This is a genomic window from Cohnella nanjingensis, from assembly GCF_014212125.1.
Taxonomy (GTDB): Bacteria; Bacillota; Bacilli; order Paenibacillales; family Paenibacillaceae; genus Cohnella; species Cohnella nanjingensis.
In genome coordinates, this window is the sequence record NZ_JACJVP010000005.1 from 115,344 (window position 1) to 171,424 (window position 56,081).

56 protein-coding genes, 1 pseudogene and 2 riboswitches are annotated in these 56,081 nt (G+C 60.9%); of the genes and pseudogenes, 42 read left to right on the plus strand and 15 right to left on the minus strand.

Annotation, left to right across the window (positions count from 1 at the left end; translation table 11 throughout):
• Positions 1–25: 25 nt before the first annotated feature.
• Positions 26–337 (plus strand): thioredoxin, encoded by a 312-nt coding sequence (gene trxA, locus H7C19_RS04330; RefSeq protein WP_185141354.1) that lies wholly within the window; start codon positions 26–28, stop codon positions 335–337.
• Between the two features lie 87 nt (positions 338–424).
• Here the strand turns inward: trxA and H7C19_RS04335 are convergent, their stop codons facing one another.
• Positions 425–1,159 carry a hypothetical protein gene (locus tag H7C19_RS04335; RefSeq protein ID WP_185141355.1) on the minus strand — a complete coding sequence of 245 codons (735 nt, stop codon included), beginning with the start codon at positions 1,157–1,159 and terminating at the stop codon, positions 425–427.
• A 362-nt stretch (positions 1,160–1,521) separates the two neighbouring features.
• Here H7C19_RS04335 and H7C19_RS04340 point away from each other — a divergent pair, with 362 nt between their 5' ends.
• The 4 genes from H7C19_RS04340 to H7C19_RS04355 all read left to right on the plus strand — a co-directional run bounded on the left by H7C19_RS04340 (position 1,522) and on the right by H7C19_RS04355 (position 5,116).
• Positions 1,522–1,974: a hypothetical protein gene (locus H7C19_RS04340; RefSeq protein ID WP_185141356.1), complete on the plus strand. Its 453-nt coding sequence runs from the start codon at positions 1,522–1,524 to the stop codon at positions 1,972–1,974.
• 75 nt (positions 1,975–2,049) lie between these two features.
• Positions 2,050–2,784, plus strand: a complete 735-nt coding sequence (locus tag H7C19_RS04345; RefSeq protein ID WP_185141357.1) for a response regulator transcription factor — start codon at positions 2,050–2,052, stop codon at positions 2,782–2,784.
• Between the two features lie 17 nt (positions 2,785–2,801).
• Positions 2,802–3,842 carry a sensor histidine kinase gene (locus H7C19_RS04350; protein WP_246469304.1) on the plus strand — a complete coding sequence of 347 codons (1,041 nt, stop codon included), beginning with the start codon at positions 2,802–2,804 and terminating at the stop codon, positions 3,840–3,842.
• A 17-nt stretch (positions 3,843–3,859) separates the two neighbouring features.
• Positions 3,860–5,116: a molybdopterin-dependent oxidoreductase gene (locus H7C19_RS04355; protein ID WP_246469305.1), complete on the plus strand. Its 1,257-nt coding sequence runs from the start codon at positions 3,860–3,862 to the stop codon at positions 5,114–5,116.
• A gap of 673 nt (positions 5,117–5,789) precedes the next feature.
• Here the strand turns inward: H7C19_RS04355 and H7C19_RS04360 are convergent.
• Positions 5,790–5,933, minus strand: coding sequence for a hypothetical protein (locus H7C19_RS04360; RefSeq protein ID WP_185141360.1), 144 nt, complete (start codon positions 5,931–5,933; stop codon positions 5,790–5,792).
• A gap of 54 nt (positions 5,934–5,987) precedes the next feature.
• Between H7C19_RS04360 and H7C19_RS04365 the strand changes: the two genes are divergently transcribed.
• The 4 genes from H7C19_RS04365 (at position 5,988) to H7C19_RS04380 (ending at position 9,741) form a co-directional block, all read left to right on the plus strand.
• A complete protein-coding gene (locus H7C19_RS04365) occupies positions 5,988–6,938 on the plus strand; it encodes a DUF6612 family protein (protein WP_185141361.1) in 951 nt (316 codons plus the stop codon).
• Between the two features lie 121 nt (positions 6,939–7,059).
• Positions 7,060–8,160 carry a redox-regulated ATPase YchF gene (ychF, locus tag H7C19_RS04370; RefSeq protein WP_185141362.1) on the plus strand — a complete coding sequence of 367 codons (1,101 nt, stop codon included), beginning with the start codon at positions 7,060–7,062 and terminating at the stop codon, positions 8,158–8,160.
• A 137-nt stretch (positions 8,161–8,297) separates the two neighbouring features.
• Positions 8,298–8,687, plus strand: a complete 390-nt coding sequence (locus H7C19_RS04375) for a hypothetical protein (RefSeq protein ID WP_185141363.1) — start codon at positions 8,298–8,300, stop codon at positions 8,685–8,687.
• Positions 8,688–8,889: 202 nt separating this feature from the next.
• The gene (locus H7C19_RS04380) at positions 8,890–9,741 is read left to right on the plus strand and encodes a stalk domain-containing protein (protein ID WP_185141364.1); all 852 of its coding nucleotides are present in this window, start codon (positions 8,890–8,892) and stop codon (positions 9,739–9,741) included.
• Between the two features lie 176 nt (positions 9,742–9,917).
• Here the strand turns inward: H7C19_RS04380 and H7C19_RS04385 are convergent, their stop codons facing one another.
• The gene (locus H7C19_RS04385) at positions 9,918–10,880 is read right to left on the minus strand and encodes a helix-turn-helix transcriptional regulator (RefSeq protein ID WP_185141365.1); all 963 of its coding nucleotides are present in this window, start codon (positions 10,878–10,880) and stop codon (positions 9,918–9,920) included.
• Positions 10,877–11,758 (minus strand): LysR family transcriptional regulator, encoded by an 882-nt coding sequence (locus tag H7C19_RS04390; protein WP_185141366.1) that lies wholly within the window; start codon positions 11,756–11,758, stop codon positions 10,877–10,879. Before H7C19_RS04390 ends, H7C19_RS04385 begins: the two co-directional genes overlap by 4 nt.
• A 127-nt stretch (positions 11,759–11,885) precedes the next feature.
• Here H7C19_RS04390 and H7C19_RS04395 point away from each other — a divergent pair, with 127 nt between their 5' ends.
• The 5 genes from H7C19_RS04395 to H7C19_RS04415 all read left to right on the plus strand — a co-directional run bounded on the left by H7C19_RS04395 (position 11,886) and on the right by H7C19_RS04415 (position 17,375).
• Positions 11,886–12,779: a DMT family transporter gene (locus H7C19_RS04395; RefSeq protein ID WP_185141367.1), complete on the plus strand. Its 894-nt coding sequence runs from the start codon at positions 11,886–11,888 to the stop codon at positions 12,777–12,779.
• A 43-nt stretch (positions 12,780–12,822) separates the two neighbouring features.
• A complete protein-coding gene (prfA, locus tag H7C19_RS04400; protein WP_185141368.1) occupies positions 12,823–13,896 on the plus strand; it encodes a peptide chain release factor 1 in 1,074 nt (357 codons plus the stop codon).
• 229 nt (positions 13,897–14,125) lie between these two features.
• Positions 14,126–15,010 (plus strand): peptide chain release factor N(5)-glutamine methyltransferase, encoded by an 885-nt coding sequence (gene prmC / locus H7C19_RS04405; RefSeq protein ID WP_185141369.1) that lies wholly within the window; start codon positions 14,126–14,128, stop codon positions 15,008–15,010.
• Positions 15,011–15,469: 459 nt separating this feature from the next.
• Entirely contained in the window at positions 15,470–16,195 is a 726-nt protein-coding gene (spoIIR, locus tag H7C19_RS04410; RefSeq protein ID WP_185141370.1) for a stage II sporulation protein R, read from the plus strand.
• A gap of 52 nt (positions 16,196–16,247) precedes the next feature.
• Positions 16,248–17,375 carry an L-threonylcarbamoyladenylate synthase gene (locus H7C19_RS04415; protein ID WP_185141371.1) on the plus strand — a complete coding sequence of 376 codons (1,128 nt, stop codon included), beginning with the start codon at positions 16,248–16,250 and terminating at the stop codon, positions 17,373–17,375.
• A 468-nt stretch (positions 17,376–17,843) separates the two neighbouring features.
• Here the strand turns inward: H7C19_RS04415 and H7C19_RS35165 are convergent, their stop codons facing one another.
• The gene (locus H7C19_RS35165; protein ID WP_185141372.1) at positions 17,844–17,984 is read right to left on the minus strand and encodes a hypothetical protein; all 141 of its coding nucleotides are present in this window, start codon (positions 17,982–17,984) and stop codon (positions 17,844–17,846) included.
• Positions 17,985–18,239: 255 nt separating this feature from the next.
• Here H7C19_RS35165 and H7C19_RS04425 point away from each other — a divergent pair, with 255 nt between their 5' ends.
• The 10 genes from H7C19_RS04425 (at position 18,240) to H7C19_RS04470 (ending at position 26,538) form a co-directional block, all read left to right on the plus strand.
• The gene (locus H7C19_RS04425; protein ID WP_185141373.1) at positions 18,240–18,797 is read left to right on the plus strand and encodes a manganese efflux pump MntP; all 558 of its coding nucleotides are present in this window, start codon (positions 18,240–18,242) and stop codon (positions 18,795–18,797) included.
• A 45-nt stretch (positions 18,798–18,842) separates the two neighbouring features.
• A complete protein-coding gene (locus tag H7C19_RS04430; protein WP_185141374.1) occupies positions 18,843–19,421 on the plus strand; it encodes a low molecular weight protein arginine phosphatase in 579 nt (192 codons plus the stop codon).
• Positions 19,422–19,461: 40 nt separating this feature from the next.
• Positions 19,462–19,543: riboswitch (ZMP/ZTP riboswitch) on the plus strand.
• Between the two features lie 185 nt (positions 19,544–19,728).
• Complete coding sequence (rpiB, locus tag H7C19_RS04435) at positions 19,729–20,187, plus strand: ribose 5-phosphate isomerase B (RefSeq protein WP_185141375.1); 459 nt, start codon at positions 19,729–19,731, stop codon at positions 20,185–20,187.
• Between the two features lie 40 nt (positions 20,188–20,227).
• Positions 20,228–20,842, plus strand: a complete 615-nt coding sequence (locus H7C19_RS04440) for a TIGR01440 family protein (protein WP_185141376.1) — start codon at positions 20,228–20,230, stop codon at positions 20,840–20,842.
• A 32-nt stretch (positions 20,843–20,874) separates the two neighbouring features.
• Positions 20,875–22,125: a serine hydroxymethyltransferase gene (gene glyA, locus H7C19_RS04445; RefSeq protein ID WP_185141377.1), complete on the plus strand. Its 1,251-nt coding sequence runs from the start codon at positions 20,875–20,877 to the stop codon at positions 22,123–22,125.
• A gap of 109 nt (positions 22,126–22,234) precedes the next feature.
• Positions 22,235–22,388: riboswitch (cyclic di-AMP (ydaO/yuaA leader) on the plus strand.
• Positions 22,389–22,556: 168 nt separating this feature from the next.
• On the plus strand, positions 22,557–23,624 hold the full coding sequence (locus H7C19_RS04450) for a KamA family radical SAM protein (protein ID WP_185141378.1): 1,068 nt from the start codon (positions 22,557–22,559) through the stop codon (positions 23,622–23,624).
• Between the two features lie 206 nt (positions 23,625–23,830).
• The gene (locus tag H7C19_RS04455; protein WP_185141379.1) at positions 23,831–24,499 is read left to right on the plus strand and encodes a PspA/IM30 family protein; all 669 of its coding nucleotides are present in this window, start codon (positions 23,831–23,833) and stop codon (positions 24,497–24,499) included.
• Between the two features lie 303 nt (positions 24,500–24,802).
• On the plus strand, positions 24,803–25,207 hold the full coding sequence (locus H7C19_RS04460) for a DUF350 domain-containing protein (protein ID WP_185141380.1): 405 nt from the start codon (positions 24,803–24,805) through the stop codon (positions 25,205–25,207).
• Positions 25,208–25,234: 27 nt separating this feature from the next.
• The gene (locus tag H7C19_RS04465) at positions 25,235–25,747 is read left to right on the plus strand and encodes a DUF4178 domain-containing protein (protein ID WP_185141381.1); all 513 of its coding nucleotides are present in this window, start codon (positions 25,235–25,237) and stop codon (positions 25,745–25,747) included.
• Positions 25,747–26,538: a DUF4247 domain-containing protein gene (locus H7C19_RS04470; RefSeq protein ID WP_185141382.1), complete on the plus strand. Its 792-nt coding sequence runs from the start codon at positions 25,747–25,749 to the stop codon at positions 26,536–26,538. The genes H7C19_RS04465 and H7C19_RS04470 overlap by 1 nt, the downstream gene beginning before the upstream one ends.
• 116 nt (positions 26,539–26,654) lie before the next feature.
• Here H7C19_RS04470 and H7C19_RS04475 read toward each other — a convergent pair whose 3' ends face one another.
• The 9 genes from H7C19_RS04475 to H7C19_RS04515 all read right to left on the minus strand — a co-directional run bounded on the left by H7C19_RS04475 (position 26,655) and on the right by H7C19_RS04515 (position 40,880).
• On the minus strand, positions 26,655–28,910 hold the full coding sequence (locus tag H7C19_RS04475; protein WP_185141383.1) for a glycoside hydrolase family 88/105 protein: 2,256 nt from the start codon (positions 28,908–28,910) through the stop codon (positions 26,655–26,657).
• The gene (locus H7C19_RS04480; RefSeq protein ID WP_185141384.1) at positions 28,907–30,700 is read right to left on the minus strand and encodes a hypothetical protein; all 1,794 of its coding nucleotides are present in this window, start codon (positions 30,698–30,700) and stop codon (positions 28,907–28,909) included. The genes H7C19_RS04475 and H7C19_RS04480 overlap by 4 nt, the downstream gene beginning before the upstream one ends.
• A gap of 50 nt (positions 30,701–30,750) precedes the next feature.
• A complete protein-coding gene (locus tag H7C19_RS04485; RefSeq protein WP_185141385.1) occupies positions 30,751–31,626 on the minus strand; it encodes a carbohydrate ABC transporter permease in 876 nt (291 codons plus the stop codon).
• A 44-nt stretch (positions 31,627–31,670) separates the two neighbouring features.
• Entirely contained in the window at positions 31,671–32,573 is a 903-nt protein-coding gene (locus H7C19_RS04490) for an ABC transporter permease (protein WP_185141386.1), read from the minus strand.
• A 108-nt stretch (positions 32,574–32,681) separates the two neighbouring features.
• Complete coding sequence (locus tag H7C19_RS04495) at positions 32,682–34,313, minus strand: extracellular solute-binding protein (protein ID WP_185141387.1); 1,632 nt, start codon at positions 34,311–34,313, stop codon at positions 32,682–32,684.
• Between the two features lie 278 nt (positions 34,314–34,591).
• Positions 34,592–36,817, minus strand: a complete 2,226-nt coding sequence (locus tag H7C19_RS04500) for a helix-turn-helix domain-containing protein (RefSeq protein ID WP_185141388.1) — start codon at positions 36,815–36,817, stop codon at positions 34,592–34,594.
• Positions 36,818–37,839: 1,022 nt separating this feature from the next.
• Positions 37,840–38,862 carry an NADH:flavin oxidoreductase/NADH oxidase gene (locus H7C19_RS04505; RefSeq protein ID WP_185141389.1) on the minus strand — a complete coding sequence of 341 codons (1,023 nt, stop codon included), beginning with the start codon at positions 38,860–38,862 and terminating at the stop codon, positions 37,840–37,842.
• A gap of 65 nt (positions 38,863–38,927) precedes the next feature.
• Complete coding sequence (locus H7C19_RS04510; protein WP_185141390.1) at positions 38,928–40,238, minus strand: MFS transporter; 1,311 nt, start codon at positions 40,236–40,238, stop codon at positions 38,928–38,930.
• Positions 40,239–40,568: 330 nt separating this feature from the next.
• Positions 40,569–40,880: an LSm family protein gene (locus tag H7C19_RS04515; RefSeq protein WP_185141391.1), complete on the minus strand. Its 312-nt coding sequence runs from the start codon at positions 40,878–40,880 to the stop codon at positions 40,569–40,571.
• Between the two features lie 167 nt (positions 40,881–41,047).
• On the opposite strand from H7C19_RS04515, the gene upp reads away from it, so the two are divergent.
• The 15 genes from upp (at position 41,048) to H7C19_RS04590 (ending at position 53,305) form a co-directional block, all read left to right on the plus strand.
• Complete coding sequence (gene upp / locus H7C19_RS04520; RefSeq protein WP_185141392.1) at positions 41,048–41,677, plus strand: uracil phosphoribosyltransferase; 630 nt, start codon at positions 41,048–41,050, stop codon at positions 41,675–41,677.
• A 36-nt stretch (positions 41,678–41,713) separates the two neighbouring features.
• Entirely contained in the window at positions 41,714–42,853 is a 1,140-nt protein-coding gene (gene wecB, locus H7C19_RS04525) for a non-hydrolyzing UDP-N-acetylglucosamine 2-epimerase (protein ID WP_313731369.1), read from the plus strand.
• A gap of 617 nt (positions 42,854–43,470) precedes the next feature.
• Positions 43,471–43,722: an AtpZ/AtpI family protein gene (locus tag H7C19_RS04530; protein WP_185141393.1), complete on the plus strand. Its 252-nt coding sequence runs from the start codon at positions 43,471–43,473 to the stop codon at positions 43,720–43,722.
• A complete protein-coding gene (locus H7C19_RS04535) occupies positions 43,722–44,132 on the plus strand; it encodes an ATP synthase subunit I (protein WP_185141394.1) in 411 nt (136 codons plus the stop codon). The genes H7C19_RS04530 and H7C19_RS04535 overlap by 1 nt, the downstream gene beginning before the upstream one ends.
• A 1-nt stretch (position 44,133) precedes the next feature.
• Entirely contained in the window at positions 44,134–44,889 is a 756-nt protein-coding gene (gene atpB, locus H7C19_RS04540; RefSeq protein ID WP_185141395.1) for a F0F1 ATP synthase subunit A, read from the plus strand.
• A gap of 33 nt (positions 44,890–44,922) precedes the next feature.
• Positions 44,923–45,144, plus strand: coding sequence for a F0F1 ATP synthase subunit C (gene atpE, locus H7C19_RS04545; RefSeq protein WP_027094317.1), 222 nt, complete (start codon positions 44,923–44,925; stop codon positions 45,142–45,144).
• A gap of 213 nt (positions 45,145–45,357) precedes the next feature.
• Positions 45,358–45,843 (plus strand): F0F1 ATP synthase subunit B, encoded by a 486-nt coding sequence (gene atpF, locus H7C19_RS04550; protein WP_185141415.1) that lies wholly within the window; start codon positions 45,358–45,360, stop codon positions 45,841–45,843.
• The gene (locus H7C19_RS04555) at positions 45,840–46,385 is read left to right on the plus strand and encodes a F0F1 ATP synthase subunit delta (RefSeq protein WP_185141396.1); all 546 of its coding nucleotides are present in this window, start codon (positions 45,840–45,842) and stop codon (positions 46,383–46,385) included. Before atpF ends, H7C19_RS04555 begins: the two co-directional genes overlap by 4 nt.
• 31 nt (positions 46,386–46,416) lie before the next feature.
• Positions 46,417–47,931, plus strand: coding sequence for a F0F1 ATP synthase subunit alpha (gene atpA, locus H7C19_RS04560; RefSeq protein WP_185141416.1), 1,515 nt, complete (start codon positions 46,417–46,419; stop codon positions 47,929–47,931).
• 77 nt (positions 47,932–48,008) lie between these two features.
• Positions 48,009–48,884, plus strand: coding sequence for an ATP synthase F1 subunit gamma (gene atpG / locus H7C19_RS04565; protein ID WP_185141397.1), 876 nt, complete (start codon positions 48,009–48,011; stop codon positions 48,882–48,884).
• 40 nt (positions 48,885–48,924) lie between these two features.
• The gene (gene atpD / locus H7C19_RS04570; protein ID WP_185141398.1) at positions 48,925–50,331 is read left to right on the plus strand and encodes a F0F1 ATP synthase subunit beta; all 1,407 of its coding nucleotides are present in this window, start codon (positions 48,925–48,927) and stop codon (positions 50,329–50,331) included.
• Between the two features lie 24 nt (positions 50,332–50,355).
• Complete coding sequence (locus H7C19_RS04575; protein WP_185141399.1) at positions 50,356–50,754, plus strand: F0F1 ATP synthase subunit epsilon; 399 nt, start codon at positions 50,356–50,358, stop codon at positions 50,752–50,754.
• A gap of 116 nt (positions 50,755–50,870) precedes the next feature.
• A complete protein-coding gene (locus H7C19_RS04580; protein ID WP_185141400.1) occupies positions 50,871–51,866 on the plus strand; it encodes a YpdA family putative bacillithiol disulfide reductase in 996 nt (331 codons plus the stop codon).
• Positions 51,867–51,998: 132 nt separating this feature from the next.
• Positions 51,999–52,460, plus strand: coding sequence for a Dps family protein (locus H7C19_RS04585; protein ID WP_185141401.1), 462 nt, complete (start codon positions 51,999–52,001; stop codon positions 52,458–52,460).
• Between the two features lie 470 nt (positions 52,461–52,930).
• Positions 52,931–53,305, plus strand: a complete 375-nt coding sequence (locus tag H7C19_RS04590; protein ID WP_376775319.1) for an IS3 family transposase — start codon at positions 52,931–52,933, stop codon at positions 53,303–53,305.
• A gap of 494 nt (positions 53,306–53,799) precedes the next feature.
• Here the strand turns inward: H7C19_RS04590 and H7C19_RS04595 are convergent, their stop codons facing one another.
• Entirely contained in the window at positions 53,800–54,420 is a 621-nt protein-coding gene (locus H7C19_RS04595; protein WP_185141403.1) for a hypothetical protein, read from the minus strand.
• Positions 54,421–54,671: 251 nt separating this feature from the next.
• On the opposite strand from H7C19_RS04595, the gene H7C19_RS04600 reads away from it, so the two are divergent.
• The 3 genes and pseudogenes from H7C19_RS04600 to H7C19_RS04610 all read left to right on the plus strand — a co-directional run.
• On the plus strand, positions 54,672–55,043 hold the full coding sequence (locus H7C19_RS04600) for an NADH-quinone oxidoreductase subunit A (protein WP_185141404.1): 372 nt from the start codon (positions 54,672–54,674) through the stop codon (positions 55,041–55,043).
• Positions 55,028–55,546, plus strand: a complete 519-nt coding sequence (locus H7C19_RS04605) for a NuoB/complex I 20 kDa subunit family protein (RefSeq protein ID WP_185141405.1) — start codon at positions 55,028–55,030, stop codon at positions 55,544–55,546. The genes H7C19_RS04600 and H7C19_RS04605 overlap by 16 nt, the downstream gene beginning before the upstream one ends.
• Positions 55,543–56,081 (plus strand): annotated as a pseudogene (locus tag H7C19_RS04610) (hypothetical protein); the annotation flags it as partial. The gene H7C19_RS04605 and the pseudogene H7C19_RS04610, both read left to right, overlap by 4 nt.

The following is a 56,081-nucleotide window of genomic DNA, read 5'->3' on the forward strand; positions in this document are numbered from 1 at the left end:
GATTTCTTAGAAGGAGTGGATTCACATGACAGTAGTCGTAACCAAAGACAACTTTAGCGCAACGGTCGGCGAAGGCGTATCCCTGGTGGACTTCTGGGCCCCTTGGTGCGGTCCTTGCAAGATGCAGCTTCCGATCGTCGAAGAGCTTTCCGGCGAACTGGAAGGCACCGCTACGATCGCGAAAGTGAACGTAGACGAAGAGCCTGAGCTGGCTTCGCAATTCGGCGTCATGAGCATCCCGACCCTGATCGTCTTCAAGGACGGTCAACCGGTCGACAAGCTCGTAGGCCTGCAAAGCAAAGATTCCCTCAAAGCGAAGATCCAAGGCCGCCTGTAAGCCGGCCCAGGATCGACGAAGAGCACCCCGTCCGGGAGGACGGGGTGCTCTTTTTATGCGATGCTGAACCAACCTTCTAGTTCACCGTTAAATGGTCCATTGCGCATGCGTGATCGCCACGAGCCGCCATTCCGTTCCGTCGGGGACGAACGTCAGGATCAGACTCTCCCAATCCATGCCCTCCAGCTTGCTGTCGAAGCCCGGGTAGTGGAATTCGACGAAGGACGCGTTCTTGTAGACCGATTGGCCGTTGTAGGCGGTGTTGCCTTTGCCTACGAGCTTGTTGACGCTGACGGTAGGCGCGCCGGCGAAGTCTTGATCGTACACGAACCGTTCGAAGTAGTCCCGGAACGTCAGCTTGATCGCTTCGCCAGAACCGTCTAGCGTACCCCAAGCGAGCTTGTCGGTCGACTTGAAGGAGGGCAGCTCGCTCGCGGCGAATACTTGGTCTTGCTTGTCGTCCATGTGAGCGTATGGGCTGAAACGCAATCCCAGCTCGGGGTCGATCCGGGAAGAGAGCCGCTTCAGATCGCGGTCCCGAAGCGCCTCGGCCGCCTCGATGGCTGCACGCTTAAGTTGTTCGACCGGTCCGGAAGCCGCGGCCTCGGTCGGCTGATCCCCTGCGGGAGCCGATGCCGAAGGCGACGCGCCGGCAGTGCCGGACGATGCCGGATCGGTGGACGGAGAGGCTGACTTAGAAGCTTCTGCAGAGGCGGTAGGAACATCCGTCGAGGCCGAATTCGAGTCGGTCCCGTCGGCGCCGCAGCCCGCCAATTGAAGCGCAAGAACCACCGCGGTTAGCAGCGGGAGCCATTTGCGCATCCTATACATTCCTCCTACACCTTTTTTTTACTTTATAAATTCTTTAGGTACATCGTTAGACGCAAAACTCGGGCAGATGTTCCGGTCAATTGCGGCTGGCGGAAATTTTTTTAGTCATACAGAATTGATAAGTTTCACGCCTACCCATTTCTGTATGACCGCCGATAAAAACGTGTTGCCCTCTTCCGAGAAGACGGCAAAGCCGGTTCTACTTGACATAGAAAGATCACGTCTAGGGTCTGCGGAAGGTCGTAAGGCTTTCGTAAGAAACGTTTAAGATCCTCGTTCTCGATTGGTTAGCGGCTCGTTACGCCTGGGCGGTATCGTTGAACCGAAAAGAGAATGAAGGAGGCGTTGAGGGGATGAGAGAAATGAAGCTGAAGAAGCAGCGCGCGCGGGGGATCGCGGCGTTGCTCCTGACGGCAGCGCTGGCGGGTACGCTAGCGGCATGCGGGACCGGCGGCAAGGCGGACGATCAGCCGACGCCATCGCCTTCCGCGAGCATGAAGGCGGAGGACGCGATGACGCCGGAGGCGAGCATGAAGGCGGAGGGCACGATGATGCCGGAGGCGAGCATGAAGGCGGAGGGCACGATGATGCCGGAGGCGAGCATGAAGGCGAAGGATATGATGACGCCGGAGGCGAGCATGAAGTCGAAGGACGCGATGTCGCCGGAGGCAAGCATGAAGGCGATGGATGGGATGTCGCCGGAGGCGAGCATGAAGGCGAAGGACGCGATGTCGCCGGAGGCAAGCATGAAGGCGATGGATGGGAAAACGATGGAGAAAGATGGGATGTCCACGGGCGGCAAATAGCCGCCGGACCGCCCGCCCGGCATGCCCGAGTGTTATAATTCGAATAGAAACGGTCGGGCAAAGGAGGCTGGACGCATGACCGCAACGGTGCTGGTCGCGGACGACGAGCGGGAGATCGCGGACGTGTGCCGCAGGTATCTGGAGCGAGAGGGGTATACCGTGTTGGTCGCGGAGGATGGCGAGCGCGCGATGAGGATGTGGGATGAGCATCGTCCCGATCTGCTCGTGCTCGACCTCATGATGCCGGGCAAGTCCGGCTGGGAGGTCTGTTCGGCGATCCGCGACGAGGAAGACGTTCCGATCATCATGCTGACCGCCCGGGGCGAGGAGAGCGACAGATTGCTGGGTCTGACGCTCGGCGCGGACGATTACCTGACGAAGCCGTTCAGCCCGCGGGAGCTCGTGCTTCGCGTCCGCAACATTCTTCGGCGCTCGGCGCCCAGGCCGCACGAGGCCGATCATCGACGGCACCAAGCGCTTGAGAGCGGGAACAGCTCCGAGGACGTCCGCTTTGAAGGACTGTCGCTCTATCCCGCCCAGCGGCGCGTGACGATTCGCGGAGAGGACGTGGACTTGACGGCCAAGGAATTCGACTTGCTCGAATGGTTCGTTCGGCATCCGGGGCAGGTGTTCTCCCGCAGCCAGCTGCTCAGCCGGGTGTGGGATATCGCTTTCGAGGGCGACTCTACGACCGTAACCGTACATATGCGTAGATTACGCGAGAAGATCGAGCCGAATCCGTCGGAGCCGACTTTCCTGAAGACGGTATGGGGAATCGGCTACAAATTCGAAGGGCGGACGATCGAATAATGCGGCGCGGGCTCCGGTTGCGTTCTTATCTGCTGCTCGCCAACGCGGTCAGTCTGACGTCGATCCTCGCCGTGCTGTTCTATTGCTATAGCCGAATGCTGCTCAGCGCGCCGACCTTCGCTTGGCTGGGGGCCGCGACCGTACTGGCGGGGGCTTTGTCGTTCGTTCTTCATTTCGTCATGATCCGGCCGCTGGAACGCTCCGTCGTCCGGATCGGCGAGGCTTCGGGACGGATTGCGGCCGGACGATTCGGCGCGGAGGTGCCGATCGTCGGGCCGGCGGAGTTCCGTCTCCTGGCCGAACGGTTCAACGCAATGAGCAGGCAGCTCCAGATCAGCTTCGAGGCGGTCTCCCGTTCGGAAGCCTCGCGCCGGGAACTCGTGGCGAACGTGGCGCACGATCTGCGAACGCCGCTCGCGCTTCTGCAATCGCACTCCGAAGCGCTGCTGGACGAAGTCGTTCGCGACGAGGAGACGAGGCGAGACTACCTGCAGGTCCTGCGCAAGGAGTCTATGCGTCTCGGCCATCTCGTTCAGGATCTCTTCGACCTCTCCAAGCTGGACGCCGGCGCGGAACCTTTTCGGCCGCAGAAGCTGCCGCTCGAGAACGTGCTGATCGACACTCTGAACGCCTATCGGCCGAAACTGGAGGACAAGATGCTGGAAGTCGACGTGTGGTTGCCGGAGCCTCCTCCGGCCGTCTGGGGGATCGAGAGCGAGCTGCGGCGGATCGCCGGCAATCTGCTCGACAACGCCATTCGCCATTCTCCGGAGGGCGGGCGTCTGATCTGGTCCGCGGAGCGCGGCCCGGAACCGGACGTCATCACGGTGCGCCTCCGCGACGAAGGGGCCGGCATGACGGAGGCGGAGCGCGGCCGAATCTTCGACCGGTTCTACCGGTCGGACCAGAGCCGCCAGCGGGACGGAGGCGGCGCCGGGCTCGGACTCGCGATCGCTCTCTCGCTCGTCGAGCGGCACGGCGGCAAGATGGGCGTCTCTTCCCGCGAAGGGGAAGGGAGCGAATTCTGGTTCACCCTCCGCCTGGCGAAGGGACGATGATCCGAGGGGGAGAGAAAATGAGCGAACGGAAGAAGCCCGGTCTAGGCAAGCAGCTTACGGATCTGCACCGCTGGAACGCTTGGCTCGTCGTCGCGCTGGCCGTCACGGGGCTCGTTCTGTCGTGGGGGGCGGCCAGGGGCTGGCTCGGCGAAGGGCGCGTCTGGATCAAGCAAATCCATATCTATGTCGGGTTGGTTACGGGCGTCCTCCTCGCGCTCTACGGTCCGCTCATGCGCCGGCATGTGAAGCAGTTGCGCAAGCGCCCCCGGCAGCGGGGCAATCTGGCCTTCGTCATCGCGCTGTTGGCCGGCTGGCTGCTGTCCGGTATCGTGCTGTGGCAATTTCGGCATCTGCCGCCGCGCTGGGCGAACAACGCGCTCGTCGTCCACGACTTGCTGACCTGGGTCGGATTGCCTTATGCGGCTTATCATTCGGTAACGCGCATGCGCTGGATGCGAAAGCCGGAACGCCGGACCGTCCGCGCGGATACCGAGGAACCGGCCGTTAGCGGCAGCGGTCGCCCGGGGCTGCATCCGGCGGCGTCTCCGCAGATGTGGATGAGCCGCAAGCAGTTCGTCCGCTGGTCGGTCGGCATCGCGCTGACGGCAGCCGTGGCGCCGTCTTTCTTCAAGTGGCTTGGGAATTCGTTCGCCGGCGCCGGCGGCAGCGGCAGCATCGAAGCGGGGGAGTCGGATCCGAACCGGATGCTGCCCGCGCCGGAGCCGCTGCCCGAGTCGCGGCAGGTGGTCGGCGGCGGGGCGCAAGGCCGGTTCCGGGTCTATACCGTGACGCCGCTGCCCAAGTTCGACTCCGGCACGTGGCGGTTCACGCTGGACGGACTGGTGGAGCGCCCTGCGGATTGGAGCTGGGAGCAGTTCCTAGCGCTGAAGCGGCGCGTGCAGGTGAGCGACTTTCACTGCGTGACCGGCTGGTCGGTCTACGGCAACACCTGGGAAGGCATCCCGCTCGTCCAGCTGTTGAACGTCGCGGGGGTGAAGCCCGAGGCGCGCTTCGTGAAGTTCTACTCGGGCGACGGCGAATATACGGATGCGCTGTCGCTGGAGCAGGCGGGCATGGATGACGTCCTGGTCGCCGTCTTGCACGACGGCAAGCCGATCCATCGGGATTACGGCGGACCGGTGAGACTCATCGTTCCGAAGATGTACGCGTACAAATCGGTCAAATGGCTGGATCGCATCGAGCTGATCGACCGGCCGCACACCGGTTATTGGGAGGAGCGGGGGTACGACAACGACGCCTGGGTACGCGCTTAGGGGGCTCCCAGGTGGAGACGATTTTCGCGCAGATGAACAAGAATAGCCCGTAACGCGCCGCGCGCGCGGACAACGAAAACGGCGATGGCATGGCACCCTTTCAGAGGTGCCTTTTTTGCAGGGTTGCACAAACAGGCCTCCATTTTGCTCGGGGTCTGAGGGATCTCGGCGGAGGAGGTTGCTGCGGGCGGGGCGAGATAAGGCGGGAAAACCGCCTTATTCGAAGCGGAGGCGTATGGATTCGGCGAGTAAGGCGGGAAAACCGCCTTATTCGATTCGAAGGCGTGCAGATCGGGCGAGTGAGGCGGAAAAACCGCCTTATTCGAGGCGGAGGCGTGTACATCTGGCGAGTAAGGCGGAAAAACCGTCTTATTCGAGGCGGAGGCGTGCAGATCGGGCGAGTAAGGCGGAAAAACCGCCTTATTCGAGGCGGAGGCGTGTACATCTGGCGAGTAAGGCGAATAACCGCTCCATTCACGAAAGGCGCTAGGCATGGTTCGCTCCGTACGGTCGCGACGTCCGTCCGGCCTCTCGGCTCTAAGCGACTGGGTGAAAGTGGATCGCCGAGAAGGTTGTGAGGGTCATGAGGCTATGTTACCGTAGAGGAACGCTGCCGGGCCCGCAAGCTCAAAAAGCAACGGCCGGCAGCCGTTGCTTCGTTGCATGCAGGGGGTCAGTCCGATTTTTTCTTCTTCTTGGGAACGGGAGCGACCGATTTGGTCCGCTCGAGCGTGTCGTTCACGAAGGCCATGTCTTGGTTTTTGGCCGCCATGTTCGTCGTGCCTTCATAATTGCCTTGATGCGTCTTGTTCTCCATTGGGCATCCCTCCTCGCGATGTAGGTTAACCGAATAAAGGAGGCTATAACCGTTATGTCCCCTATACCGAAACGACCGTTGGCGGCGCTCGGCGCGCTCCTCCTGGCCGTCTCGCTCGCCGCATGTTCGAATTCCGCGTCCCCGGCTTCCGGCAGTCCTGCCGCGCCGGCCGCATCACTTCCTTCCGCTTCGCCGACGGCTTCCTCGGAAGCGCTCGACATGCTGGAGAAGGCGGCCCAAGCGGCCGAGGGCTTGTCCACTTATGCCTACACGCTGCAGCTCTCCCAACAGCTCAGCGGGGGCGCGGCCGAGGCGTCCGACCTGAAGGTCGACAACGAAGGCAAGGTTGAGTGCTCCCCGCTGCGGGTCGATCAGAACGTGACGAGCGACATGGATGGCGCGAAGTCGTCGCTGCGCGCGATTCTGGAGCCCGGCGCTTACTATGTCTACGATCCGGAGTTGACGGAGTGGGGCAAGCTGGCCCCGGACCAGGCCGACGAAGTCGTCAAGACGCTGTCCGATTACCAGACGAATCCCGCCCAAGCGATGAGGGAGATCTCCAAGCTCGGCTCCGGTCTCGTCCTGACCCGGAAGGGGGAACAGGACGTCCTGCGGTACGAAGGAAGCGGACCGGAAGCCAAAGCGTTTCTGAACCGCGTGCTGGAAGGGACGCTGGATCTGGGCAGCCTGGACGCGAAGGTGCGGGAGAGCGTGGCCGTCCAATCGTTGAAGGTCAGCGTCACGTTGGACGATGCGAAGCGTATGCCGCTGGCATACAGCATCGAATCCGAGATGACGATCGATTACGAGGCAGGCAAGCCTTCAACCCTTCGCCAGACGCTGTCCGGCACTTATGACAAGCTGAACGCGGTGACGCCGATCGTCGTGCCCGACGCCGCGAAGCAGGCGCCCGTCCTCGATCCGCCGATCGACGATCCCGCCGCGGACGAAGGCAACCTCGGGACGCTGGACGATCTGGAGGACCCGTCCCTCCTGAACCCTTAACGCGTTCGGGTGGACGGACCGACCGTCGTTCCGGTATAATGTCCGGTAGTATTGAACAGCTTGACGGCCGCAGCGGACACTCGCCGCGCGCGGGACCGCAAGGAGTCAGGAGCGTGTACCCATGCCACTGTCCTGTGGTATCGTAGGCTTGCCCAATGTCGGCAAGTCGACGTTATTTAATGCCATTACGCAAGCGGGGGCCGAATCGGCCAACTATCCGTTCTGCACCATCGATCCGAACGTCGGCGTCGTAGAGGTGCCTGACGAGCGGCTGCAGAAGCTAGCCGACATCGTCACGCCGAACCGGATCGTGCCGACCGCGTTCGAGTTCGTCGATATCGCCGGTCTCGTCAAAGGCGCCAGCCGCGGCGAAGGTCTCGGCAACAAGTTCCTGGCCAACATCCGGGAGGTCGACGCGATCGTTCACGTCGTGCGCTGCTTCGTGGACGAGAATATCACGCACGTCGCGGGCAAGATCGACCCGATCAACGACATCGAGGTCATCAACCTGGAACTCATCCTCGCCGACATCGACTCCGTCGAGAAGCGGATGGAGCGTTCCCGCAAGAACATGAAGGGCGGGGACAAGAAGTACGCCCAGGAGATCGAAGTGTTAGAGCGCATCCATGCCGCCCTGCTCGAAGAGAAGCCGGCGCGCAGCGTCGACCTCTCGGACGAGGATAAGCTGATCGTTCGCGATCTGCACTTGCTGACGATCAAGCCCGTGCTCTACGCGGCGAACGTCAGCGAAGGCGAAGCCGCGAACGCGGACGGCAACGAATACGTCCAGCGCGTACGCCAATTCGCGGCCGCCGAAGGCTCCGAGGTGGTGCCGATCAGCGCCAAAGTCGAATCGGAGATCGCCGAGCTGGAGGGCGAGGACCGCGAGATGTTCCTCGAGGAGCTCGGCCTGACCGAGTCCGGCTTGGACCGTCTCATCCGCGCCGCCTACAAGCTGCTCGGCCTGTACACCTACTTCACCGCAGGCGTGCAGGAAGTCCGCGCCTGGACGATCCGCAAGGGGACTAAGGCGCCCCAGGCGGCAGCCGTTATCCATACGGACTTCGAGCGCGGCTTCATTCGCGCGGAAGTCGTGTCCTATGAGGACCTCGTCGCCTCCGGATCGATGGCGGCGGCCCGCGAGCGCGGCCAGCTGCGTCTCGAAGGCAAGGAGTATGTAGTCGCCGACGGCGACGTCATGCACTTCCGCTTCAACGTCTAACGGACGGACCTGTTTCTGTTCATAAGCTCGGTTCTCCTAGGGTCGGAAGACCTTCGGAGGATCGCGCTTTGTTTTTTGATTCGTGATGAACCCCTTCCTTTTCTTGTGGTATAATCAACCAAGAAGGCGGTGATCCGGTGGATGAGATGCTGCGTATGATCGTGGATAAGCTCGACCGTATGGAACAGAAGCTGGACAGCGTCGAAAAGAATCAGGAGAGATTCGAACAGAAGCTGGAGAAGTTTGAACAGAAGCTGGACAGCGTCGAAAAGAATCAGGAGAAGTTCGAACAGAAGCTGGAGAAGTTCGAACAGAAGCTGGACAGCGTCGAAAAGAATCAGGAGAAATTCGAACAGAAGCTGGACAGTGTCGAAAAGAAGCTGGATAGAATCGAAATAAAGGTAGACGCCACTTTCGAACAGGTCGCTAAAAATACGGAGCATGAAGCGGTGTTTAACGAACTGGCCGCTACGGTCGAAGATCATTCTACGGATATTCGGCTTTTGAAGAAGCTAGTCGCGAATTAGGAATACATACGACCCCTTCCATTTTTGAAGGGGCTCTTTTTATTTTCTGCGCAAAATAAAACGGTTGCTCTCGCCGTCTGCCAGCAATAGTCCGCGATCTCCGCGATCTCTTCGGCGACGCTGCAACCTTTTCGCGGGCGGGCTCGTCAAGGGGATAGGCAATCATCTCCAAGACAAGACATGGAAAGGAGTTTTTCCCCTCATGAAAAACAAAAAACTCGTTGTCGTTCTGACCGCAGTAGGCTTGCTCGGCACTTCGGCCGTCGTCGGCGCCGCGGATCTCACGCAAAAGGTTAGCGGTCTCCTCCGCCACGATATCAAAGTGTCCGTGAACGGCTCGACCTACTCATCCCTGGAGCCGGTCTACATAGACGGCAAGGCTTACCTGCCGCTCCGCGATACCGCGAACGCGCTCGGCTACGAGCTGAAGTGGAGCCAGCAGGGCAAGCAGTTCGATCTCCAATCGAAAGGACAAGGACAAGGAGAAGTGGACGAGAAATTGCTCCATCTGAGCGGCGTTGTCATCAGTGCCAAAGCCGATAACGACTTGGTCAGCTTGGAAGTGCAAGGCAAGAGCCAGAACGACGGCGTCGACTACATGATCCTCAAAGCGGATAAAGATACGGTCGTCGTCGACGAGACGGGCGCCGCCAAGCTCGCTAAGGATATCAAGCCCGGCACGCACGTGACGGCCGATTACGGTCCGATCGTCGCGCTGAGCTTCCCCGGCCAGTCGCATGCGGCCAAGATCGTCGTCGGTCCGGAACGTCTGATCAAGGAAGATACGGTCAGCGCGATCGAGAAGACGGATGCCGGCTGGAGCGTCCAACTGGGCAGCGCAGAAGGCGACGCGGCGGCATCTAGCGTCATCCTGAACGTCGACGCGAACACCCTCGTGGTGAGCCCGTCCGGCGAACCGATCAAGCTGGAGGACGTGAAGAAGGGCGCGAAGATCCGCGCGTACTACGGCCCGGCCACGACGAAGAGCATCCCGCCGCAGAGCGCGGCAGAGCTCCTCGTGGTCATCCCGGAGCAGGCGCCGACGCAGCCTTAACCGCATGAACGAACGACGCTAACTTCTTCTTCACACAACGACGAAGCGGCCCCTCGGGGCCGCTTTTGCTTTTGGCGGAACAGGCGCATTTCCTGCAGGAGAAACGTTCTGCTTGTCGTTCTGTCCAATAAATGGAGGACGAGACGGAGAGATGCCGAGATGCCGCCGAGCGCCGATCATTCATACATCCGGACGATCTCTTCCGCCTTGCGTCGAATCGCGAGCGCTACGGACGCCGGCTCCAATACCTTCAGGTCGGTTCCGAATCCGAGCAGATAGGGAATCAGCCAGGGCTGATCCGGCCGCATGGCGCGGACGAGCACGGATCCGTCCGGTTCGTTCGTGAGCTCCCGGGCATCGAACGAATCGGCGGCTCTCGCCGCTGCCGCGGGAGCGAAGCGCAGCCGCAGCTCGACCATCGGGACGGAAGCCCGGAGGGAGGCCGCATCGCGGCCGATGGTCAGGTCGGCGTTCTCCCGCGGATCTTCGCGGCGCGCGAACGTCTCCTGCGAGGGCTTCAATTCGCGAATCCGGGATAGCCGGAACACGCGGAAGTCCTGCCGGATGAGGCAGTAGCCGTATACATACCAGATATAGCCCCGCAGCACGACGCGCATCGGCTCGCACGAGCGCACCGTCTGCGCGCCGTCTCCGCTCGTATAGGCGAATTCGATGACCTTGCTGTCCCGAATCGCTTGCCGCACGATGCCTAGTTTTTCTTTGTCTCCCTCGCCGCCGGACCGCCATGGGTTGAAGTCGATCGAGATCTGCCGGTTCGCTTCCTCGACCCTCTCCTGCTCCGACTTTGCGAGCAGCGCGCCCACCTTGTCCAGCAGTCCGCCGATCTCCTTGTCCTCGAGCGCGCCCTGGATGCCTTGAATGCCCTTGAGGGCGACGACGATCGATTGCATCTCTTCGAGCGACAGGTATTGCCGATCCAGCCGGTAACGGTCCATGATCTCGTATCCGCCGTCCACGCCGGCATACGAGATGATCGGGATGCCCGACTGCCCCAGCGTCTCCATGTCCCGGTAGACGGTCCGCAAGGATACCTCGAACCGTTCGGACAGCTCCTTGGCGCTGACCCTGCTCCGGTTTAGCAGCAGCATCGTAATGGCAAGCAAGCGGTCAAGCTTCAAGGCAGGGCCTCCTCATTCAGGCTTTGGTTCGCCGTCAATTCGTCCAGGAACAGCTGCAAAGGGCGGCTGACGAAGGCGTCCTTGCGCATCACGAAGTTCGTGCGAATCGTGTGGGGCAGCATCGCGGCGTCATGGGTCCGGACGCTCCCCGCCGCCGCCGACTGCGCCACGACGCTTTGCGGCAGCAGCGTAATGCCCAGTCCGGCCGAGACGCCGCCGATGATGGCTTCGAGCGTGCCGAACTCCATGATCTGCGGCGACTTCCAATCGTTGTTCCGCAGCCATTCCTCCAAGACGGAGCGATAGTGGCAGCCGTCCGTGAATACCAGGATAGGCTTCGCCGCCGCATCCGCCAATTCCTGCATGCCGTACTCGGAGACCAAGGCGAGATCCTCGTCGAACGCCGGGATCGCGATGACTTCGTCGTGCGGGACCGGTCCGGAGAGAAAGGCGCCGTCGACCTCGTAGCGGAGAACTTTGTCGAGCACTTGCGAGGAATGCCCCGTCGAGAGGGACAGCGAGACGTCCGGATATCGGCGGTGGTATTGCGCGAGCAGCAGAGGCAGCCTCACCGCGGCGCACGATTGGGTCGCGCCGATCGCGAGCGGTCCGCGCGGCTCCGTCGAGGAGGTGACGGCGCGGGAGGCCTCTTCGAGCAGGCCGAGTATTTTGTTCGCGTATTCGAGCAGCGACTTGCCGCCGGCGGTGAGGGTCATGCCGCGATTGTGCCGGTGGAACAGCACCGTATGCAGATCTTCCTCCAATTGACGGATGCGCGCGGTGACGTTGGACTGTACGTAGTTGAGTTTGGCCGCCGCCTTGGTGATCGAGCCTTCCGCCGCGACGGCTTGAAAGACGCGGAGATCGCCGCTTTCCATGCTCATCGTCTCCTTCTCTGCAGGCCTGATATCATTGTGAGTGATTGCAAGCATTAATAATGACTATTATATATGAATGCTAGCCGGCGTTACAATACCTCTAAGGCATCGATAGGAGGTTGCGGGGATGAGCAAGAAAACATTTGCGGCTTTATTGTTACTGACGACATTCGCGATGGGGACGGCGTTTCCGGTCGGCCGGCTGGGACTCGACTACGCGTCGCCCTTTCTCCTGATGGGTATACGCTTCGTCTTGGCGGGCGGGATCATGGCGCTCGCGACGATCAAGCGGCCGAAGCCGCGCGGAGCGCGCGCGTGGGGGAAAATGGCGCTGCTCGGCACGTTCAACTCCGCCTGCGTGATGGGATGCGCCTATTACAGCATGAGATGGATCACCTCGGGGGAATCGGCCATCCTGATCTTCGTGAATCCGCTGCTCGTCATCGTGCTGGGCACCCTATTCTTGGGCGCGCGTTACGGCGGGCGGCAATGGGCGGGCGTCGCGCTCGGCTTGGCCGGGGTCGTCTGCACGTTCGGAACCCATTTCCACGTGCAGCCGGGCACGTTCATCGGACTCGCGGGCGCCGTATTCTTCGCGACCGCAGCGCTGCTCATGAAGCGGTGGGGTCCTTCCTTCGACGTGTGGGTGCTTAGCGGCTACCAGATGCTGGCCGGCGGCGTCGTGCTGCTCGTGCTGAGCGCCTTGTCGGAGCACCCGCATTTCGAGCTGAATCTTGCTTCCGCAGGCGTCATGCTCTGGCTGGTGCTGATCAGCTCGATCGTACAGTTCTCGGCTTGGACCTATCTGCTCCGGCAGACCGATCCCGGGCGGACGAGCGCGTTCTTGTTCCTGGCTCCTTTGTTCAGCGTGCTGACCGGCTGGGGAATGCTGGGCGAGCCCCTTCACGCCTACGTAGGCGCGGGAGGCGCGCTCATCTGCGTCGGGATCTTTCTCGTCAACTGGCAAGCCCGTAAACGTTCCCTCGCGGCCGATATCCCGCAAAAAGTTGCGGAGATGTGATATAATAGAGGGACGATTACGATTTATACGGAGGTTGAGTGAAGTGCTGGACCGTCTTCAAGTGCTGGCGGACCGATATGAGAAGCTGAGCGAGCTTCTGTGCGATCCCGACGTGGTGAACGATTCGTCTCGTCTGCGTTCGTATGCGAAGGAACAATCGGACCTGGAGGAAGCCTATCAGGCTTACCTGGAATATAAGCAAGTCGTCGAGCAATTGAGCGGCGCCAAGGCGATGCTCGAAGAGAAGCTGGACGACGAGATGCGCGACATGGTGAAGATGGAGATCGAGGAACTCGCTGAGCGCAAGGTCGAACTGGAGGAGCGCGTGCGCGTCCTCCTGCTGCCGAAGGACCCGAACGACGACAAGAACGTGATCGTCGAGATTCGGGGCGCGGCGGGCGGCGAGGAAGCGAACCTGTTCGCCGCCGAGCTGTACCGCATGTACGCGAAGTACGCGGACGCGCAGGGGTGGCGCACGGAGCTGCTCGAAGCGAGCGTGAGCGATCTCGGCGGCTTCAAGGAAGTGATCTTCACGATCAACGGACAGGGCGCGTACAGCAAGATGAAGTTCGAGAGCGGCGCCCACCGCGTGCAGCGCGTACCCGAGACCGAATCCGGCGGACGCATCCATACGTCGACCTCGACGGTCGTCGTCATGCCGGAAGCCGAAGAACTGGACATCGAGATCCTCGACAAGGATATCCGCGTCGATACGTTCTGCTCGAGCGGCGCCGGCGGCCAGTCGGTTAATACGACCAAGTCCGCGGTGCGCGTGACGCACCTCCCGACGGGCATCATCGCGACCTGCCAGGACGGCAAGTCCCAGAACGACAACAAGGCCAAGGCGCTGCAGGTGCTCCGCACCCGGATCATGGACATCAAGATCCAGGAGGAAGAAGCGAAGTACGCCGGCGAGCGCCGCGAGAAGGTCGGCACGGGCGACCGCAGCGAGCGGATCCGCACGTACAACTTCCCGCAGAGCCGCGTGACGGATCACCGGATCGGCCTGACGCTGCACAAGCTCGATTCCGTGCTGAACGGCAGCATGGACGATATCGTCAATGCGCTGTCCCTCGCCGAGCAGACCGATCTGCTGGAGCGGGAAGGCATGGCTTGATGAAGCGGATCTGACTGCCGCAGCGGGAAGATGAGTTGAATGACGCAACGGGCGGCGGCCACCTTCCTCGGGAGGCTTGGCCGCTTTTCGTTTGCGCGAGGGCGCGGCGATCGGCCGGTTCTGGGATCGACGGAGGCATCCGGCCGATTGCCGGATCGGCGGGCGCGACGGTTCCGGGAACATCCGATCGATAGGGATGGCATAGCCGGGGCGGAGATGGAAGGCGGAGATGAACGTGGAGAAAGTGGAATCGATCGGAGAGGCATGGCGCGCAGGGGCTTTGCGGCTGCGGGAGGCGGGCGTGGACGAGGCGGACGCCAATGCGGAGCTGCTGCTGGCGCACCTGCTCGATCGCGACAAGGCTCGGCTGCTTCGCGACATGCGGGAGCCGTTCCCGGCGGATCGGCGGGAAGCGTGGGACCGGCTTCTGGCTCGCAAAGCGGCGGGCGAGCCGGTGCAGTACATCACGGGCAGCCAGCACTTCTACGGCCGCCGATTCGACGTATCGGCCGCCGTATTGATCCCGCGGCCGGAGACGGAGCTGCTCGCCGAAGCGGTGCTGGCGGTCGCGGACGAGCGGCTCGGCGGCCGTACGGGGCCGCTGCGCGCCCTGGACGTGGGCACCGGCAGCGGGGCGCTCGCCGTGACGCTGGCCGCGGAGCGGCCGTCCTGGCAGGTGACGGCTTCGGACCTGTCGCCGGAAGCGCTCGCGGTCGCGCGCGCCAACGCGGCGCGTCTAGGCGCGGAGGTCGCATTCGTGCAGGGCGACCTGCTGGAGCCGTTCCTGGCGCCCGGACAGGAGCGGGCGTTCGACGTGCTCGTCTCGAATCCGCCGTACATCCCGTCGGCGGACATGCCCGGACTGCAGCGCGAAGTGCGGGAGCACGAGCCGCATCTCGCGCTCGACGGCGGCCCGGACGGGCTGGCGCCTTATCGGCGGATGGCCGCCCAGCTCGGACGCCTCCCGTCCATGCCCGGGTTGGTGGCCTGGGAGGTCGGCATTCATCAAGCGGAGGATGCCGCGCAGCTGTTGCGGGACGCGGGAGACTGGAGCGAGATTCGCTTCGTCCGGGATTACGCGGGCATCGATCGGCACGTGCTAGCTATCCGTTAGGGAGTTCGGGCTGCGGATATCGCGTGCCGAGAAGCGAGCGGGGCGACCCTGGCCGAATTGCGGTCGTCAAGCGTCAAGCGATAGCGACGGCTGGCGCCGCTAGGCCGAACCATGCTAGGCGATCGCATTGCGTTCCGCTAGAGGAGCCCGTAGGCGACCTGCAGTTGCGCGCTGTCCGCCGCAGCGAACCGCATTTTCTATCGGCCATGCGCTCCGTAGACTTGTTTCCAGACCGCGTCCGAGGTGCCTAACGGCGCTCGAGGTGCGGTTTTTTGCCGTTTTCTCCCTTCAGTCTCCCCCGTCCGACACGATAGCAGGCACTCTCTTCCGAAGCTCCCTTTCCGCCGAATAAAAAGCGAGATTGCGAGGTTTATAGTTTTCCCAACGGGACATAATGATGGCTAAGACGTTCCGGAACGCATCGACGGCGCCGACGGGTGCCCACGAGGAGCGAGAACGATGCGTGGTCTTCGCCATTATGGTCCTTTTATTCTTCTTTTTCTGGTCGGTGTCGTTGGTTTCTCTACTTTCGCCGTACGCAATGCAGCCGCGGACGCGGAAGGGGACGCGTTGATCCCCAATGAAGCGATCCGCATTCGAATTATCGCCAATTCCGACGGCGACCGCGACCAAGCCGTCAAGCGCCAAGTGCGCGACGAAGTCGCCCGGCTGATCGATTCCTGGGGCGCGATGCCCGATACGATCGAGGATGCGCGATCTCTGATCAAGTCCCATCTGGACGAAGTCGAGAAGACCGCTAACCGTGTGCTGAAAAAAGAGAAAGCCGGTTACGCCGCCAAAACGGTGCTCGCCAAAGTGGATTTCCCGACGAAAACGTTCGAAGGCAAGGAATACCCGGCCGGCAAATATGAAGCGCTGCGGGTCACGCTCGGCGACGGCAAGGGGGCCAATTGGTGGTGCGTGCTGTTCCCGCCGCTCTGTCTGACGGCGGCGACTGCAGCCGACGACCGGGATGCCGGCCCGGATCAGGCGAAGGTCGAGCAAGCTTCCGCGAAGGGCGACAAGCAGCCGAAAGCGCAAGCGGTCAAGTCGAACGCGAAGACGGCCCAGGGCGGCGCCGAAAAACAAGCGGCAGCGCAGCAGCAGGAGAAGCCGCACGCGAAGTTCTTCCTGTGGGTGCTGCTGGAGAAGCTGTTCGCCTTTCTCCGGGCGTTGTTCTCCTAAGCCGCTATGATATAATCGTCGTATTATCGGCAAGGCAAGGATGGATTCTACGATGAACAGACAGACGCAATATTGGGCGCCGGAGCGACTGGATTCCGGCCTGATCGAAGCCGCCTCGGCCTTGGCCGCGGGCGGCGTCGTCGCGTTCCCGACCGAGACCGTGTACGGACTCGGGGGAGACGCGCGGAGCACCGAAGCGGTGGAGCGCATCTTCGCGGCCAAAGGCAGGCCGTCCGACAATCCGCTGATCGTGCATCTGGCGGATGCGGCGGGCCTGGACGGCCTGGCGGCCGGCGTGTCCTCGCTGGAACGGAAGCTGATGGCGGCGTTCTGGCCGGGTCCGCTGACGTTCGTGCTGCCGGCGCTGCCCGGCGCGGTGTCGCCGCGGGTGACGGCCGGGCTTGACACGGTCGCCGTGCGCGTCCCCGCGCACGAGACGGCGCGCCGGCTGATCGCGGCGGCGGGCTGCCCGATCGCGGCGCCAAGCGCGAACCGCTCGGGCCGTCCCAGCCCTACGCTGGCGCGGCACGTGCTGGACGACCTGGACGGCCGCATCGACGGCGTGCTGGACGGCGGGCCGACCGGCGTCGGCCTCGAATCGACCGTCGTCCGCGTGATGGGCGACGTCGTCCACGTGCTGCGTCCGGGCGGCGTCACCGCCGAGCAGCTCCGCGCGGCCGCCGGCCCGGACGTACGCGTCGAGAGCGGCAGCGGTGACGTCGGCGACGTCGGCGAAGCGGCGCGAGAGGTTGCGCCTTCCGGCGATGCCGGCGCTGCAGGCGCCGACGACGGCTCGGCTGCCGAGACGGCACCGCGTTCGCCAGGCGTGAAGTATACCCATTACGCGCCGCAGGGCGAGATGGTGCTGGTGACGGGCGACGCCGCGCCGATGCGCGCGACCGTGCAGTCCGCCGCGGACGCGGCCCGCGCGCGCGGGCTCAGCGTCGGCATCCTGGCCTGCGCGGAGCATGCGGGCGACTACCGCGCGGACGCTGTGCTCGTCCTCGGCAGCCGGGCCGAGCCCGGCGAGGCGGCGCAGACGCTGTATGCGGCGCTGCGGGAGTGCGACGATCGGGGCCTCGGCTACATTGTCGCCGAAGGCTATCCCGAGGACGGCATCGGCGCGGCGCTCATGAACCGTCTGCGCAAGGCGGCTGGCGGCCACGTGCTTCAAGCATGAGGCGAACCGGGCGAAGGGGATTGAACGGCTTGAGTGTCCATAGCGACGCAGCGCCGTTCCGTCCCCGTGCCGAAGGTGTGTAGAGGGAGGCCGCGTCTTCTTTGAGGCTACCTACCGGGGCGATTAGTTGTAAACGTACAACTAATTCAGCCTGACAACCGCGTTCCGGCAGGTTGAGTTGTAAAAGTACATCTTATTGGGACGCATTTTGAGTAAAACCGAGTTTTTCCTTAAATTAGATGTACAAATGCAACTAATTCCTCTTTTTAAGCGATTCCGGCTTGAATTTGTTGTACAAATGCAGCTTATTGGCGGAACAGCGAAATGGGGGGAGAGGGAGGTGCGGGAGGTACCGCCCGACCCGCCGCGCAACCACCAACCGTTGACCGCGAACCCCCAAAACACTACCACACCAACAGCACCACCAACAGCAACCACCACCAACAGCCCCCCACCACCAATAGCCCATCACCACCAGCCCATCACCACCAGCCCCACCAACAGCATCACCACCAGCATCACCACCAGCCCCACCAACAGCATCACCACTAGCCCCACCAAAAGCAAGCACCACCAACAGCAACCACCACCAACAGCAACCACCACCAACAGCCCCCCACCACCAATAGCCGATCACCACCAGCCCCCCACCACCAGCCCCCCACCACCAGCCCCACCACCACCAGCGCCCAACGCCCACAGGTCTCCTTGCATGCTCCTTCTCCCCGTCCTCCGATCTGCCGCCAACCTGGCGCCCACACCCAACGGCCTCCCCGCAGAGACATGATCGAGCCCTTGTCCGCATATGTTGGTCTTAGCGCAAGGCCCGGGACAGGTTGCTCGCGGGACGAAGGGGGAAGAGCCATGGAGTGGCACGTCGCTGCGGGACATATGCTTACGATCGTCATTATGGCGGTCGCGCTGGGGATGGATGCTTTCTCGCTTGGCGTTGGGATCGGTCTGAGGGGCGTCCGGAAGCTGGACGTGCTCAAGCTCAGTTCGATGATCGCGCTCTTCCATGTGCTGATGCCGCTGGCCGGCATGTTCACCGGTCAGTACGTCAGCGTGCTGCTCGGGGGCGTGGCGACGTCGGCTGCAGGGGGACTGTTGCTGCTGCTGGGCGGACATATGGTCTACAGCGCGCTGCGCGGCGAGTCGGTGGCTTCCTTCAACCACCGCACGCTCTGGGGGATGCTCGTGTTCGCGCTCAGCGTCAGCGTGGACGCGTTCTCCGTCGGCGTATCGCTCGGCATGTTCTCGGCGCATATGCTGCTGACGGTGATGATGTTCGGGTTTTTCGGCGGGGTGATGAGCGTGTTCGGCCTGATGCTCGGACGGCGCGTGAGCCGGTCGCTGGGCGGTTATGGCGAAGCGTGCGGCGGCGTGATCCTGTTTGCGTTCGGCCTCCTCTTTCTGATATAACTAATTCACCATGAATTGACGTCTGCGTAGGGGAGGAGAACGCTTATGCAACGCATTCTGCTAGTCTGCACGGGCAATACGTGCCGGAGTCCGATGGCCGAGGCGATGCTCCGCGCGCAAGCGGCCCGGGACGGCCTGCCGCTCGAGGTTCGCTCCGCGGGTGTAGCCGCCGCTTCGGGCATGCCGATCTCTTCGCATGCGGCGAAGACGCTGCGCCAGCGGAACGTGGCCCTGCCGGGACACGCCACGCCGCTCACCGGCAGCGAGGTCGCTTGGGCGGACGTGATCCTGACGATGACCGGCTCGCACAAGCGGGCGATCGTCGAACGGTACCCCGATGCCCTGTCCAAGACGCATACCCTGATGGAATTCTCTTACCGCGATCATCCCGTGATGGAAGACATCGCGGAGGCGGAGCGGATCTATACGGAATGGCAGATGCAGCACGTCCTGGGCAAGCCGCTCTCCGATGCGGACCGGGCGAAGCTCCAGGAACTGGAGCGGCGGCTGCCGAGCTTCGATATCGCGGACCCTTTCGGCGGACCGCTCGAAGCTTACGAGGCTTGCGCCGAGGAGATTCGCGAAGCGCTGGAACGGGCTTTTCGCAATCCCGAAAACCATTGACTTTTGTCCGGCGCGTTCGGTATGATGAAGCTACAAGTTGCAGTTCCGGTGTAACTGGCGACACAAGTGGGGTTAACCACAGTGGAGCACCGGAATGACGGCCGGTCGCCTGGGCAAAGAGCAGCGTGCATCCGCACGTGTGCTCTTTTTCGTCTTTTTGCAGCAAATTAGGTATAATACATCTGACCAAAGGCGACGGCAGAGCCCCTTTTTCCGCAGGAAAGGGCCGCCGGTCGTCGAAGACGATTCGCCGGCTGCGGAAGCCAAGGCGCACGGCCGAATCGCGACGAAGGGGGACATTCGAGGCATGAAAATCGCAATCGGCGCCGATCACGCGGGTTACCGCCTGAAAGACGTCATCGTTCCGTTCCTGAAAGCGCAAGGCCACGAGATCATCGACGTAGGCTGCAACTGCGCGGATTCGGTCGATTACCCGGACTATGCGGTTCCCGTATGCGACAAGGTCGTCAGCGGCGAAGCGGAGCGGGGCATCCTGATCTGCGGCACCGGCATCGGCATGTCGATCGCCGCCAACAAGACGCCGGGCATCCGCTGCGCGCTCGTGCACGATCTGTTTTCGGCGAAGGCGACCCGCGAACACAACGACACGAACGTGCTCGCGATGGGCGAACGCGTCGTCGGCCCGGGGCTCGCGGAGGAGATCGTCCGCGTCTGGCTGGATACGCCGTTCTCTGCCGGAGAACGCCACCTTGGGCGATTGGGTAAGGTAAAAGCATTGGAGCAGCAATATTCCCTTCACCCTTAACTAGCTTAACTAGTTTAGACTGCCGGGAGGAGAAGCGCGCATGACGCATACCGAACAACAGCGGACCGGCGAGTCCGCACCGGCCTCGATCGCGGACCAAGTCGAGCAAGCGCTCGGCGAGCTCGTTCAAGCCGGACGCCTCGCCGCAGGGCAGACGATCGTCTTCGGCGTCAGCACGAGCGAGGTGCAAGGCCGCCGCATCGGCACGTCCGGCGCGGAATCCGTCGCCCGCGACATCTATGCGGGCGTCGACCGCGTACGCCTTCGGGTCGGCTTTCACGCCGTCTGGCAATGCTGCGAACATCTGAACCGCGCGCTGGTGACGGAGAGGGCGCTGGCGGCTGCGAAAGGCTGGACGGTCGTCTCGGCGGTACCGATGCCGAAGGCCGGCGGCTCGATGGCCGCCTATGCGTATCGCCGTCTGAGCGACCCCTGCCTCGTCGAGGCCGTGCAGGCCGACGCGGGCCTCGATATCGGCGAGACGCTGATCGGCATGCATCTGCGGCCGATCGCCGTGCCCGTGCGGCCGAGCGTCCGCTGGGTCGGCGAGGCCCGCGTGACGATGGCGTACGCCCGGCCGAAGCTGATCGGCGGAGAACGTGCGGTATACGCGCTGCCTCCGGAGGAAGACCGGCATTCGAATACATGCGATTAACCCTATGAACTTATACCTTGAGGAGGATTCCGATGACCGCACATCTGCGCAATCAAGACCCTGAGATCGTCAAAGCCATGAACCTGGAGCTGACCCGCCAGCGCGACAACCTGGAGCTGATCGCTTCCGAGAACATCGTCAGCGAAGCCGTGCTCGAAGCGATGGGCACCGTCCTGACGAACAAATACGCGGAAGGCTACCCGGGCAAGCGCTACTACGGCGGCTGCGAGTATGTCGACATTCCCGAAGAGATCGCGCGCAACCGCGCGAAGGAACTGTTCGGCGCGGAGCACGCGAACGTGCAGCCGCACTCCGGCGCGCAAGCGAACCTGGCCGTCTACCTCGCCGTCCTGAAGCCGGGCGACACGGTGCTCGGCATGAATCTGGCGCACGGCGGCCACTTGACGCACGGCAGCCCGGTCAACGCTTCCGGCTTGCTCTACAACTTCGTCGCCTACGGCGTCGACGAGCAGACCTTCACGATCAACTACGATGAAGTCCGCAAAGCGGCGTTCAAGCATCGTCCCCGTCTGATCGTAGCGGGCGCCAGCGCCTATCCGCGCACGATCGACTTCGAAGCGCTCGGTCAGATCGCCCAGGACGTAGGCGCGCTGCTCATGGTCGACATGGCGCACATCGCGGGCCTCGTCGCCGGCGGCCAGCATCCGTCTCCGGTGCCGCACGCGCACTTCGTCACGACGACGACGCACAAGACGCTGCGCGGTCCTCGCGGCGGCTTGATCCTCTGCCGCAAGCCATGGGCGGCCGCGATCGACAAAGCGGTCTTCCCGGGCACCCAAGGCGGACCGCTGATGCACATCATCGCGGCCAAGGCCGTCGCGCTCGGCGAAGCGCTGCAGCCGTCCTTCAAGGACTATGCCGCCAACGTCGTCTCGAACGCGAAGGCGCTCGCGGACACGCTGACCGCGGAAGGACTGAACCTCGTCTCCGGCGGCACCGACAACCACCTGATGCTGGTGGACACGCGCAATCTGAACATTAACGGCAAGGACGCGGAGCACGTGCTCGACTCGGTCGGCATCACGGTCAACAAGAACGCGATCCCGTTCGACCCGACGAGCCCGTTCATCACGAGCGGCGTCCGCATCGGCACGCCGGCGGTCACTTCCCGCGGCATGGGCGTCGACGCGATGAAGACGATCGGCAAGGTCATCGCCCTCACGCTGAAGAACCCGCAAGACGAAGCCAAGCTGGACGAAGCCCGCAAGATGGTGCGCGATCTGACCGCGCAATATCCGCTGTATCCGGAACTGCAATACTAATCGAACGCCAGGCTCTCCCTGTATCGGGCGGGCCGCGAAGCGCCCATTTTCTGTCACTTGATGGAAAATGGGCGCTTTCCGTTTGACGGATGGCGGGTAAAGGGTATAAACTGTATATACGCTTAATTTCCGGCATCTCGCCGGGAAGCGGGGGAACCGATCAATTGGGGCGAATCGACGCGTGATGCCATTCAAGGCACCGTCATAGGGTACCATCTACCCGAGCCCGTCAGCTAACCTCGTCAGCAGTGGATGGGTCAATGCACATACTTACTTCGACTTAATTGACCCTATCGAGGGTCTTTTTGCGTCTTTGGAGACCCCTGTCTGGCTAAGCGCGATCCGTTCTGCCGTCTCCTCGGGGGTCTTTTGTCGTCCCCTGCGAAGAACGCCGGCCGAACCGCCGTGGAAAAGGAGGAATTACGTTGGCGATGAACGAACCATCCATCAACTCGCAACCTGACGCTCCCGTCCTTTATCCTGACAATACGTATTACCACGGTCTTATCGATTGGAACGACGCGAACGACCCGCTTCGCAAGCTTGTGACGCCCGCCGCCGAAGCGGCGGCCCCGTCCCGCGGCATCTGGTGCATCTCCGACGAAGAGAACGACTATCTCGCGCAAGGTTACCGTCACCAGTACCGGACGACCGCCTTTCTCATGGTGCCGGAGACCGAAGCCAAGGAAGGCATCGAGCCCGCGCTTGCGTACATCACGCAGCATCCGGAGATTCGCCAGGTCGTGCTCGCCGGCGGAGACAGCCTGAATCTGCCGACCTCCAAGCTGCGCACCGTGATCGAACGCCTACGCGAGATCCAGCATGTGGGGATCATCCGGCTCAGCTCCAAGATCCCGGTGATCAATCCGATGCGCATCTACGAGGACGAGGGCCTGCTCGAACTCATCCAGACGCATTCTACGCCGGCCAAGCGCATCTACGTCATGGCGCATGTCCACCATCCCCGCGAGCTGACGCCCGAGTCCGTCAAGGGCTTCCAATCGCTGCAGGCCGCGGGCGCCGTCGTCGTCAACCGCACGCCGATCCTGGGCGGGATCAACGACGACTCGGAGGTGCTGGCCTCGCTGCTCGAACGTTTGACCGAAGCGGGAGTCACGCCCTATTACTTCTTCCTGAACCGCCCGGTAGACGGCCGCCAATCGTTCGCGGTGCCGCTGGAGCGGGCCTACCGCCTCGTGGAGAGCGCCAAGGCGCGGACGACCGGCCTGGGCAAGCGGGTTCGCCTGTCGATGAGCCACAGCTCCGGCATGATCGACCTGCTGGCCGTCGACGGAGGCAAAGCGTATCTCAAATACCATCCGTCGCTCGAAGACGAGACGGGCAAGTTCCTGACGGTCGACTGCGCGCCGGACGCGACCTGGTTCGACGAGCTGCCCGGCAGCGACGATGCGGCCGCGAGAGAGCAGGATGCCCGGGATTCGGCCAAGAGCCAGCCGCTGCCGACGTATCTGCGGACGCCGTACCACATCGGAGATTGATTCGCGCATCGCCGCGGCCCGCTCGGGCTGCGGCGGTTTTTTTGTCCCCGTTCCACAAACAATAAGCCGCGCAGATGGCGGCGCGCGATCGCTTCACGAAATTTTAACAAATCGGGAGAAACGAAATTGAAACTCCGGCGCGCCGTCCGCGTATTATCGTTACATAAGGCCGAACGAATAACAGGCCACGAGGAGGATTCGTGTAAATGTCCATTTTCAAACGATTGCGCGATCTGACGTTGTCGAACGTATATGCTCTCATCGAGAAAGCGGAAGATCCGGTCAAGATGACCGATCAATATTTACGCGACATGCAAGAGGATCTGGAGGACGCGGAGAAGGCGGTTGCCGCGCAGATCGCCCTGGAGAAACGCTTCAAGCAGCTGTATGAGGAGCAATCGGCTCTCGTCGCCAAGCGCGAGGAGCAAGCCAACATCGCCGCCCAAGCGAAGAACATCGAACTCGCCCGCCGGGCGCTGGAAGAGAAGAAGGCTTCGGAGCAGAAAGCGGCCGAGTACAAAGCCAGCTACGACCAGAACAAGCAATCCGCAGACAATCTGCGCCTGAAGCTCGACGAGATGCGCAAGCAGTTCACCGATCTGAAGAACCGCCGCGAGACGCTCGTCGCCCGCGCGAACGCCGCGAAGGCGCAAGCCGGCATCAACAAGGCGATGGCGGGATTCGGCGCCGACACCGCGATATCCGGTCTGAGCCGGATGGAGGAGAAGGTTCGCCAGATGGAAGCCCACGCGGAGGCGACCGAGGAACTGAGCGGCGCCAAGGGCAAATCGCTGGACGACGAGTTCGCTGCCCTCGGCAAGAACAAGGAAGTCGAAGACGAGCTTGCGGCGCTGCTCAAAAAGTACGAAAATTAAAGCCGTTAACGAAAAAGGAGAACCCCGTCGCGGGGTTTCCTTTTTCCACCATTTAGAATGGATGAGTTCTACGCTTATCCATTTCTAAATGGTCTCCGATAAAAACGATTCGCCCTCTTTCAAGGACGGCGAAACCGTTTTTACTTGGATTCAGGGAGGTCTAGGCACGTGGCCCCGCCCTGCTATCGGCTCCGTTTCCTAACGGGTTCGCCCTCTTTCGAGGACGGCGAAGCCGTTTTTGTTCTAGTTAAGGGGCGATCCCGCGCGCAGACGGCGGATCGTCCGAGAGGAGAGACGTTCACGTTGAGTTGGGACCAGATCGCAGGCACGCTGCTGTGGACCGCCGCCGGCGGGGTGCTGCTGTTCGTGCTGATGGGTATCGATGCGATGTTCACGAAGTACAAGGACATGGAGGAGATGAAGCGGGGCAATACCGCCGTGGCCGTCCGCTTCGTGCTGAAGCTGCTGGCGCAAGGCTATATTTTCAGCCGCTCCATCGTCACCTCCAACGATCTGGGGGAGGCGCTGCTCGTCTCCATCATTTCTTTCGTCATCTTGTTCATTCTGGAGTGGATCGTAGAAGCCGCGTTCCGGAAGATCGCGGATCTGCGGCTGGACGAAGGAGTCAAGCAAGGGCTGGTCGGGCACGGATTGGTCGCCGGCTCGCTGCACTTGGTTGGCGCACTGATCATTGGGGCGTGCCTGTAAGACGCCGCGGCTAGGAGGAGGACGGACATGAGCTTGTTTCAGCGCGTCAAAAACATATTAAAGAAACCCGAGCCGCTCAAGGCGGAGCGCAGCGTGCTCACCCTGGGTCCGGGAGACGTGTGCGAAGTGTCGCTCGTCACCTACCAGGTCGTCGGGCGGACGAAGCCGGTGAACCGGAATGCCGTCTGGCTGTCGCTGCGGGACGGGGCGGACATCCGCTACCTGTCGATCGAGGAGCGAATGCAGTCGGAGTTCGCGCTCTATAGCGCCATCGACGGGCGGCTCGATTCGATGGACGAAGTGCCGGCGCATATCGAGCTGGACGGGATCGACTACCATCTGGAGGAGCAATATGCGTCGCGGATCGCGGAAGCGGGACAGACGCCGTTCACGTCGTCCGGCGGCGAGCTGTACGTCTGGCAGTTCCAGTCGGACGGGCGGAAGCTGCTGCGGATCGAATGGCAGGACGGGCGCTTCATGCTGTACGAAGGGGAGCAGATCCTCCCCGCGGACGTCGAGTGGCTGAGAGGTAACGTCTGATGAGCCCGCGTCTTCGCCGCTGGGGGTCGGCGCTTCATCTGGCGGTCGTCCTCAGCTTGATCGTGACGCTGCTCTCCGCTTGCGGAAGCAGCATCAACGTCAAGGAGACGTATCCGCTCGAGTCGGTCAGCCAGAACGGCAGCCAGACCTCCTATGTCTACCGCGCGGCGGGAGAGACCGTCCAGGAGGTCGCCAAAGGACTGGTCGTCCAGAAGAAGCCTGACCAGCTCTCCAAGGAAGATCCGGACCATATGTTCTTGGTCTACCCAGACCAGATTATTCACGTCCAGAAGGACGAGCAGAAGCCGGAAGACTCGCTGGTCGAAGTGGACAGCAAGGAGTACGTCCGTCAGAACTACAGCCCTTCGTTCCTGGAAGGCTACCTGCTCGCCAGCCTGATCGGCAATCTATTCGATATGTCGCGGCCCGGCGGGTATTACGGCGACTATCGCGGCTACGGCAGCCAGAAGGCGTATCCGCCGCCGGCTACCGGCAAGTACCGCGCGCCGACGGACAACGATCTGAAGTCCGCGCCGCCGATGACGGTCAACAAGAAAGGCTCGATCTTCAAGCGCGGCAAGACGCAGAGCGGCTCGGACGTCGGTTCGGGCGGCCTGTTCAACAAGAAACCGCCGTCCACATCCGGTTCGAGCGGCTCCGGCGGGAGCATCACCCGGAACAAGGATGGGGACTCTTCGAGCAAGTCCGGCTCCTCCTGGATCAAGCCCCGCAAGTCGACGAAGCCCCGAACGAGCTTCGGCGGCTCGGGGCGGATATCCAGGCGACGATGAGTCAACAAATAAACCGGAGCCTGCGAATATGCAGGCTCCGGTTGCTGTATGCGCCTCTGTTGCGCCATTCCTTCAGCCGCAGCGTATCGATGCGACTTCGCCCGATGCGACGAACATCAGCCGTTGCAGGCCTCCGAGGACTTCAGCAAGCTGATCTCGACGCCTGCCAGCATCATGATGCCGATGCCGTGGTTGTCGTTAACGACGGTACGCAGGTCGTACATGTAGTAGTCCGGCGAGTAAGAGTAGCGCGAGCCGCTGCATACGCCGTGGACATTGCCTTGGCGGTCGATCGCGACGGTGGTCAAGCCGCGCCAAGCTTTGACTGCCGCTGCCGCATAGGATGCAGCGTCACTGTTGCCGTCCCCGTTGTCCAGCCAGCCGTAGCGGACGCCGCGAGCGAAGGCGTAGGCGAACATAGCGGTGCACGAAGCTTCCTCGTACGCTTCGGGCTCGTTCAGCACTTGACGCCACAAGCCCGATTCGCCCTGCAAGGCGAGTACCCCCGCGCACATGCGATTGAAGAAGTCGAGCAGTCTCTCGCGATCGGGGTGTTCGCTAGGCAGCTTCTCCAGCAGCTCCGTCAGCGAGAACAGCACCCAGCCGTTGCCGCGCCCCCATGGGATGCGTGTCGGCTGACCGTATTTGAAGTCAAATACGTGAGACATGATGCGCTGATCTTCCATGAACAAGTAGCGTCGGAACAGCAAGAATTGCTTCGCCGCCTCATCGATCGCTTCTTGAGAGCCGGTTGAGGCGGTATAACGGGACAGGAAAGGAGCGCTCATGTACAGATCGTCCGCCCACATCGTGTCATCGAAATATTCGCCGGGGCTTTGACGGTAGAAAGCTCCGTCGCCCCTGCGTTCCAGCTTGCGAAGCATAAATTCCGCAATGTCGCCGGCGATGCGCAGGAAACCTTCATCGCCCGTCTCTGCATGCGCTTCGAGCATAGCGGAGCCGAACGAGCCGCAATTGTCCAGCATTCGCATCATGACGAGCTGCTGATTGACGGAAGGGAAGCCGTATTCGTCCCGATCCCACAAAGCGTACGCATACATGTCGGCGCAACTGCGGATATGGCTTAACGCGTAATCGGACAGCTCGCGTCGTTTCAACGTCCGAGCGGACCTAAGCAGTCCGTACATCGTCACGCCGAGCGGATAATCCCAGCGCCCGTAGTTCGTGGAGGCTCCGGTCGTCCACTTGTTGCTCAGCATCGCGTTCTCATAAAAAGGTCGTACGCGCGTCTGCGGCATATCCACCGTCCAGTAGGCGTACCCATCGGGACTCCCCAGCGTATTGACGGAGGGCAGCAACGATGACAGCGAGCAGACGGAGGCGGGGCTAAGATCGGCATCGGAGGCGACGGGACCGGAATACAGCCAAACGCCTTGATAGCCGTGCACCTGCGCCGGAGGGAGGAAGGGGCGGGGGCGCTCGCCTTCGAAGGCCTCAAGATCGAAGCCCCAGCCCTTCGATCCGTTGATCGTGCGTACAAGCAACTGAGCGGAGCCGGAGACGGTCAAGGGCGACGTTCGGAAGGTGCCGGCTTCCGCCAGGTCGACGACGAGCCGCTCGTTCAGCCAGATGGAGGTCGGCCCGTGGGCTTCGCCTCGGAGCACGATGGATGCCGGACGCGCCGTCTCCAATCGCGTCCAACCGTAAGCGGCAACCGCGCGATCGGGACGGCCGTAGAGCCGTTCCATGTTCGGCAGCGCCTGCCTCTCCGCCGACCACCGGGTCTGCGGCAGCCAAGTCAAGCCGCTGTCCTCTTCCGTCCGTCTCCCATCCGGAAACTGTCCGTTAGAGCCGAATAACGCAGACCGGGTAGCCTGAGAGAAGACCCAGCCCGCGCTGCCGGATCGATCCGCGAAAGGAGACAGCACGTTCAGGATGCGGACCTTCGCCTCGTCGGCTCCGAATCGGCAGCCGAAGCCCGCGGCAGTCCGCCTTACCTCGATCAGCAGCTCGTTCCAGCCCCTGCGGAATAGGAGCGGAACGACGATTCGCGCATCCGGTTTCATCTCGTCCACCGCGCTTGACCGGTACAACTGCTCTGCATTCAGGTAAAGCCTTGTCGGACCGAAAGGCTCTACCAGGCCGTCGATCGCTCGCTCTCCATCGCTCCACACGAGACCGAACAGATAGGCATAGTCGCCGATAGTCGCTTGCGGCAGCCGTTCCGACAGGTCCATGTCGTACAGGCCCTCGGAGGTTTGGAGCACGCCGGCCTTGGAGAAGGCTCGCAACGCGAACGGAACGGGCGGATTGGCGCCGACATAGCGACCCGAGAGCAGCTCCAGGATGCGGCGGTCATCGTCCCCGAACGCGTATCGCGCGCTGTCGCGGGGTTCCATATAGACGGTCAACGGCTGCTTCCTCCTCGTTGGTCCGACTGCGACAGCCGGATGTCGAACGTCCGGTCGTACGGCGTCAGCAGATTGACGATCAAGGTCTGACAGTCCGGCGGGAGCGGGGCGTTACGGAGCGTCCGAGCCTTATGCTCGTGCGCTCCGCCGTCCACCTCGATCCAGTCGCCCCCGACCGCGTAGCGGATCTTGCCTTTGGTCCAAAACTGCGAACGTGCCGCCGACGGCCTGCCCGCCGACTTCTCCGCGGAGGCCTCAGCAGATTCCAATCCGCCGCCTTTGAGCGTCCCGTCGACGCCGAATACGAACGTCAGCTGCGTCAATACCGGATCCGGCATCCGGCAATGCACGCGCAAGCGCCAACCGTCGTCCCTGCGGGTCAACTCCACGTCGACTCGGTTCTCCTGCAGATGCGTCGCTTCGCGCAAATGGTGCGGAAGCAGGTACCATGGGCTGACGTCTTCGCCGGCTGTCGCCGGCAGCTTGTCCGCGGGAACGGGACCGTAGTAGCCCTTGGATTCCGTGCCGTGCAGCCTATAGCCGTCCTCGAACGTCTCCAATGCGTTCATCCGAACGAATCCCGGCTCGAAGTTCGAGCCGATCCGAACGGCGAGCAAACGCGCGGCCCCATGGCGCAGCGCGAAGAACGATTGCGTCTCGGTCATGACGGTAGCGCTTGATCTGCCGGCTCGTTCCCGCGCGACGGGAGCGCCGAATTCGGGATGAAGCCGGCTGTGATAGATCCGGCCTCCGTGGCCGGCGTCCGCCATGGACGCTAGATGACGCTCGCGCGGGAAGCCGCCGTTCAGGACGACCCGGTATTCGACCGGCAGTTCGCCCGGCGCGACGGCAGTCTCCAGCAGCTCGGGGCGGAGCAGACAGCCAAGCAACGTATGGTTAGGCGCGGCGCCGGGGTGATGGAGCGACTGGCCGGCAAGCTCGGCCAGGGCGGCGAACAGCGGATCGCGATCCCGATGCGTCATCAGCTTGCTGACGAGCAAGTAGCTGGCCATGTCATGAGTATGACCGAAATCCTGGCGGCCGGAATAATCCGTGACCACTTCCCCGTCAGGGTGAATCAAATAAGCCATCATACGCAGATTGCGGCGAACCGGCTCCAGCAACTCGGGGCGATCGAGCAGGTCCGCCGCGTGCGCGAGCATGACGTCGCTGACGCCGTTGTAAATGCCGTTGCTTCGCTCGGTCCATTCGCCATCCGGGGTGCAATCCATGCCTTCCGCGAGCCATTGCTCCGCTCTTGCCTTCAATTCAGGCGATCCGGTCAGCCGGAAGAGGAAGCCTAGCGCCGCGGACAACACCCACCGGTGGTTCGGGGTATGGCAGCCGCCGGTTAACAGCGCTGGCGCCGTCCGTTCCAGGAACAGCCGGAGGTCCGCTCTGACGCGGTCAAGGGGCTCCCAGCCGTGGCGGTCGAGCAGCTCGAGCGCCTGCGCCAGTCCAACGACGACGAACGCCGTGTCCGGCGGCGAATGCATATTCGTCCAGCCGGGAGAGATCGTGCCGTCTTCATGCTGCGCGCGGAGCATGAACAAGACGGAGAGCTCCAGTCGCTTCAGCAGCTCTATGCCGTGATAATAGCGTGAGTCGGGGGCGACGAGCGCGCATGCCCATTGCGTCATGACCGTCACCGTTCCCGTATGGCTTGGCCAAGCTACGCCGGTCTCCGGGTCCGCTATGCCTCCGAAGAATCGGCTGCTTGCGTCCATCACCTGGTTCCCGATTCCGTCAGCCGTCCAATAATCGTTAACGGCGATCAGCTTCTCGTACATCCTCATCCATCCTCTCTGCGATGTTCCGCTTCCTCAATCTTGAAGGCTGCTTAGCCTTTAACCGCCCCTAACATGACGCCGCTAACGAAGTAACGCTGGAGCCACGGGTAGACGATCAAGATCGGCACGGTAGCGAAAATAACGCTGGCGGCCTTCAAGCTCTCGGGCTGCAGCGCGGCATGACCCGAAGCGCCCTCCATCTGCAGAAGCTCGCTTATCATGTTGTTCTGAACGAGCTGATAGAGCTTCAGCTGCAGCGGATACATCTCCGGACTTGTAATGTACATGAGCGTGTCGGTGAAGCCGTTCCATCGTCCGACGGCGTAGAACAGGCTGAGCGTCGCCAGCACCGGCATGGACAGAGGGATGATGATGCTGACAAGCGTCCGAAAGTGCGAGCTGCCGTCGATCTCCGCCGATTCTTCCAGACTGTCGGGGACGTTCTGGAAGAAGGTGATGAGAATGATGAGATAGAACGGACTGATCAGGCCGGGCAGCACGAGCGCCCAGATGGAGTCGAGCAGATGCAGGTTACGCACCAGAATATATTCCGGAATGATGCCCCCGCTGAAGAACATCGTGATCATAATGACGAACATGAACAGCTTCCGGCCCTTCATATTCCGCTTGGACAGCGGATACGCCGCGGCGATCGTCATCAGGATGCACAGCGCCGTGAACAGGACGGTGAGCAGAATCGTGAAACCAAGCGAGCGGATCATGGAAGCGTCCGAAATGACCTGCTTATACGAGTCCCATTTAATCTCGATCGGGAAGAGACTGACTTCGCCGGACATGATCGAACGGGACGAGCTGAGCGAGATCGAGATGATGTGAAGAAACGGAGCCAGACATACGAGCACGAATAACAATAGAGCGATCAAATTGACCGCGTCGAAGATGCGGCCGTCACGGCGAGCTTTCATGTCTGATGCTCCTTTCCAATATTCGATGCCGAAGCGTCGGTCGACTACAGAATGCTTTGATCCGCCAGTTTCTTGGAGGCGTAGTTGGCGCCAAGCACGAATAGGAGCCCGACGACGGCCTGAAACAGACCGACTACCGTAGCTAAGGTGTATTGGCCGGATTCAATGCCGACACGGTAAACGAACGTGCTCAGCACGTCGGAGTATTCGCGGACCGCGGTATTGCCGATGACGTAGGGACGTTCGAAGCCGATGGCGATCATGTTGCCCAGACTGATGATGAGCAGCGTTACGATGGTGGGCTTCAGACTCGGCAGCGTGATGCTCCATATTTTCCTGACCCTGCCCGCGCCGTCCACGTCCGCCGCTTCGAACAACTCCCGGTTGATCCCCGTGAGCGCGGCCAAATAAATAATCGTCCCCCACCCCGCGCTTTGCCAGACGCCGACGATCAGATACGTGACCAGCCAGTCCGCCTTGTTGGTCAGGAACGGAACCGCCTCGAAGCCCAAGGAGGTAATGATGTTGTTGATCATGCCGGATTGCGTGCCGAAAACCTGGTATACGATGCCTCCGATGATGACCCAAGAGATGAAGTGCGGGATGTACAGGATCGTCTGGGACAGCTTCTTGAACCAGGCCGACTTTAATTCATAGAGCATGATGGCGACGATAAGCGGAGCCGGGAACGAGACGAGCAAGTCGAGGAAGTTGAGCATGATCGTATTGCGCAGCGTCTTATAGAAGTCGCCCATCGCGAACACTTCGCGGAAGGCGTCGAGTCCGATCCATTTGCTCCCGTTGATGCCTTGGAAGAAGTTAAAGTCCTTGAACGCGATCACGATGCCGTACATCGGTCCGTATTTGAAAATGATGAAATAAAGCAGGGGAAAGACCAGCAGCGCGTACAATTGCCAATATCTGCGTAAGTATCCGAATGCGTTCAAGGCGGTTAGCCTCCTTCATCCTGCGGTTGCGCCCAAGGAGGAGCATGGGGGCTCCTCCTCGAACGCGGGGTTCTCGCCCTCTTCTGAGGACGGCGAAGCCGGTTTTACTTACTTCATCGCCTTGTAGGCTGCCGTGCGCTCATCGAGAATCGCCTGTCCGCCGCTTGACAGATAATCCTTCATCATCGATTCGTACGTGCCGTCGAATTGCTCGGGCTTCACCATCGCCGTCTTGACGATGATTTCTTTGAACTTGTCTTGCAGCGTGGTGCCGTATTTCGCTTCCGCTTCGATCGGCTTGTCGAACCGCACCGGCTTGAACGTATCCGAGCGGGATATCGTCAACGCCTTGCGCGTCTCTTCCTGATATGGCTGCGGCATGCCTACGACGTAGGCCTCGATGTTCTTGTCCGCGTCGCCGAGCTGCTTGCCGTTGGAGATAATCGCCATATCGCCTTGGTTGTAAAGGCGGTTCTTGATTTCCTCGGCCGCGTTCGTATTCATGACTGGAGTCCCGTCTTTTAACGTGTAGTTTTCGCCTTCCACGCCGTTCTGCATCTTGAATAGATTGTCGCCGGAAGCCATCCAGTCGAGGTATTTGATCGCTTCGACCGCATTCTTGCTGGACTTCGGAATCATGAGGTACATGCCGATCGGCGTATATTCCGGCTTCGGATGTTTGCCTTCTTCGTTCGTATATACGTCGACCGCGGCGAGCTTCGCATCCGGCATGTTTTTTTGCAGGGTCGCGTAGAGGCCGTCGGCGTAGAACGGGTTCATATCATCCTCGCTGAAGAAGCCGACGAGTCCGCTGGAGACGTTCTGACTCAGCTTCGTCTTGTCTTTGTCGAGTCCGAAGTCCGGGCTGATCAGCTTTTCGTTGTACAGCTTGTTCATGAATTGCAAGGCGTCCTTGAAGCCCGGCAGCAGCGTCGGAAAGTCGTTCGAGCCTAACTGCTGGGTTAACGTATAGCGTTGTTCCTCGGACGTCGGCTTGATGAACGACCAGATGAGCGGCTCATATTGGGCCGGCGCGATCGACATGCCGAGCGGAATGACTTTGCCTCCGGTTTGACCGGGGTCTTTGTCTTTAAACGCCTTCAGCGTGGCATACAATTCATCCGTCGTTTGCGGCATCGGCAGACTCAGCTTATCGAGCCAGTCTTGACGGATGAAGGAAGCGTACTTGCCCAGATGCGACCGTCTGGCGGGCAGCGCGTATAGTTTGCCGTCGTACTGGCCGTACGCTAACGTATCTTCTCCCAAAAAGTTTTTGAGGTTCGGACCGTACTGGTCCAGCAGCTCGCCGAGATCGGTCAAGCCGCCTTGTTGGGCATAGCGGTTGAACGTCGGCGTATCGTACGTGAACACGACGTCGGGTACGTCGGTGCCGCTCGCCATGAGCACGTTGAGCTTATTGACTTCTTCGGAGCGAGGAACCGGGACGTATTGTACGTTAATGTTGTTCGGCGTACCGAAGTTGTCCTGAACGAACGTGGTGAGATAATTTTTGGTAATCGAAGAACCGGTGGGAGAGTTGCCGCGATCGAACACTTCGACTTTAAGCGTGGCCGCCTTGGTCTTGGCGGAGGAGCCGGCGGACGCGGTAGCGGAAGCGCTCCCGCCGTTATCCGCGTTGTTGCTGCTGCAGGCCGCTAGCAATACCGAGCCTGCGATAGATAGCGCGACCAATTGACCGGTTCGTTTCTTGAAGCTTGCATGTCGCCTCTTTTGAACCATGGTTCCAACCCCTTTGTGTTGTTGAATGGATTCCGAATCCGGCAACGATTGAATGCGGTTGCAAACGTATGATTTTGGAGCCGATCATCGGAATGGCCTCAGTATGTCATGCGCAATGACGCAACGACAATAAACTAGTTTCCGAAGGGCAAACCGACGCGACGAAGCCCGCCGTTATGCGATTTCACGGCGCCGAATGAACCAAATTCCCGATATAAACCGAATTCGGGCGGTGTCTCGACCGCCCGAACACATCGTTATAGGATAGAACGCGCATCTTATAGAGGAGCGGATGGCCGTATTTTGAGCTTGCGGAAGTCGCCCGGCGTGACGCCGATCGTTCGTTTGAACACGCGGCCGAACGTAATGGCGTTGGCATACCCGACTTGAAGCGCGATATTCTGGATCGTATCGGCGCTATCGGCTAGCAGCTGCTCGGCATGCTGCATGCGAAGCTGTACGAGGAAATCGACGAACTTCATGTCGTATTCCTGCTTGAATAGATAGCTGGCGTATTTGCCGGTAATTTGAAAGCGGTCGCTCAAATGCTTGAGCGACAGGTCGGGATCGGCGAAGTTCTCCTGAATGTAGCCTCGCATCTCCGTGATCATCGCTTTGTAGTTCTTCGTCTCGCTGACGGCGACATAGGTTCGGTAAATTTCGTTCAGGTATTCCAACAGTCGTATTCTCATCTCGGAGAGGGAGGGAGCGGCTAGCAGCCTGCGCAGCCAATCGTCGGCGTTCTCTCCTTCGAAGCAATCGTGCAGAGACGCGGACAACTCCTTGAGCTCGCGTCCCAGCATCTGTAGAAGCAGCCGCAGCAAGGCGTGGACGTCTTCGTCTCGCGGCGCGTCGGCTCCCAATCGTTCGAAGATGCCATCCAGTCGTTCGCGCCAGCGTTCGTTCGTCAAGCGGAAGTCCTGTACGCAATCGGCGCAGAGCTGCATGTATTTGAACATCTCGACCTGCCGTCCGCTCGGCACGTCTTCGATATCCGTCACGAAAGCTTGGCCGATGGACAGCTGACGATCCAAAGCGGACAGAGAAGCTTTGTACGAGCGGGTCAGTTGGCTCCATTCGGTGACGACGATGCCGATGCCGAAGGAAAGGGAGAGCCGCAGATGTTCCGCCATCCAGCTTCGGGCGGCCGAGGAGGCGCCGCGGAGCCGCTCCTTCATCTCGGCGCATTCCGCGGGCGCGGCCAGAATGAACGCGATTCGGTCGGGGCCCGTCCACTCTCCCCAGCCCTCCAGTCCTTCGTTGCGAACCAACTCCTGCATGACGTTGCCGAGCGCGTATTTCATCATGTTTTGCTCGCTGGAGGAATAGGCGTTCTGGAATTCCTCATCCTGGTTCAGCTTGATCGAGATGACGGCATACTGGCCGGATTCCCGCAGCAGGTTCAGCTTGCGGAGCCGAAGATGAGTCTCCTGGGACCATCCGCCGACGATCAGATCGATGAACAGCTGCCGGCGCTGGATCAGGACGCTCTCCTGCTGCTCCTTCTCGTAATCGATCGTCTGATGAATGAGATTTTCCAGCGCCCGGTCGATCCGCGACAGATCGTCCAGCTTGACCGGCGCGCCGTCGCTGCGAACTTGAAGCGTCTGGATACGGCTGATCATCAACTGGATCGGCTTATAGTTCCGTCTGGTAATCCAAATGATATAGAAGAGAGCGGCAGCGAACGTAAGCAGCGCAACCGCCACCCACGCATAGGAGATGACGGACACCCAAGCGAACAGTTGGCCGCTCTGAAGGCCGCTCTCGAAGGTCCAGTTCAGCGCGTCCGAGCGGCTCGCGGTCAGCACCTTGCCTGCTCGGACCCGATCGACGCCGTTGTCGGAGGGGTAGACGGTCTGTCCGGTCGCGTCGGTAATTTGCAGGAACGAGACGTTGTGATTGGTCATGCCCGAGATCATCTGCTCCAACCCGTATAGGCGGATATTGATGACGAGAAGACCTTCGTTGCCAAACGGGAGGGGAGCGGATTTGTACATCGAGACGACCCTGACCGGCTCGGCGCCGTCGTATTCGCGATAGGCGCGAATCGGCGACCAGCCCCGGTAATCCCGATGGTTCCAGGCTTGCTCGACGAAGGCGCGATCTCCGAACGACGACAGATCCGTTTGTCCGTTCTTGGTCAGAACAGCGCCGTCCGATTCGCGGTACATGTAGACCGATTCGATCAATTCGTTATTCTCCACGATGGCGGCCAAGCTGTGCACGACGCCGAATTTGATCTCTTGGTTGGCCGAATGGTTCATATAAGCGGCGTAGTTCGCGTTCTTGACCGCTTCGCCCGAGACGGTCATCTCGATCTCATGGGCGGCGCGCTCGATGCTGTCGACGGTGTAACCGGTAGAGATGCCGTCCGCTTTTTTCGTCTCCGTCCGCGAGATCTCGCTTACCGCAATGAAAGAAAGGGAGATGATGATGAAGAAGGTTAGCACGAGAATGGGGAAGTACGAGAACAGCAGACGAAAATACCAATTGCGAAGCATAGGATGTCCTCCTGAACAAAGTCGATACTGTAGGTGGGCATGCGGGCCGCAGGAGCGGCGGATGAAACCGAACAAATGCGAAGGCATGGCCTTTTAGGAAGCTGTGAAGGCAGGGACTATTTGGAAGCTGTGAAGGCAGGGACTATTTGGAAGCGCTATCATTAGTGGAGGAGCGTTAAGGTAAGCGGTTTACCATGCAAATATTGTATCATAACCGGTCATCGATACGCACCTCCTTCGCCAGAACGTCCGGGCGGGTGAATGCGTCGTTATCCGGGGAGCAAAATTAACACTCATGACCGTTCCGGCCGCAAGTGATGATGAAGAGGCTTAAGGCACGCGCATTTTCATAAAAAACGTATCGTTACTGTGGCTGGCGAGCGTCCTACGCGCGCTGTAACGATAAAATGTATCGTTAGAGCGGCTGGCGAGCGTCCTACGCGCGCTGCAACGATAAAATGTATCGTTAGAGCGGCTGGCGAGCGCCCTACGCGCGCTGCAACGATAAAATGTATCGTTAGAGCGGCTGGCGAGCGCCCTACGCGCGCTGCAACGATAAAATGTATCGTTAGAGCGGCTGGCGAGCGCCCTACGCGCACTGTAACGATAAAATGTATCGTTACAGCGGCTGGCGAGCGCCCTACGCGCACTGTAACGATAAAATGTATCGTTACAGCGGCTGTCGAGCGCCCTACACGCGCTGTAACGATAAAATGTATCGTTATAGCGGCTGGCGAGCGCCCTATGCGCGCTGTAACGATAAAATGTATCGTTAGAGCGGGAAATGCGGCGGCTCGACACGATGTAGCGATAGAAATGCAGTATCGCCGTTCCCGTCACAGGCCATGATGGAAATGCTTCAGACCGTGCATTTTCAAAAAAAAAGAGGAACCCGTCAAGGCTCCCCTTTTAGTCATATAGCAACCAGCATGTATCAATCGCACGCCTATCCATTCCTGTAGAAACGTCGGTCTAAAAGCGTGGCTCTCTTCTAAGGAGAAGGCCTGCCCCGCACTATCCGCTCAATACCCGCGCAGATACGGCTTCGCGACGTCCGCCTTGCCGTCCAGCTGGCGGATCGCGTCGACCGCCCAGTACGGGTTGCGGAGCATCCCGCGGGCCACCGCTACGAGGTCGGCGTCGCCCGTGGCCACGACGTTCTCGGCGAGCTTGAAGTCATCCAGCATGCCGACGGCCATGACGGGTACGCCGAGCGATTCCTTCACCGCGCGGGCATAGGGAACTTGATAGCCCGGGAAGTTGCCGGGCTTGCCCTTCACGGCCGGGCCGCCCTCGCCGCCGGTGGAGACGTCGAACAGGTCGACGCCGGCGTCCCGGTAGGCGCGGCTGACTTCGAGGCTGTGCTTCAGGCCGTAGGCGTACGACGCGTACTCGATGGCGGAGATCCGCATCAGCAGCGGCATGTCTTCCGGCAGCACGCGCTTCACCGCGCGGATGACCTCCACGCCGAACTTGGCGGGATCGCGGCCGAATTCGTCGTCGCGCTTGTTGATGCCCGGCGAGTGGAACTGGTGAATGAGGTAGCCGTGCGCGCCGTGCAGCTCGATCGTGTCGTACCCGGCGGCGACGGCGCGCGAAGCGGCTTGGGCGAACTTGTCGACGAGCGCCCAGACCTCCTCGGTCGTCAGGGCGCGCGGCGTCTTGGCCGTCGCGTCGAACGGCTCGTTCCACGGGCCGACGGGCACTTCGGCGTCGAGCGCTTTGCGGCCGGCATGGGCGATCTGCACGGCGATCTTGGAGCCGTATTTATGCGCTTCGTCCACGATGCGGCGATGCGCCGGAATCTGGTCGTCGGACCAGATTCCGAGATCGCGGTTGCTAATGCGGCCGTCGGGCTCGACGTCCGTCATCTCGACGATGATAAGTCCCGTTCCGCCTATGGCGCGGGAAGCGTAATGGACGAAGTGCCAGTCATTCGGCGCCCCGTCCTCCGCGTCGACGGAATATTGGCACATCGGACTCATGACGATGCGGTTGCGCAGCGTCAATCCTTTTAGCGTATAAGGGGTGCTCAGTTGGCTCATGAATCTGGTCTCCTCTCCAGGATATAGGTTCTCTCTGCACCTATTGTAACAGATTCGGTCACAGTTTAGGAGCGGGCGGTTCGCATCTCGGTCGCCAGCCGTCTGCGGAGAAGCAGCCATACGAGGATCGGGGAGCTTCCGAACGCGAGGAGCATGACGTTAATGACCGTCGGAGCGGTGCTCCGCGAGATGACCGCGATGAACGCAATCGTCCCGATGAATCGGCCGGCGTTCAGCGCAAGCTCGCGGAAGATGATGTATTCCTCGCGCCGCCTGACGCTCTCTTCGTTGCTGCCGATCTGGTCGAAGACGATGGAGACGGAAGGGATCGTATACAGCGGAATGAACATCGCGGTGCCGATCCCGAAGATGAGCAGCGTGCCGTAGCTCACCCCCCAGAACAGCGGCAGGATGAACGCGCTCAACATGACGACGCCCGCGAACATCCCCCAATGCCGATAGCGGGGCTTGAGGAACCGGCCGGCCAGATAGAAGCTGGCGAGCGCGACGGCGGAAGTATAGAGGGAGAAGTTGCCGATCTTCATCTCGCTCCGCGTGGACACGTAGACGAGCAGGGCGACCATGAAGCCGAAGATGCCCTCGCGCAGCCCTTGGGCGACCATGGCGAGTCCGATGATACGCCAAGGGTTGTCCCGTTTGCGGATGCCCCGGAACCCTCCGCGCCAATCATAGCTGTTGTCGACTTGCCGCTTGTGCAGGAGGAAGGTCAAGAGGGCGCCCGCCAAGAAGACGGCCAGCGAGATCGAGAAGATCAGGCGGTATCCGGCGTTGCCCGACTGCCGGGTGATGAGGTAGCCGGAGATCCAGGGGACGACCATGCCCGCTACGGAGCCGAGGAGACCGGCGACGCCGTTGAACCGGTCGCGGTTGTCCCGGTTCGTGATCTCGAAGTAGACGACGTTGAAGGCCAACCAGAACAAACCGGACGAGATGCCTTGCACGAATCCGAGGAGCGCGATGTAGCTGGCGGCCCTGGTGCCGAGCAGCAGCACGATGCCGTAGAACACGGCCGCCAGGAGGACGCCGATCCGGAGGGCGTTCATCTTGTTGCCTTCTTTGACCCATTTGCCGGCGAGCCAGAAGGTCAGCGACATCGTCAGCTGGTGCACGACCGCGAACCAGCCGAGCAGGGCGTAATCGTTCTTGATTTTCCATATGTAAATGTTCACGAACGTCCCCGACAACGCGTTGGCGCAGGTGAAGAGGGCGTTGACCCCGAGCAGCAGGAGTGCTTGACGGTCCAGCTTGCCGCTTCCTCCCTTGTCCTTCTTCGCGGGCCGCGTCTGTACGGCATCCCGTTCCCGGGCGCCGAACCCTTCGCGCAGCGAGGGACGCGCTTTGGTATGGTCCAGCATCTTGGCCTCCTGGATGTCGATTCTAGGGTGCAGGCGCTATCGAGATGCGCGAGACAACCTTCCTAAGGTTCGCCAGAATGCTGGAAATCATGAGTCCAAATCCAGGGATATCGGAACAATTCCCGCCGTCCCCGCCCAGTGAAGGCGGGGGCGGCGGGCGCATGCGCCAGCAGGGGATCCCCCGCGACCCGAGGGAGGCGGGGAAGCGTTCGCCGGATGCGCCTGCGGCAGATCCCGCAAATTCGGAATGGAGCGATGCGTTCGCCGGATGCGCCTCGGCAGATCCCGCCAACCCGCGGCGATAAGCATTCGCGAGACTGCGGGTCTCGGCTAGATCAGCAAAGTGATGACGAGCAGTTCGTACAGGACGAGCGTAAGGATGGAGCCCGCGGCGAGCGGCCCGAAGAATCGGACGTCCTGGGGCGTCGGGTTCACCCTGAGGTGCAGGTGGCAGCCGTCGCAGCCGACCACGGTGCCCTCGTACGCATGGCCGTCGATCGTCTCTACCCGAACGGGGCGATTCACGCATGAATTGCCGATGCCGGACAGCTTCTGGCGCATCTTTTTGACGCGGCCGACCCACTCCTGTTCGGCTTGATACATCGGCGACGAGACGCCGGCGACTTCCGCTTTGCTGGACATAGGCATTCCTCCCTGGGCATTCTGCAATAGCCTATGCAGGCGTGCCCAGAACGGTCACGCCTTGGCAAATTTCGACTATTTTCATGGGTTGCGACGGATGGAGTGCGTAGGCGGGGAGACAATGATATAATGAACGGGCATCTGAACGGAGGAAAGGGAGGAACAAAATGGGGCGCTTGCACGTCTGCGATCACCCGCTTATCCAACATAAAGTAACATTTCTACGCGATAAAAAAACGGAGACGAAGCAATTCCGCGAGCTCGTGGACGAAATCGCGACTCTGATGGCGTACGAGGCGACGCGAGACTTTCCGCTGGAGACGGTCCGGGTAGAGACGCCTGTCACCCTTGCGGATGGCAAAGTCATCGCCGGCCGGATGGTCGGTCTCATTCCGATTCTGCGCGCGGGGCTCGGCATGGTCGACGGCGTTCTGAAGCTGCTGCCGTCGGCGCGGGTCGGGCATATCGGGCTGTATCGCGACGAAGAGACGCTGCAGCCGGTAGAGTACTATGTGAGCCTGCCCACGGACGTGACGGAGCGCGAGCTGATCGTCCTGGATCCGATGCTGGCCACGGGCGGCTCGGCGAACGCGGCCATCTCCATCCTGAAGGGAAGAGGCTGCCGGCCGACGAAGCTGATGTGCCTCATCGCGGCGCCGGAAGGGATCAAGGCCGTTCAAGAGGCGCATCCCGACATCGATATTTTCGTCGCGGCGCTAGATTCCCATTTGAACGACCACGGCTATATCGTCCCCGGACTGGGCGACGCGGGAGACCGGCTCTACGGCACGAAATAATACGTTATTCTATTCGGCAAGGAGAGGATTCGGCCAGTGAGCGCGATTAGAGTCATGACCATATTCGGCGTGCGCCCGGAAGCGATTAAGATGGCGCCGCTCATTCTGGAGCTGCAGAAGTATCCGGGGCAGATCGAACCGATCGTCTGCGTGACCGCGCAGCATCGGCAGATGTTGGATCAGGTGCTGGACGTGTTCGGCATCAAGCCGGACTACGACCTGGACGTCATGCAGGCCGGGCAGACGTTGAACGACATCTCGATCCGCGTGCTGAAGGGGCTCGAGCCGGTGCTTCGCGAAGCCAAGCCGGATATCGTCCTCGTGCACGGCGATACGCTGACGACGTTCCTCGCGAGCTACGCCGCGTTCATGCAGCAGATCCAGGTGGGCCACGTGGAAGCGGGGCTCCGTACGTGGAACAAGCTGTCGCCGTATCCCGAAGAGATGAACCGGCAGCTGACGGGCGTGCTGGCCGACGCGCACTTCGCGCCGACGAACTGGTCCGCCGACAACCTCCGCAAGGAGAACAAGCCGGAAGATAACATCTACGTGACCGGCAATACCGTGACGGACGTGTTCCGGTATACGGTCAAGGAGGACTTCTCGCACCCGGTGCTCGATTGGGCCGCGGGCAAGCGCCTCGTGCTGATGACGGCGCACCGCCGCGAGGCGCAAGGCGAGCCCCACCGCCGCATCTTCCGGGCGGTGCGCCGGCTGGCGGACGAATTCGAGGATATCGCGATCGTCTATCCGGTTCACCTGAGCCCGGCCGTCAAAGGGCCCGCCGAAGAACTGCTCGGCGGTCACCCGCGCATCAAGCTGATCGATCCGCTCGACGTGGTGGAGCTGCATAACTTCTACCCGCACACGCATCTCATCCTGACCGATTCGGGCGGCCTCCAAGAGGAAGCGCCGTCCTACGGCGTGCCCGTGCTCGTGCTGCGGGATACGACGGAGCGTCCGGAAGGCATCGGCGCGGGGACGCTGGAGCTCGTGGGCACCGACGAGGCGCAGGTCTACGAACGCGCCAAGGCGCTGCTGACCGACGCCGCCGCGTACGAGCGGATGAGCCAAGCGGCCAATCCGTACGGGGACGGTCAGGCGTCGAAGCGGATCGCGGAGGCGATTCTGCACCACTTCGGCAAAGGAGAGCGCCCGGAGCCGTTCCTCAGCTAGCCCGCTCGCCGCTTCCCGTCGGGGAAGCGGGCGAACGCAGGGAGAGGCCTCGCCGCGAGGCAAACCAAGGAAGGCCAGGCCATCCGGTTCGTCAGAATCGGGGGCCTGGCCTTCGTTCCGTTCGCCGCCGCAAAGGCATCCGGAAACGTCGGAAATTCGTCTCGGGCGGCAGGGATCAAATGCCCCCGGGGCGCGCATGATAGGGGGGGGAGCGATTGCCAATTGATCATGTCATTTCCTTTTCTGGCCAGACCGATCGCCAAACGCTGGGAATCCTGTCGAATTTCGCAGGAACGCACGTAGCGGTTGCCTACAGCGTACAGTCGAACTGTACGGTTGGTAAGTCACGGAAATCCCGATGCGACAAGGCTTTTCGCCGCTACGTTCACATAATGTTTGATTTTCGATGAATTGACAAAGGTCGGGCGCGAAGGCTACAATATAACGTGAACCATAGGAAAGAAAGGGCTTACTTCAGCCGCTAGGAAGGGATAAGTTTCACCTTATCCGTCTCCGAACGGCCTCCGATAAAAACGTCTCGCCCTCTTCCCGGGGCGGCGAAGCCGTTTTTAGCTGTCCCTTTACCTTCCTGTCGGGCGTCGAAGGAGCGGATATCCATGCCTGAATCCCGACGTCAACCGCCGCTGCCGCCGGATGAGAATCCTTGGCGCGCCGCCGGTCTCGTGACCGCTATCGGCGTCGAACTTGCCGTGTGCGTCGGTTTGGGCTGGTGGATCGGTTCGGTCGTCGACCGGAACAACGGAACCTCGAGTTGGTACATGGTCGGTCTCGTCGCGGGACTGGTCGCCGGCATCGGCTCCGCCGTGGGCTTGATCCGGAAGTATGCTTCAGGGGAAAGGCGAAAGTGATGGACGATTTACCCGCTCTGCTTAGGAAGGTTTCTCGCATTACGTTCTTTTTTTTGTCTTTAGGATGCGTAGGCTGGATCGTCTGGCCCGCGTACAAGACTGTCTTCGGAGGGTTCATGATCGGCGCGATCGGCAGTCTCGCCATCGCGTGGCATCTGGCCTGGAAGCTCGTGAGAATCGGCAACGTGGCGATCTCCGGCGTCAAGCCCCGTTCGGGCTTCGGCTTCCTGAGCCGAGCCGCCTTGGCTTTGCTCGCCGCATTCGTGTCGGTACGCATGCTGGAGTTCAATCTCCCTGCGACCGTCGCAGGTTTAATTGCGGCGCCGTTGGCAACACTCCTACTGGGTTTGATGTCCAGACGCCGTCGCTCGGGCGGTCACTCCACCGATGAAAGGGGTGAAAAGCACTAACATGGAACATTTAGCGCCAATCGTCGTTCTCGGCGGCCAGAAATTCGACCTTGCGGCTATCTTTATGATCGTATTGACAAGCATTATCGTCTTCATCCTGGCTCGCTTGTCCATCCGCAACCTGTCGGTAGACAATCCCGGCAAGCTGCAGAACTTCATGGAGTGGGTCGTTGAGTTCGTGAGCAATATCATTGGCATGGCGACGGATTTCAAGCGGGGGAAGGTATACCTCAGCCTCGGCTTGACTCTGATTATGTACATTTTCATCGGGAACATGCTGGGTCTTCCTTTCAGCATCATCACGGAAGCGCACGGCCATGCGACGTTCCTCGGCATGGACCTGTTCATGAACGGCCACGAGGAAGCTCACTTCGCGTGGTGGAAGTCGCCTACCGCCGATGCGGCGATGACGATGGCTCTGGCTTTGACGGTAATCGTTCTGTCGCACATCCAAGGCGTACGCCACAACCGCAAGCACTACCTCAAGCATTACTTCCAACCTTGGGCGTTCTTCCTTCCGATCAACCTGATCGAGACGATCGCCAAGCCGTTGACGCTGGGACTGCGGTTGTTCGGCAACATCTACGCCGGCGAAGTCATGATCGGCGTCATCCTGGGGATGGGCTGGGTCGGCATTCCGGCACTGCTCGTCTGGCAAGGCTTCAGTATATTCGTAGGCGCCATTCAGGCGTTCGTATTTACGATGTTGACCATGGTCTATATCGGTCAAGCTAGCATTCACGAAGAAGAACATTAATCCAAACCCCAAATTCAAGGAGGATTTTCACAAATGGCAATTTATGGTCTGCTTGCAGCAGCAATCGTCTTCGGCTTGGGCGCGCTCGGCGCCGGTATCGGTAACGGTCTGATCTTCAGCAAAACGGTAGAAGGCATCTCCCGCCAGCCTGAACTGCGCGGCGCGCTCCAAACGACGGCGTTCATCGGCGTAGGTCTCGTAGAAGCACTGCCGATCATCTCCCTCGTTCTTGCCTTCATCTTCATGGCTCAGTAAGCAAACGAATCGAAACGCAAGGCGCGGAGTGCCACTTGCCTCCACGCCTTCCTTATGCGCAAGGGGTTTGTTGATCATTCAGCATGCATAAGTTTCACGCTTATCCATCTCTGAATGATCTCCGATAAAAACGCGTCGCCCCTCTGCCGAGGACCGCGAGTCCGTTTTTACTTGGGATTTTCAGCACTAAGGTGAAAGGAGTGGCGATCGGTGATTAGCTTTAACTGGACCAGTTTTGTTATTCAAATCTTGGCTTTCGGTATCTTATACCTGCTGTTGTCGAAGTACGCTTTCGGTCCGCTGTTCGGAATCATGGAGAAGCGTCGCCAGCTCGTCAAAGAGCAGATTGACAGCGCAGAGAAGAATCGCGTCGAGAGCGAGCGGTTCCTCGAAGAACAAAAGCAATCGCTTCAGCAAGCGCGCAAGGAAGCTTACGATATTATCGAACAAGCGAAATCCACCGGCTCCAAGCAAGCGGACGAGATCGTGGCGGCTGCCCGCAACGAATCCAGCCGTCTGAAGGAAGACGCGGTTCGCGACATCGAGAGCGAGAAGAACAAGGCGATCGCTTCCCTCAAAGCGGAAGTCGGCGGCCTGTCCGTGCAGATCGCTTCGAAGATTCTCGAAAAGCAAGTCGACGAGCAAGCGCAAAGCCAGCTGGTCGACGAGTACCTGAAAGACGTAGGGAACAAATCATGAGTCGCGGCACGGTCGTAGCGAAGCGTTATGCCAAGGCGTTGTTCGACCTTGCCAGGGAACAGGATCTCGTGGTTGCCGCGGAGAACGAATTGAAGGCGATCTCCGATACGGTAACCGCGAACGCGGATGTCCGCGCCTTCCTGGCTGCGCCGAACATCACGTTCGACAAGAAGATCGAAGCGCTGCGCGTCAGCTTCGGCGGCAAGGTCTCCCAGATCGTCCTGAATACGATCAGCCTGCTGATCGAGCGCGGACGCCAGGGCGAGATTCCAGCCGTGCTCGAAGCTTACCGCGAAGTCGCCGGCGGCGAACTCGGCCGCATCGATGCCAAGGTCACCTCCGCCAAGCCGCTCACGGATGAGGAGAAGAGCCGGCTGGCCGCGCAATTCGGCGGCAAGATCGGCAAGACCGTACGCGTAGACAATACTGTGGATCCGTCGATCCTCGGCGGCCTGACCGTCCGAATCGGAGACACGTTGTACGACGGCAGCTTGCGCGGCAAGCTCGACCGTCTCTCTAAAGAACTGCAAGCCACCGTGTAATTATGTATGTTAGGAGACAGGGGTGAACGAATTGAGTATCCGACCTGAAGAAATCAGCACGCTGATCAAGCAGCAGATTCAGAACTATCAATCCGATATCCAAGTCGTTGACGTCGGTACCGTCATCACCGTCGGTGACGGCGTTGCGCGCGTTCACGGTTTGGAAAAAGCGATGGCCGGCGAGCTGCTCGAATTCTCGAACGGCGTCGTGGGCATGGCCCTCAACCTCGAGGAAGACAATGTCGGCGTCGTTATCCTCGGGCCGTACACCGGCATCCGCGAAGGCGACCAAGTCAAGCGTACCGGCCGCATCATGGAAGTGCCGGTAGGCGATGCGCTGCTCGGCCGCGTCGTGAACTCGCTCGGACAGCCGGTTGACGGCAACGGTCCGATCAACACGACGAAGTCTCGTCCGGTCGAATCTCCGGCGCCGGGCGTCATGGCCCGTAAGTCCGTCTTCGAACCGATGCAGACCGGCATCAAAGCGATCGATTCGATGATCCCGATCGGCCGCGGCCAACGGGAACTCATCATCGGCGACCGCCAAACGGGCAAGACGACGATCGCGATCGACACGATCGTCAACCAAAAAGGCAACGGCGTTATCTGTATCTACGTTGCCATCGGCCAGAAGCAATCCACCGTTCGTACCGTCGTCGAATCCCTGCGCAAGCAAGGCGCGCTGGACTACACGATCGTCGTCACGGCGAGCGCTTCCGAGCCTTCCCCGCTCCTCTACATCGCACCGTACACCGGCTGCGCGATGGGCGAAGAGTTCATGTACAACGGCAAGCACGTCTTGATCATCTATGACGACCTGACCAAGCAAGCGGCCGCATACCGCGAGCTCTCCTTGCTGCTCCGCCGTCCTCCGGGCCGCGAAGCTTACCCGGGCGACGTCTTCTACCTGCACTCCCGTCTGCTGGAGCGCGCGGCCAAGCTGAACGACGAGCTCGGCGGCGGTTCCCTGACGGCCCTTCCGTTCATCGAGACCCAAGCCGGCGACATCTCGGCCTACATCCCGACGAACGTCATCTCCATCACGGACGGCCAGATCTTCCTGGAGTCCGACCTGTTCTACTCCGGCCAGCGCCCGGCGGTTAACGTCGGTAACTCGGTATCCCGGGTAGGCAGCTCCGCTCAGATCAAAGCCATGAAAAAGGTCGCCGGCACGCTCAAGACCGACTTGGCCCAATATCGCGAGCTGGCGGCGTTCGCGGCTTTCGGCTCGGACCTCGACAAAGTGACGCAATCCCGCCTCGACCGCGGCGTGCGCACGCTCGAGATTCTGAAGCAAGGCATTCAAGTGCCGATGCCGGTCGAACGCCAAGTCGTCTCCCTGTACATCGTCACGCGCGGACACACCGACGATGTGCCGGTCCAAGACGTACGCCGCTTCGAATCCGAATTCCTGTCCTATCTGGATGCGAACCGTCCGGAGATTCTCGCATCCATTCGCGATACGAAGGACCTGACCGCCGACAACGACAAAGCGCTCGTCGAAGCGATCGGCGCCTTCAAGAAAGGCTTTGCCGCAACGGCTTAAGCCTCGAGCAACTGTCCGAACAAGTTTGCGCCGGGCTTGTCCATCCAGGATGGCCCGGCAATAAGGTGGTGACATGAATGGCTAAAGGGATGCGCGAAATTAAGCGTCAGATCAAAAGTACGCAGAACATGAAGCAGATCACCAAGGCGATGGAGCTCGTGGCCGCCGCGAACCTGAAGCGCGCCCAGACGGCCGCCGAGGCGGGCCGGCCTTACTCCGACAAGCTGAAGGAGGTCGTCTCCAGCATCGCGACGGGCGGCGGGAGCGTCAAGCACCCGATGCTGCAGACCCGGGAGATCAAGCGGACCGCGTACCTGATCATCACTTCGGACCGCGGTCTCGCCGGCGGCCTGAACAGTGCGCTGCTGAAGCGGTTCGTGGATACGCTGAAGAGCAAGCACAAGTCGAACAACGAGTTCGACCTGTTCGTCATCGGGCGCAAAGGCCGCGACTATCTGAAGAGACGCGAATACCCGATCAAGCAAGAAGAGGTCGGCGTACCGGATTCTCCGAAGTTCGCCCACATCAAGTCGCTGGCTTCGGCTGCGGTGACCGGCTTCGAAGACGGCACGTATGACGAGATCTACCTGGTGTACAACCGGTTCGTCAACGCGCTCTCGCAGATTCCGACCGTGAAGCAGCTGCTTCCGCTCGACGCTTCCGCGCTCGAAGGCACGAAGCAAGCCGGTCCGTCCGCGGACTACGAGTATGAGCCGTCCGCCGAAGACGTGCTGAACGTCCTGCTGCCGAAGTACGCGGAGACGTTGGTCTACAGCGCCCTGCTGGAGAACAAGGCAAGCGAGTTCGGCTCGCGGATGACGGCCATGAGCAGCGCGACGAAGAACGCGACGAAGCGGATCGACGAATTGACCTTGACCTACAACCGTGCGCGTCAAGCGGCCATCACGCAAGAGATCTCGGAGATCGTAGGCGGCGCGAACGCACTGGTATAATACGGATTCGCTGGAGACTGAAGATACAGGAGGGACACGTATGAACAAGGGGCGCATTGTCCAGGTAACGGGCCCGGTCGTCGATATCGAATTCGACAACGGCCAACTGCCTGACATCCTCAACGCAATCACGATTCAACAAGGCGGCGATCATCCGGTCAGCTTGACGGTAGAAGTCGCGCAGCATCTTGGCGACAACCTCGTTCGCGCCGTGGCCATGTCGTCCACGGATGGTCTGGTACGGGGGACGGAAGCCATCGATACGGGCAAGGCGATCACCGTTCCGGTCGGACCGGCTACGCTGGGCCGCGTATTCAACGTCTTGGGAGATCCCATCGACGACAACGGCGCAGTGGACCGTTCGGTTGCATTGCCGATTCACCGTCAGGCACCGGCGTTCGACGAGCTGTCGACCCAACAAGAAATGCTGGAGACGGGCATCAAGGTTATCGACCTCATGGCTCCTTACGCCAAGGGCGGTAAAGTCGGTCTGTTCGGCGGCGCCGGCGTCGGCAAGACGGTTACGCTGCAAGAGCTGATCCACAACATCGCATCCGCGCACGGCGGTATCTCCGTATTCGCCGGCGTAGGCGAACGTACGCGTGAAGGTAATGACCTTTATCACGAAATGAAAGACTCCGGCGTTATCGACAAGACCGCGATGGTCTTCGGTCAGATGAACGAGCCGCCGGGCGCGCGTCTGCGCGTCGCCCTGACGGGTCTGACGATGGCCGAATATTTCCGCGACGAAGAAGGCCGCGACGTGCTGCTGCTCGTCGACAACATCTTCCGCTTCACCCAAGCGGGCTCCGAAGTATCCGCCCTGCTCGGACGGATGCCTTCCGCGGTAGGTTACCAGCCGACGCTGGCGACCGAGATGGGCCAATTGCAAGAACGGATCACTTCCACGAAGAAGGGTTCCGTCACGTCGATCCAAGCCATCTACGTTCCGGCGGACGATTACACCGACCCGGCTCCGGCTACGGCGTTTGCCCACTTGGACTCCACCACGAACCTGGAGCGCGGCATCGCGGCCATGGGTATCTTCCCTGCCGTCGACCCGCTCGCTTCCTCTTCGCGGATTCTAGCGCCTGAGATCGTCGGCGAAGAGCACTACCAAGTCGCCCAAGGCGTTAAGAAACTGCTGCAACGCTACAAGGAACTGCTCGACATCATCGCGATCCTCGGGATGGACGAACTGTCCGAGGACGACAAGCTCGTCGTTCTGCGCGCTCGCCGCGTACAGCTGTTCCTGTCCCAGCCGCTGCACGTCGCTGAAGCGTTCAACGGCATTCCGGGCCTTCACGTTTCCGTCAAAGATACCGTGCGCAGCTTCAAAGAGATCCTTGAAGGGAAGCATGACGATCTTCCGGAACCGGCATTCCACAATGTCGGCACGATCGAAGATGCAGTCGAGAAAGCGAAGAAGCTTGCTCAAGGGCTCTAATTCGCTTCTGATGGAGGTATCGATATGAGTACCCTGAGACTGGAAATCGTCACGCCCGAGCGCAAAGTCTACGATAAAGACGTGAACATGGTCGTCGTCAAGGGTGTAGGCGGGGATCTCGGGATTCTGCCGCACCACGTCCCGATGGTGACGCCGCTGAAGGTCGCGCCCGTGAAGGCGAAGATCGGCAACGCGGAAGAGTTCATCGCGGTTCACGGCGGCTTCATGGAAGTGCGCAAGGACAAGGTCGTCATCCTCGCGGAATCCGCGGAGCTGGGGTCGGATATCGATGTGATCCGCGCCGAGCAAGCGAAGGAACGCGCGCAACACCGTCTGAACGAGAAGCAGAGCGAGATCGACCACAAACGCGCCGAAGCGGCGCTGCAGCGGGCGCTCACTCGGATTCAAGTAGGCGGGCATTGATCGCATAATTGAACAAGATCGCCGAGAGACGGAATCCCTGCCGGGATTCGCCGCTCCCGGCGATTTTTCCATTTGGGGCCGCCAAAGCGGGCCTGCTACGGAAGAGAGGCAAGGGCATGGAAGAGATCATCATCGTCGGGGCGGGCCCCTGCGGTCTGTCCGCCGCGGCGGAGCTACAGGATCAAGGGTACGACCCGCTGATCATCGAGAAAGAGAACATCGTTCACTCGATCACCCAATATCCGATCAACATGCAATTCTTCAGCACGCCGTCGCTGCTCGAGATCGCCGGCGTACCGTTCGTCACGCCGAACGACAAGCCTTCCCGGCTGGAGGCGCTGCATTATTATCGAATCGTGTCGGAACGGCGGCAGATGCGCATCCGTCGGTACGAACGCGTCACGGCCGTGACGAAGGAAGGCGACGGCTTCCGCGTCGACAGCGTCGGACGATCGGGAGAGCCGTTTGTCACCTATGCGCGCAAGGTCGTGATCGCGACGGGCTACTTCGACCACCCGAACCGCATCGGCATTCCGGGCGAGGACTTGCCGCACGTCAGCCACTTTTTCCGGGAAGCGCACCCGTACGCGGGGACGCGCGTCATCGTGATCGGGGGCAGCAATTCGGCGGTCGACGCCGCCCTGGAGATGGAGCGTATCGGCGCTCGCGTCACGGTCGTCTATCGGGGAGGGTCGGTATCGGCGAACATCAAGGCATGGGTGCGGCCGATCTTCGACAGCTATGCGGCCAAGGGAAGAATCGATCTGCGCCTGAACAGCCGCGTCGTCGAGATTCGGCCCGATCACGTCGTCATCGCGCAGACGGAGGACGGAGAAGGGACGCTAAGCGCGGTTCCGGCGGACTTCGTGCTGGCGCTCACCGGCTTTCGGCCGGATCGGGGCTTCTTGCGCGCGATGGGCATCGAGGCGCCGGACGGCGTCATTCCGCCCACGCACGATCCGGAGACGATGGAGACGAACGTTCTGGGGCTGTATCTGGCGGGCGTCGTCTCCACCGGCCGGGATGCCAACGAGATCTTCATCGAGAGCGGTCGGTATCACGGGCGGAAGATCGCGGCGCATCTCGCGTCGCTTCGCGGGTTGGAGGGCTAAGAGAAGAAGGTTTGCATGCATGCTGCGTCGCTCTTCGGCGAATAGGTTGTCTCTTCCATCCGGGGAAATGGTTGAACGGAGCGCCTCTCGGGTAAATTAGAGGGGACAACGTCTATTCGGGAGGGAATACGCATGACGAAACTGCATGATCGTCTGAACAGCAACCTGGCGGACTGGAACGTGGCCTACGTGAAGCTGCATCATTTTCATTGGTATGTGAAGGGGCCGCACTTCCTCGCCTTGCATGTCAAATTCGAAGAGCTCTATAACTTCGCGGCTTTGTCCCTGGACGAAGTGGCGGAGCGGCTCCTCGCGATCGGCGGCAAGCCGGCTTCGACCATGAAGGAGTATCTCGCGCTCACGACGCTGAGCGAAGCGGGCAGCGAGGCCAAGGATACCGACATGGTGAAGGCGATCGTCGACGACTTCATCAAGCTGGTGAACGAGCTGTCGCAGACCCGGGAGATGGCCGAAGAAGCCGGCGACGCGCCGACGGCCGACCTGCTGGTGAAGCAGATCGAAGAGCTGCAGAAGCAGACTTGGATGCTCAGCGCGACGGCGGGCATCAGCGTCCCGACCAAAGTCAAAGTGTAATTCGCTCCCTTCGATCCGATATGCAAGCGGAACAACCGCGGGCAAGCCGGTCAAGCATCCGGCTTCCCGCGGTTTTTTTGCGCATTCTGCCTGCGTTAACCGTTGAATGCGGTTATCTCCGCCTTCATGGGCCCTATTCTGCCTGCGTTAACCGTAAAGTGCGGTTATCTTCGCCTTCATGGGTCCCATTCTGAGTGCGTTAACCGTTGAATGCGGTCATCTCCGCCTTCATGGGCCCTATTCTGCCTGCGTTAACCGTAAAGTGCGGTTATCTCCGCCTTCATGGGCCCCATTCTGAGTGCGTTAACCGTTGAATGCGGTTATCTCCGCCTTCATGGGCCCCGTTCTGAGTGCGTTAACCGTTGAATGCGGTTATCTTCGTCTTCGTGGGCCCCGTTCTGAGTGCGTTAACCGTTGAATGCGGTTATCTTCGTCTTCGTGGGCCCCGTTCTGCCTGCGTTAACCGCAAAGTGCACTTCTACAAGTGGCGTTTACCTGCCGCAGACGACCTAAGCGCACGTAGAACCGCTTGGCTTTATCATGATTCCGAGAAGCGCTACGGGAGTCCAAGAATTGCCGAGCAACTGCGCAAGGAAGGCTGGAAAGTATCCGAGCGCACGGTGGGCCTTCTGATGCGAAAGCAAGGTTTGCGCTCCTATATGGTCCGCAAGTTCAAGGTGGCGACGACCGACTCCAATCACGACCTGCCGATTGCGCCTAACCTGCTAGCGCAGAAGTTTCAAGCGACGCGGCCGAATCAGAAATGGGTCGCCAGCGCTCTAGGTTACCAATCCCCGGTGAAATTCCAGGAACAGCATTACCGACGCACATCCGGTTCCGTGTAAGAGGTGTCTACTTTATTGACAGAGGAGAATACACATCGTTCCGCACAGGTGTACACGGAGGACGGCCGTATCGTTCTGCCGGAAGAATCGAATACACATTGCGCTTCGATCGTTCCGTATCCGAGACCGTACAGACGTTTTATATTTTGGTCCTTATCGAAGACGATTCGTCGGGAACCGGACCTTCAGAATATGCATACCCGCTTAATACGCATTTTCATGAAGATGCCGTAAAGGACAAGCCGATCGGGATTCGCGAATGGACCGGTTTATTGCTTATCTGGTTCCGGCGCTGCAGCCGAAACTTGATTGTGGCGCCGGACGGTGCCATTTCATTTAAGGAATCTTAGCTTTATGCACCATACAAAAAAGGGACTGCCCGAAGGTCAAATCAGACCTTGGAGGCAGTCCCATTTTTGCGCGGAGGTTCAAGCGTACGTTCCCCGCGGACTCGGCGACGAGCGAACGGCTTAGCGCGAAATGCGCAAACGAGATTAGTCCAGCTTCGCCGGGCTTACGGTGATGATGCCGAGCTTCTGCGGCTGGTCGGCCGTCGCGCCGAACCACATCTCGCCTTTCCCGACCATGATGCCTTCGTCGTTCACGAACAGATCTTCGGGTTTCTGCGCGGCCAACGCCTTCTTGACGCTGTCGTTGAAGATGGTGTCGTACTGCTTGAGGAATTCGTCCTTCGTCTTCACTTGGACGGTCTCGACGTCATTATTCACGTTCAACGGGAATAAAATATGTTCCGCGACTTTGTCGGCGTCGTTCGCCGCGACGGCGGCTTGGACATCGGCGAACATCCGGTTGAACGCAGCCGGATCTTCGACGCCGGCGACCTCGTAAGGGTTGTCCTTCGCGGGCAACAGGGAAGGCGATTCCTCCGGCGAAGCCGAGGCGGACTCGGCAGGGGCGGAAGCCGACGGCGAAGCGGAAGGGGAGGCTGACGCGGAAGACGATGCCGATGCGGAAGGAGACGCGGCGTTGTCGTTCCCGTCCTGGGCCGATCCGCAGCCGGCCGGGACGAGGATCGCTGCGGCGAGCAAGGCCGTCAAGGCCAGTTTGTGGCCGAACGTTCGGTAGGGGACGGCAGTCCCGTTCTTGTTTTTCATCGGAAGACATCCTTTCTGGGTCTTTCTGAAGCTCATCTTATTCGACGAGAGAAAGGGCGGAAAAGTTACCCGGTACGACCCTATTCAACACGATCAAGGGAATCGCGGGGCCGCGTGAAGCCGCGTTGTCGAACGATGTAACCGCTTTTTTCATGGACTTGATTAGGGCCATTTGTTATACTTATGTGGGGAAATTTGCCTGTTCGTTCCGTTGATCCTGCGTTCGATTCCCAATTCGGAGGCGATGGTGCATGGAGAGATACGCGAATCAATACGTCATTGTGACCGTCTTCCTGGTGCTAGGCATCGCGTTTCCGATTGTCGTGCTGTGGCTCGGCAGCAAGCTGCGTCCGAACAAGCCGACGGCCGAGAAAGAGACCACTTACGAGAGCGGCAACGATCCCGTAGGAGACAGCCAGATCCGCTTTAACGTGAGGTATTACCTGTACGCGTTAATGTTCGTCGTGTTCGATGTGGAGACCGTATTCCTCTACCCTTGGGCCGTAGCCTACAAGAAGCTCGGTCTTTTTGCGTTGACGGAGATGGTCGTGTTCGTCGGATTGCTCTTGATCGGTCTCATCTACGCCTGGAAAAAGAAGGTGCTGCAATGGAATTCAATTTAGCCAATGTCTCGCCGGACGACATCCGCGAGCTGGAACGCAACGTATTTCTCGGAAGCATCGAAACGCTAAAAGGCTGGGTTCGCAGCAATTCGCTGTGGCCGCTCACCTTCGGACTCGCCTGCTGCGCCATCGAGATGATGGCCGCCGGCGCCCCGCATTATGACTTGGACCGGTTCGGCGTCATGTTCCGAACCTCGCCCCGCCAAGCCGACGTGATGATCGTGTCGGGCACCGTGACGAAGAAGATGGGCCCGCTCCTCCGCCGTCTGTACGATCAGATGCCGGAGCCGAAGTGGGTCATTGCCATGGGCTCGTGCGCCACGGCGGGCGGACCGTACGTCAAGTCCTATTCCGTGATCAAGGGCGTGGACCAGATCGTCCCCGTCGATGTCTATATACCCGGCTGTCCGCCGAATCCGGCGGCGCTCATCTACGGCATTAACAAGCTGCAGGAGAAGATCCGCTACGAAGCCAAGACCGGGAAGCGGGTGACGAGCGGATGAGCGAGGAGGAGAAGCGCGAGGCCGCGCAGGATACCGGCGCTAAGCCCGAAGGGGACGCAGCGCAAGCGCCGGACAGGGATTCGGCCCAAGCGCCGCAAGCCGCAGGCAATGCCGAGGCGGAGCAGGAGAAGACGCCGGAGGCTGCTACGGATGCGGCATCGTCCGAGCCGGCTCCCGTAACGGAAGCTGCTGCGGATACCGGCGAGCCGGATCCGAATCCGGCGCCAGAGGCGTTCGCGAACGCTGCAGAGCCGGCGTCGGCGCCTTTGCCCGAAGCGGATGCGGGCGATGGCGCCGACGCGCCGCCTGCCGCGCCCGCATCCGTCGGTGACGCTGCGGCCTCGCCGGGCGACGCCCCGCCGAAGGCGCAGGCCGGCGAAGGCGAGGGCGAGGGCGCGCCCGTCCGCCGCAAGGAGACGGACGAGGAGAAGGCCGCCCGGCGTAAGGCGGCGTTCGAAGCGCGCGAGGCGGCCAAGGTCGCCGCCGCGCAAGCCGCCGGGCGCCAGGCTGCGCCGCCCGCAGCCGCAGGCGACGC

What these genes read in the sequence shown, in the direction of transcription:
- trxA (WP_185141354.1), top strand. Translation starts at nt 26, where the DNA reads ATGACAGTAGTCGTAACCAAAGACAACTTTAGCGCAACGGTCGGCGAA.
- H7C19_RS04335 (WP_185141355.1), bottom strand. Translation starts at nt 1,159, where the DNA reads ATGCGCAAATGGCTCCCGCTGCTAACCGCGGTGGTTCTTGCGCTTCAA.
- H7C19_RS04340 (WP_185141356.1), top strand. Translation starts at nt 1,522, where the DNA reads ATGAGAGAAATGAAGCTGAAGAAGCAGCGCGCGCGGGGGATCGCGGCG.
- H7C19_RS04345 (WP_185141357.1), top strand. Translation starts at nt 2,050, where the DNA reads ATGACCGCAACGGTGCTGGTCGCGGACGACGAGCGGGAGATCGCGGAC.
- H7C19_RS04355 (WP_246469305.1), top strand. Translation starts at nt 3,860, where the DNA reads ATGAGCGAACGGAAGAAGCCCGGTCTAGGCAAGCAGCTTACGGATCTG.
- H7C19_RS04360 (WP_185141360.1), bottom strand. Translation starts at nt 5,933, where the DNA reads ATGGAGAACAAGACGCATCAAGGCAATTATGAAGGCACGACGAACATG.
- H7C19_RS04365 (WP_185141361.1), top strand. Translation starts at nt 5,988, where the DNA reads ATGTCCCCTATACCGAAACGACCGTTGGCGGCGCTCGGCGCGCTCCTC.
- ychF (WP_185141362.1), top strand. Translation starts at nt 7,060, where the DNA reads ATGCCACTGTCCTGTGGTATCGTAGGCTTGCCCAATGTCGGCAAGTCG.
- H7C19_RS04380 (WP_185141364.1), top strand. Translation starts at nt 8,890, where the DNA reads ATGAAAAACAAAAAACTCGTTGTCGTTCTGACCGCAGTAGGCTTGCTC.
- H7C19_RS04390 (WP_185141366.1), bottom strand. Translation starts at nt 11,758, where the DNA reads ATGGAAAGCGGCGATCTCCGCGTCTTTCAAGCCGTCGCGGCGGAAGGC.
- H7C19_RS04395 (WP_185141367.1), top strand. Translation starts at nt 11,886, where the DNA reads ATGAGCAAGAAAACATTTGCGGCTTTATTGTTACTGACGACATTCGCG.
- prmC (WP_185141369.1), top strand. Translation starts at nt 14,126, where the DNA reads ATGAACGTGGAGAAAGTGGAATCGATCGGAGAGGCATGGCGCGCAGGG.
- spoIIR (WP_185141370.1), top strand. Translation starts at nt 15,470, where the DNA reads ATGCGTGGTCTTCGCCATTATGGTCCTTTTATTCTTCTTTTTCTGGTC.
- H7C19_RS04415 (WP_185141371.1), top strand. Translation starts at nt 16,248, where the DNA reads ATGAACAGACAGACGCAATATTGGGCGCCGGAGCGACTGGATTCCGGC.
- H7C19_RS04425 (WP_185141373.1), top strand. Translation starts at nt 18,240, where the DNA reads ATGGAGTGGCACGTCGCTGCGGGACATATGCTTACGATCGTCATTATG.
- H7C19_RS04430 (WP_185141374.1), top strand. Translation starts at nt 18,843, where the DNA reads ATGCAACGCATTCTGCTAGTCTGCACGGGCAATACGTGCCGGAGTCCG.
- rpiB (WP_185141375.1), top strand. Translation starts at nt 19,729, where the DNA reads ATGAAAATCGCAATCGGCGCCGATCACGCGGGTTACCGCCTGAAAGAC.
- H7C19_RS04440 (WP_185141376.1), top strand. Translation starts at nt 20,228, where the DNA reads ATGACGCATACCGAACAACAGCGGACCGGCGAGTCCGCACCGGCCTCG.
- glyA (WP_185141377.1), top strand. Translation starts at nt 20,875, where the DNA reads ATGACCGCACATCTGCGCAATCAAGACCCTGAGATCGTCAAAGCCATG.
- H7C19_RS04450 (WP_185141378.1), top strand. Translation starts at nt 22,557, where the DNA reads ATGAACGAACCATCCATCAACTCGCAACCTGACGCTCCCGTCCTTTAT.
- H7C19_RS04455 (WP_185141379.1), top strand. Translation starts at nt 23,831, where the DNA reads ATGTCCATTTTCAAACGATTGCGCGATCTGACGTTGTCGAACGTATAT.
- H7C19_RS04465 (WP_185141381.1), top strand. Translation starts at nt 25,235, where the DNA reads ATGAGCTTGTTTCAGCGCGTCAAAAACATATTAAAGAAACCCGAGCCG.
- H7C19_RS04470 (WP_185141382.1), top strand. Translation starts at nt 25,747, where the DNA reads ATGAGCCCGCGTCTTCGCCGCTGGGGGTCGGCGCTTCATCTGGCGGTC.
- H7C19_RS04480 (WP_185141384.1), bottom strand. Translation starts at nt 30,700, where the DNA reads ATGTACGAGAAGCTGATCGCCGTTAACGATTATTGGACGGCTGACGGA.
- H7C19_RS04485 (WP_185141385.1), bottom strand. Translation starts at nt 31,626, where the DNA reads ATGAAAGCTCGCCGTGACGGCCGCATCTTCGACGCGGTCAATTTGATC.
- H7C19_RS04495 (WP_185141387.1), bottom strand. Translation starts at nt 34,313, where the DNA reads ATGGTTCAAAAGAGGCGACATGCAAGCTTCAAGAAACGAACCGGTCAA.
- H7C19_RS04500 (WP_185141388.1), bottom strand. Translation starts at nt 36,817, where the DNA reads ATGCTTCGCAATTGGTATTTTCGTCTGCTGTTCTCGTACTTCCCCATT.
- H7C19_RS04505 (WP_185141389.1), bottom strand. Translation starts at nt 38,862, where the DNA reads ATGAGCCAACTGAGCACCCCTTATACGCTAAAAGGATTGACGCTGCGC.
- H7C19_RS04510 (WP_185141390.1), bottom strand. Translation starts at nt 40,238, where the DNA reads ATGCTGGACCATACCAAAGCGCGTCCCTCGCTGCGCGAAGGGTTCGGC.
- H7C19_RS04515 (WP_185141391.1), bottom strand. Translation starts at nt 40,880, where the DNA reads ATGTCCAGCAAAGCGGAAGTCGCCGGCGTCTCGTCGCCGATGTATCAA.
- upp (WP_185141392.1), top strand. Translation starts at nt 41,048, where the DNA reads ATGGGGCGCTTGCACGTCTGCGATCACCCGCTTATCCAACATAAAGTA.
- H7C19_RS04530 (WP_185141393.1), top strand. Translation starts at nt 43,471, where the DNA reads ATGCCTGAATCCCGACGTCAACCGCCGCTGCCGCCGGATGAGAATCCT.
- H7C19_RS04535 (WP_185141394.1), top strand. Translation starts at nt 43,722, where the DNA reads ATGGACGATTTACCCGCTCTGCTTAGGAAGGTTTCTCGCATTACGTTC.
- atpB (WP_185141395.1), top strand. Translation starts at nt 44,134, where the DNA reads ATGGAACATTTAGCGCCAATCGTCGTTCTCGGCGGCCAGAAATTCGAC.
- atpE (WP_027094317.1), top strand. Translation starts at nt 44,923, where the DNA reads ATGGCAATTTATGGTCTGCTTGCAGCAGCAATCGTCTTCGGCTTGGGC.
- H7C19_RS04555 (WP_185141396.1), top strand. Translation starts at nt 45,840, where the DNA reads ATGAGTCGCGGCACGGTCGTAGCGAAGCGTTATGCCAAGGCGTTGTTC.
- atpG (WP_185141397.1), top strand. Translation starts at nt 48,009, where the DNA reads ATGGCTAAAGGGATGCGCGAAATTAAGCGTCAGATCAAAAGTACGCAG.
- atpD (WP_185141398.1), top strand. Translation starts at nt 48,925, where the DNA reads ATGAACAAGGGGCGCATTGTCCAGGTAACGGGCCCGGTCGTCGATATC.
- H7C19_RS04575 (WP_185141399.1), top strand. Translation starts at nt 50,356, where the DNA reads ATGAGTACCCTGAGACTGGAAATCGTCACGCCCGAGCGCAAAGTCTAC.
- H7C19_RS04580 (WP_185141400.1), top strand. Translation starts at nt 50,871, where the DNA reads ATGGAAGAGATCATCATCGTCGGGGCGGGCCCCTGCGGTCTGTCCGCC.
- H7C19_RS04585 (WP_185141401.1), top strand. Translation starts at nt 51,999, where the DNA reads ATGACGAAACTGCATGATCGTCTGAACAGCAACCTGGCGGACTGGAAC.
- H7C19_RS04595 (WP_185141403.1), bottom strand. Translation starts at nt 54,420, where the DNA reads ATGAAAAACAAGAACGGGACTGCCGTCCCCTACCGAACGTTCGGCCAC.
- H7C19_RS04600 (WP_185141404.1), top strand. Translation starts at nt 54,672, where the DNA reads ATGGAGAGATACGCGAATCAATACGTCATTGTGACCGTCTTCCTGGTG.
- H7C19_RS04605 (WP_185141405.1), top strand. Translation starts at nt 55,028, where the DNA reads ATGGAATTCAATTTAGCCAATGTCTCGCCGGACGACATCCGCGAGCTG.